Raw genomic sequence first — 57,671 nt, 5'->3', positions numbered from 1 at the left:
ACCGAGGAGGAATGGATGAAGGCCATTCATTTCCTCACCGAGGTCGGCCAGATCTGCAACGAGTGGCGGCAGGAATGGATCCTGTTTTCCGATATTCTCGGTGTCTCCATGCTGGTCGATGCCATCAACCACCGCAAACCGAGCGGCGCGTCGGAATCCACCGTGCTTGGCCCCTTCCATGTGGCCGATGCGCCGGAAATGCCGATGGGCGCCAATATCTGTCTCGATGGCAAGGGTGAGGACATGGTCGTCACCGGCCGCATTCTCGATACCGAAGGCGCACCGATTGCCGGCGCACGTATCGATGTCTGGCAGGCCAATGACGAAGGCTTTTATGACGTGCAGCAAAAGGGCATCCAGCCCGATTTCAACCTGCGCGGCGTCTTTATTACCGGCGAGGACGGGCGATACTGGTTCCGGGCGGCGAAACCCAAATATTACCCGATACCGGATGACGGCCCGGTGGGGCGGCTGTTGCGGGCGATGGGGCGGCATCCGTACCGCCCGGCGCATCTGCACTACATTGTTTCGGCCGAGAATTTCACCACGCTCGTTACCCATATTTTTGATCCCGACGATCCCTATATCCGGTCTGACGCGGTGTTCGGCGTGAAGGAAAGCCTGCTGGCGAATTTTGACCGGGTGGAGGATCGAGAGAAGGCGCAGGAGCTTGGTTTTGCCGGCGACTGGTTCTGGTCCGTGAACCACGATTTCGTGCTTGCCCGATGAACGGCGGCAGCGATCAATCCCGGCTTTACGTGCGGTTTGCCGAAAGCGATCCCAATGCGACGGAGCAGCGGGTGGCGCAGTTGGAGGCGCACAAGGCCCATTTGCGCAATGGCGAAGCGAAGCCCGAGGGGTTTCGTATCCTGGTGTCCGGTCCGATGAGCGCTAGTGACGGTGGTCCGCCCGCGGCGCTCATCATCGCCGAGGCGCATTCTCTTGAGGATGTCATCGCCTTCAGCGACGCCGATCCCTTCGTTGTTCACGGGGTCTATAATCGCATTCGTATTTTGAACTGGACGCCGACGTTATCGATGATTTCCGGGCTGAAATCCCGCTGATTTCAGCCATCGCAGGGCGATTGACTTCTATCAATATTTCATTTGCAATTTTTGCAAATGCAACATTTAATTTATGGTGAGTGATATCGGCGACGTGTGGCTTGACAGGAGCAAGGCACATATCAGGGTGGAGCCCGCCGGACACTCACGGAGGATAATGCAGGGACGGGGAGACGCTGATCCATACCGGATGGCGCGTTCGTGCGTGAAAGGGAGGAATATGTCCACGAATTATCTGAGCGCCGCTTCAGTGCGGACAAAGAACCCGGCCGGCGTCATCGCGACATGCGGCCTGATGATCATGTTCGACGGTTACGATCTGGTCGTTTATGGCGCGGTCGCCCCGGCGCTGCTGAAAGAAAGCACCTGGGCGCTTAACCCGGCCATGGTCGGGCGCGCCGCCGCCTTGACGCTGGTGGGCATGCTGCTCGGCGCACTGTTTGCCGGCACTATGGCCGACCGTATCGGCCGCCGGAAGGTGGTTCTCTTAAGCCTCGCCGGATTTTCGGCGATGATGATCGCCTCGGCCATGACGCCGAACTTTCTCGCCTTCGAAATCACCCGCTTTTTTGCCGGCCTCGGACTTGGCGCGCTGTTGCCGACGGTTACCGCGCTGGTGCTGGAGTTTTCGCCGCCGCAACGCAGGGCGCAGGCCAATTCCCTGTCCTTCCTCGGTTATCTCATCGGCGGCATCATTTCCGGCATCCTGGGCATGCTGCTTCTGGAGAGTTATGGCTGGCGGCCATTGATGCTGATCGGCGGCCTGCCGCTCATCCTGCTGCCGATCTTCATGCGCTTCCTGCCGGAATCGCCGGAGTGGCTGGCGAGCAAAGGCCGGCAGGCGGAGGCCGACGGCATTTGCGACAGTTATGGTCTGCAACGCATCGTACCCCATGCAAAAATGCAGAAGGGTGGCGTCGGCGCGTTGTTTTCCGAAGGCCGGCTGGCTTCGACGCTGAATGCCTGGGGCATTCACTTCTGCTCGCTGCTGCTCACCTTCGGCATGGTCAACTGGTTGCCCACCATCATGAACAAGATGGGTTATGACATCAGTTCGGCGCTCAGCTTTTCCGTCATGCTCAATGTCGGCGCCGCCATCGGCATCCTTATCGGTGGACGCTTTGCGGATAAGGGCAACGTCAAGGTGGTGGTGGCGATCCTGTTTGCCGTCGGCGCCGCATCGATCTTCGCCCTGACTGCCAACAAGGGACCGCTTCTTTATGTTTTCGTGGCGCTTGCGGGTGCCGGAACCATCGGAACGCAGATTCTCGCCAATGTCCTGGTAGGACGGCTTTATCCCGTCCATATTCGAGGCACTGGTCTCGGCTTTTCGCTGGCGGTCGGGCGGCTTGGCGGCATTGCTGGGCCGATGATCGGCGGCCTGGTGCTGCAAAGGGGTCTGGCGCCGGAGTGGAATTTCTACATTTTTGGCTCGGTCGCGGTCGTTGGGCTGATGCTCACAGTGTTGACCCTGCTTTACCGCACATCGGGCGACGCACGGGTTTGATAACAGGCTATGGCCGCAGGATCGTGAACCTGCGGCCATCGCAAACCTAATGCGGCAGGACATGCGGTCTCAGAAAAACAATCCGTCAGCCCCTGCGTCCGCTGCGCAGTTGCGCCAGAGTGGCCAGTGTGTTGCCACTGATGGATGCGCTTCCCTGCCGGAACAGAGCGATGCGCGGGTCGGAACCGGAATTATTCGCTTCGAATGTCATGAGAAAACGATTGACCAGTTTCTCGACTTTTTTCGGATCCTGCAGATCCTTTATCTTCAGCCTTTTCTCGATCATCTTCGCCTGCGCATCAACCTTGGCATTTGCCGTTTCTGCGGGAATTCCAAGAGCTGTGCGGGTCACTTCGGACAGCGCCTTGTCTGCCAATATGTCATAAGCGCTGGAAATGCCGCCGGCCATCCGCTTGAAATAAAGCGCGAGCCGAACACCGGAATTTTCTTCTCCGGCCCGCTCCTCCAGTTTCTGTCGAACATACTTGTCCCGCGTTTCCATGAGGCTACGATTGTTCTGGATGGGCTGACGGGTTGTTGCGCTGATATTTCCCTTGGCATCGAAGTTGAAGGAGCCGGCAAGAGCGCGAAAACGAGGGTCTTTTTCCGTATTGGCGAAGCTTTTGGGGTCCTTGAGGTCGGATTTGAAAATCTTCTTCAGGTAGTCGGTCGTGACGGATTTCGGATCGATACGCTCGGCAACCAGCATGAAGTCCAGCAGGCGCCGGTCAGCGAGCAATTGATCGGCTGTCTCCAAAGTCCCCATTTTCTCGCGATAATAACCGACTTCCTTCTCTCCCTTCTCCCTGATCTTTTTATCCTTGTCCCACCGGGTGACTTCTTTCAGATAATTTCGCGAGATACGGGCTATTTCGTTCTCTGCCTGTGCGAAACGCGGCGAGCCGATCTTGCCCTGTGCATCAAAATTGAAAGCCTTGGCAAGCCGCAGAAAGCGATCGTCCTTCAGGGTGTACACATAGCTTTTGGGGTTCGACAGGTCGCTGGTGAAGACCTTTTTCAACTTGAACGTGGAGCTTTCCTCAGTGCCGATGTTGAACGCCTTCAGCGCGAAGTTGCGAATGGCAACCGCTGCCGGTGCCGCCGACAGAAAGTCATCAAGGTTTTTAGTGAGGCCGATGTAGCGCCTGTAATCCTTGATTGTCTTTTCATCCGCTGCCTCCTGCTTGTCGTCGTATCGACTGAAGTAGAGGTTCATCATCGTGCTGAGCTGACCATCGCTCTGGACCGCTTTTCCGGCCGCGACCTTGCCATCCGTGCCAAAATTAAAGGCCTTCGCCAGATCGATGAAGCCTTTGTCCTTTTCGCTATAAAGTCCGCTCTGTGGGTCTGCGGGGTTTTCCCGAAGAGCCCACTGGATTTTCTGATCGGTACCGCTGTTGTCCTGAAGATCGAAGGCGACGATCAACATTGTTCGCAGACGTGAATTGGCGGTCAGCTGTCCGGCATCCGTTACGTCTTTCATCGCCTGCACGAAAAAATCGCGGTTTAGAATCGCGCCGGTCTGCGTGACGCGGGGATTTGCCAGAACATAGTTTTCATTGGTCAGCCGCTTCTGAACAGCCGTCTGCGCTTTCGTGCCGTCATTCACAAGGCCGTCGGCGCGGAAATTAAACGTTGCCGCCAGCTCGAACAACTTGGCGGCCCCATTGATACGCTTGTTATACTGGTTGATCAGATAATCGTTTTTTTCGAGAGATGTTTTGTCGGTCGAAGGGATTTTTGTACGCTGGTCGCGCAGATCGGCAATTTTGGCCTGCCACTCTTCGAGCAGCGGTTTATAGGTGCTGTTGACGTAGCTGTCGGCCTTACTGATATCGCTGGTTAGAACACCTTTCAGATGTTTGTAGTCGAAAGTTTGGGGATCGATGCCGAAGGATTTGAAAATATAATTCCGCAGCCGCGTATTTTTGAAAATGTCATCCACCTGACCAACCTTATCGATGACAATGTTGTAATAACGCGTTTCTTCCTTCTGTTCTTCGTTCCGTTGCTTGTCTGTGTCATGATAGGCGGTAACCAACCGGTCCTGTTGAGACTTGGTCTGAACCGTTTTTTCAGTCTTGATCGTACCGAAATCAAACGCTGCCGCGAAGTCGCGGTAGCGCGTGTCTTTCAGCTTGTTAACGAAACTGTTCGGATCCTTGAGATTGCTTTCCAGCACCTTCTTCATGAAGGCGGTTGCATAGGTCATCTCTTCCAGGCCATGGGCTTTCATGGCGTAGGAATAGAGCTTGTGGTCTTTTAGAAACGCGTCAAGGCTTTTTACCTTGCCGATATTGTCGGCGTAATATTTGGCGTCGCGCGATATGATCGGATCATTCGCGACGCGTTTCAGCGACGATTCCATATTGCGATTGTAAAGGGCGTAAGTCGTATAGGCCGGCAGCACATGCGCCTCCGATAGAATTCATGCTGTATATATAAATATCTAGACTGTCCTCAATTTAACTTGTGCGTGGCTGAATTTCTCGAATTGTTACTTTTAAAATAATTTTTATATTAATAAATTATAGATTTATATTTTAGTATATTTTCCAGCATGGTCCTTTTGACAGGTTGTGCGAGATGTGGAGCCGGGTGGGAGGCGGGCATGGCTAATCCCCAACCCAAGCCTCACCGGGCAGGTTTGATGGCCATTGTCTTCGCAAGGGTCGCGGCGAAAGCATTTCCGTCTAAACCGGACGGGCTGTAGAGCAATTCCGGTAAACACCGGTTCTTCCATTGCCATAACTTTGTTTTTGCGCATTTCCGGATGCGAGACCGAGCACATTTTTGCTGGAAATGCTCTAGCGCATCATCCCTTGCGGGACACCGGCGCGATCGTCGCCATTTGCTGCAATGTCCGCTCATTGGTCCGCTTCAGGCGCGCCAGCGCATTGTCGCGGTCTTCCGGCAGCGTATAGGTCATATAGGACAGCGACGTTTCGAGGTCGTTATTGTTGTGGCCAAGAATGGCGGCGAAATAGCTGTTCTTGGTGACATGCGGCGGCGCGAAATTGTGATAGGCCACTTCGGCATAGAGGTGTCTGAGGCCATAGGGCTTGGGAAGCTCTTCCTTTGGCCAGACATCCTCGAACAGGTTAAAAACCGTGTCGCGCAGCAGCAGGCGGGTTTCCGAGGAAAAATCGTCGATCGACATGCCATGCCATAATTTTCCCTGTCCGCTTTCACGCAGGCGCTTATAGGCAGCCAGCACGGTTTCGGAGCGCGTCAGGACCGGAATTTCATAGGTAATCCCGAATTTCGTGCCCTCACCCTGTTTCGTCTTGGCCTGACCGTTGAAAAGGATGCTCCATTTGGAAACTCCCTTGCCATAGGGGGCAGGTGAAAATTCCGCCTGGGTGAAGACTTCATAGGGTCGGCGTCCCGTCATGCCGATGAGGCCGATGCCGATCATCAGAGGATCGCTGGACTTGAGACAGTCCTCGCAGATTTTCAAAACCTGCCGGTAGTTCTCGAAGGTGATGAGCGCGCCATGCTTGTTGGCGATCTTCTCCATCTTCACCCGGCGGGCCTCGTCATACATCGCGGCATCGCCGGTGGCGATCTTCAGCATCGGATGGTCGTCACCGAAGGCTTCGCGGATGGCGTTGCGATATTTGGTGATGTAGGAAATGATCGTCGTCTGGGCGCGGCCGTTCATGATGGCGATTTCTGCGTCCCACAGAGCCTGCATGTCCTGCTTCGCGTCCATGCCGTTCATCGCGGCAATGAAATCGGCTATGCGAAGGAGAACCGTGGGTTTGCGGCCGGCGGTGTTGAACTCCGCCCGCTCGATTTTTTCGACAATCGACGTCGCCACGCCTGTCTTGGGATAATCGCCCCGGGCAATATAGGTGTTCAGCCGCTCGCGCAGCTTCTTCATGTTGCAGATGGCAAGCGGGGTGCTCTTCGGGCCGAATTCGGCCTTCAGTGCATTGCGATATTTCATGATGTAAAGTTCGAGCGTCTTTTCCGTGCGGCCATTGTCGAAATGATAGCGGACCTCGGCATCCCACAGATCGCGGATTTTCCTGTTTCGCGAAGCGTCGTCGCTTTTCATCGCCTCTTTGATCTGGCCGACGAATTGATCGATGCGTTCCACGAGGACCGGTGTTTTTGTTTTTCGTTTTGCGGCGAGCATGCGGCGGCTCCCTGAACCGGTCCGGAAATATAAAATCCATGGTTGGCGATCAACGACAGAACGGTTGCGGGAATGTGATGAACATTCGCCGCAAGCCGGTTTCTTTTGAATAATAGTTTGATCGATTCCGCAAGCTTCACTGCCAGCGGGAACTACAGGTACAGGCAGTAATATGCTGCCCGCGGCGCCGGTTGTGGCGGTTTATTTCGCCAGCCTGGTTTTCAGCGAGGTGACGATGCGTTTGGCAAGCGCTTCGTAATCCTCGTCGAAATGGTGCCCGCCTTCGATGCCGATGGTTTCGACACCCTTTGCCTTGAGGCCGGGGCAGGGATCTTCATCTTCCTCCTCGGTGCCATAAACGCATTGCACCAGCTTGGGGTCGATCTTGGCGATGTCATCGACGGTCTTGCCGCCCTTGCCTTCACCAGCCACGCCAAGCCATCCCTGAACTGAGATTTCAAAATCCACTTCATTGGAAAGGCCGAGCAGCGAAAGCTGCGCAACGGAGGATTTCACCCGGTCGGGCAGGAGATTGTAGGTGGCGGGAATGATATCGGCACCGAAGGAATAACCGATCAGAACGACATTCTTGACCTTCCATTCCTTGCGATAGGTGTCGATGATGCGGGCGAGATCGCCCGCCACCTCTTTCGGATCCTTTTCCTTCCAGAAATACCGCAGGGCATCGACGCCAATGACCGGCACACCCTGCTTCTGAAGGGCGCTGCCGACTTCCTCGTCCAGGTCGCGCCAGCCGCCATCGCCGGAATAGATCACCGCCATGGTGTCCATCACAGGTTTTGCCTCCAGAACCGTGATCGGAAGCCCGAGCGGGTTGCCGCTGTCTCCAGCCGCGTCGACCTTGTCGGAAAGGGTCTGGGTCAGCACCTCGTCCGCCTTGTCGGTAACGTCGGTCACCTCGATGTCGGAATGCAGTTTTACCAGCGCGCTGACGTGATCGCGGCCCTTCTGGTCGGCGTCAGGGGTGAAGATGACGCTGACCGGTGCCGGCAGGGCGCCGTCTGTCAGGCCATAGACGGTTTCACCGTCCACCTTGTCCTTGGTTGCCGGGGTGCAGAGAATCTTTTCCAGGGGCAGGCCCGCCTTCGGGTCCACCGCCACTGCCTCGCGGACGGTGGAAACCGGGCTTTGCGCGATCATGGCGAGCGCAAGCGTGCCGCCCTTGCCGATGCCGGTCACGATCGGCAGGCGGTAGCTGCCGGTGCCGGCGGTGCGCTGGATCTGCTGCGACAGCGACTCGATGTCCGAGATCATGTAGATGCACTCGTCGTCATCGGCTTCGAGTGCCTTCAGATATTCCTTGAAGTCGATGCCGACGACGGCGGCGCCTTTTTCGACAAGCGCCTTGGCGCGGGTCTCGTCGGCCTCCGTCCAGCCATTGGCGTCGGAAATCAGGAAGATGCTGGCCTGGATATCGCCATCGGGCACCATGATGTGGTCGGCCGGGATCATACCGGTTTCATAAGCCGGCTTATCCTGGGAAAAGGCGACAGTCGAGGAGAGTAGCGTCGAAGCGGCAATGAATGCCCCTATCAGATTGCGTTTCATCATTTTCCGATCACTCCTCTGACACCGCCGCTGATCAGAACCGTCGCATCCATCAGTGCCAGAGCGGCGTCAGCGCCGTTCTGCACAGCAAGGTAACGGGGTTCCCATTTCGGGTGGAACTTTGCCTTGAAGGCGCGAAGTCCCTTGAAGTTGTAGAAACGTTCGCCGTGCTCGAACAGCGTGCTGCCGATACGGTCCCAGACCGGCGCGGCATCGCGCTTCGACATGCCGGACATGGGCGCCATGCCGAGATTGAAGCTCTGGTAGCCCGTTTCCTTGAGATGCTGCATGATGCTGACGAACAGGAAGTCCATCGCGCCGCGCGGCGCGTCGGGCGCAAACCGCATGAGATCGATGGTCGCTTCCTTTTTGGTGTCCGTCACCATGAGGTTGGCGAAAGCGGTGATCTTGCCGTCCTTGCGCAAGACCGCGACCGGCTGCGAAAGAATGTAGGCGGGCTCGAAAGCACCGAGCGAGAAGCGTTTTTCGCGGGTATTGTGATGCTCGAGCCAACCGTCCGAGACCTGCTTCAGGTCATCGAGAACGGCTGGAACATCGGCCTTTTCGATCAATTCGAAGCTCAACCCGTCGCGTGCGCCACGGCTCAGAGACTGGCGAAGTGTCGCGAGCTTGCCGCCTTTAAGCTCGAATGCGGTGAGATCGACAAGGGCGAGCTCCCCAAGCTTGAAGGCGCGCAGGCCCGCATCGGCACAATGCGACAGAAGCGAGGGCGATATTTGATAGAAGGCCGCACGGGCTCCAGCGGAGCGGGCAGATTCCACGAATTGCCAGACGAGATCGGGGAAATCCTCCTCGTCACCGACAGGATCGGCAAAGGCGATCCACGAGCGGCCTTGAATGCCATACATGATGAAGGCATTGCCGGTTTCCGAAAACATCACATGCTTGTCGCCCATGCGCACCAGATTGGCGTCCGCGGCGTCCTGCGTCATGACGATTTCCGTTGCCTTGGCAATATCGGCGGTCTCGATAGCATCCGGGCGGAAACGGACCGGGCGCATGAGGCTGAAAATGGCGATGGTCGAGGAGGCAAGGACGAGGCCGAGAAGGGCGCGCAAGCCGCGCGGTGCTTCTTCCGAAAACTCGAACTCCCACCACAGCGTGTGGCTATAATCCGTATCGCGGTAGACGAAGAGCAGAATGGTTGCCGCCCCGGCAATGATCACCATCATCGCGGCGATCCAGCTTGGACCGAGCGCCTGTTTCACCAGCGAGGCGTGGCGGTTGAAGCTACGCATATTGAAGGCGAGCGCCACGATAAAGAGTCCGAGGAAGATCGCCTCGAAGACCGCGATGGCCTTGAGGATGGAAAGGATAAGGGCGAGGGAAGCCGCAATGAGGGCGATCCACCAGGCACCGTCCAGCCTCTGCCCGAGGCCGCGGGAAGCGACAACGAGGCCGAGGCCGAGAATGCTGGTCAGAAAGTGTGCCGCTTCGATAATCGGTAACGGCACAAAATTCGAGAGGAAATCGAGGTTGCTATCAGGCGTCGGCGTCACGCTTGAAAAAATCAGCATGGTGCCGAGAATGATGGCGAAGGTGGAGAGCAGCGGTGGGGCGAGCCTGACGGCAAGCTGGCTGATATCCGACACCACCGGCTTGGCCGCGAACTGCTTCGTTTCGGAAACGATCATGACCAGAATGGCGACCACCAGCGGCAGGACGTGGTAGATGACGCGATAAAGAACGAGGCTACCAAGCAGCTGATCGACGCTGATGGCGTTGCCGAGACCCGCGACCATGACGGTTTCGAAGACGCCGAGGCCTGCGGGGACATGGCTGAGCACACCGAGGCCGACGGCCGTTGCATAGATCGCGAAGAAGGTGGGCCAGCCGAGATGGGTTTCCGGCAATAGCACATAGAGAACGGAGGCCGATGCGGCGATATCGAAGGCCGACACCAGAAACTGACGCGACGATGTGCGGCTGTCGGGAAGGCGCAGCCGCCATTTGCCGAGCCGGATCGCCTTGCCGTTACGGCCGACATAAGCGGTGATTACGAGAATGGCGATGACGGCGAGTGCGCCGCCCCTCAGGACAAGCGGATCAAAACCGATGATCGCGGCGATGCGCGGCGCGACGATGAAGGTTGAAAGCGCGCTGACCGAAAGAAGCCCGAGGCCGAACGACAGAGTGACGAAGGCGATGACGCGGGCGATGTCTCCCGGCGAGAGGCCGAGCCGGGAATAGGCGCGGAAGCGGATGGCGCCGCCGCTCAGCGGACCGAAGCCGGCCGTATTGCCGATGGCATAGGCCGCGAAGGCGGTGGCCGCCATTGAGGGAAACCGGACTTTCTTGCCGACATATTCGATGGCATTCGCATCGTAAAAGATCAGCGCCAGAAAGCTCAGCGCCGTAAAGATGATGGCGAGCAGTACAGCGGAAAAGGACGTACCAAGAAGAGCGGCGATCACATCGTCATATCGTACTTCCGAGGTGAGACGGTAAATTGCAAACGTCATCATCACGAAGATGAGCGTGATGGCAATGGCCGTCAGATAGGGCCGGTTTCTGGCAAAAAAGCTTTCAACCGGGGATTCGATAATATCCGTCTCTGTAACTTCGCTCTTGTCTGCCATTTACTTTTTCCAGCGCCAGTCCCGTTGGTTGGCGAACCACAGGATTGTGTCGCTAATTCGTTTCGGTTGAGGAAATTTGCTTAGCAGAAATGCATGACGTGTCGATGTGAAGTTTGTGCAGATCGTCGGGAGATTTTGCCAAATTTAACCGCCCGAATGCAACCTGAAAATGTGTGATACGTGCCGTTGGTAAAAATGCGAATAAATTAAACGCGGTGGTTGCTTGGTTGTCGCGTTTAATGCAACTACACGCTCCTTTCGATGGTAGGAGATAGAGATGAATATGCCGACGAGAATAATTATTTCGCTCGTTGTCGCCCTTTTGGCCGGCGGCGGTTACATGACGGTCGATAAGATGCGCGGGGCCGAATGGGTGGTTTCGCCGCAACAGATCGCCGAGGCGCAGGGCAAAGGTCAGGCGGGTTATGAATCCCGTCCGGGCACCGTGACGGTGCGGCCGATCCGCAGCGAGACGGCGGATGTATTGCCGATGAAATGGGCGCTGATCGGCCTTGTTGCCGGGCTTTTCACTTTTCGCGCCACGGGCAAGAAAAAAGCGGCCAAGGCCTGAGGCCCGCCGCTTCCTGTCTCCGGCGCTTTGGCGCCGGAGTGCAGAACCGAAGTGTCTTTATGCGCCCCAGGTCTTTTCCAGAATGCGGACCCAATTGCCGTGGCAGATCTTGGCGAGCGCCTCGTTGTCATAACCGCCCTTGCGCAGGGCTTCGACCAGCAATTGTAGATCGCCCGCATCCTTCATGGCGGCGGGAATGGTGGTGCCGTCGAAATCCGAACCGAGCGCGACGTGGTCGATACCGATGCGGTTGACGATATAATCCACATGGCGGACAAGTTCGTTGAGGTCGGTATTCGGGTTCTTCACGCCGTCCTGACGCAGGAACAGCACGCCGAAATTGATGCCGGCAAGGCCGCCCGTATCGCGGATGGCGTCCAGCTGGCGGTCCGTGAGGTTACGACTGTGATTGCACAGCGCGTAGGCGTTGGAATGCGACGCCACCAGCGGCGCGTCTGAGATCTTGGCGATATCCCAAAAACCCTGTTCGTTCATGTGCGAGAGATCGACCATGATCTTCAGCTCATTGCAGGTTTTTACCAGTCGCTTGCCGGTATCGGTCAGACCCGGGCCGATATCCGGTGTCGATGGGAACCGGAAGGGAACGCCGTAGGCGAAGATGTTCGGGCGGCTCCAGACCGGTCCGAGCGTGCGCAGACCCGCCTCGTGCAGAACGTGCAGCGCATCCAGATCCTCGCCGATCGTTTCCGCGCCCTCGATATGGAAAACGGAGGCGAAGGCGCCCTCTGCCATGGCGCTGCGGATATCGGCGGCCGTGCGGCAGACTTTCAGCGCGCCATTGGATTGTTTCTCCGCGCGGAACAGCAGAGCCGCCATGCCAAGCGTCGCCTTCAGAGCGTCGGCTTCGGTCGGTGTCGAGAAATCACCGTTTGCGTCCTTTTCCATGCTGGGCGAGGGCACGTAGATGGCGCAGAGGCCGCCGGCGAGGCCGCCCTTTCTGGCACGCGGCAGATCGATGTGGCCAACCGTGTCACCCTCGATCAGAAGCGTTTCAGGGGAGGTATTGCCGGAACGCCATAACCGCAGAAGCACGTCGTTGTGGCCGTCGAAGACGGGTACGGGTTTTTGATCGGTCATGGTCATTCACCTTCGGATAGGGGGAGGGCGCGGACGCGCGTCTATTCAGACTTTTGGGAATTGGTAGAGGAAAGGTCAAGGCGGGAGCAAATGCAATCCGTGCATAGGCTCTGCCAAATTTGGAATTGGTCGGGCCTCGTTTGCTCGTGTTAATCGCGGGAAAACATAAAAAAAATGACTGGATTGGGGCAAACCCACACCGTTTCCGAAAAATAAGGTCCGAAAGGGGATTTTCGATGATTTCAAGACGCAACCTGTTGATTGCCGGCGCTGCCGTTCCGTTCCTGTCCTATGCGCGCATTCCGGCCTTTGCCGCGACGCCCAAGGATATTCTGGTCGTTGCCCAGCAGCTGGACAATATGACGAGCCTTGACCCGCATGAAGGTTTCGAGGCCGTGGGCGGTGAAATCATCTCCAACATGTATCAGAAGCTGGTGCGTGCCAACCGCGAGGATTCCACCAAGGTTGATCCGGTCATCGCCAAGTCCTGGGAAGCCGATGCGGACAGCAAGGTGTTCACCTTCGTGATCGGGGACGAAGCGACCTTCGCGAGCGGCGCCAAGGTCACGGCGGAAGACGTCGCCTTCTCGCTGCAGCGCGCCATCAAGATGAACAAGAGCCCGGCCTTCATCATCAGCCAGTTCGGCTTCACGCCTGACAATGCCGAAACGACCATCGTTGCCGCCGACGACAAGACGGTGAAGCTGACGACGGCAAAGCCGACCGCCATCTCCTTCCTGCTTTATTGCCTTTCCGCCAATATCGGCGCCATCGTTGAAAAGAAGGCGGTTCTCGCCAATGCTGCCGGTGAAGACCTCGGCAATGGCTGGCTGCAGAAGAACAGCGCCGGTTCCGGCGATTTCATGCTGCAGGCCTGGAAGCCGAGCGAAAGCGTCGCGCTGATAGTCAATCCGAACGGTCCCTACAAGGGCAATATCAAGCGCATCGTGCTGCGCCACGTTACCGATCCGTCTTCCCAGCTTTTGATGCTGCAGAAGGGCGATATCGACATTGCCCGCGACCTGACTTCCGAGCAGCTGCGCACCGTCAAGGATGACGCCAACATCGAGTTGGAGCGCAAGTCCATCGCCTCGCTGGTTCTGATCTCGCTCAATCAGGGCAACGAGAACCTTGCCAAGCCGCAGGTCTGGCAGGCGATCAAGTGGGCGCTGGACTACAAGGGCATGCAGGAAAACATCGTGCCGCTGACGCACGAAATCCACCAGAGCTTCGAGCCGAAGGGCTTCCCGGGCGCCGTCAACGATATCCCGTACCAGCGCGATGTCGAGAAGGCCAAAGCGCTGATGGCCGAAGCCGGTCTAGCCGATGGTTTCGAAATCAGCATGGATCACTATTCGGCCCAGCCCTATCCTGATCTGGCGCAGGCCATCCAGGCGAACCTTGCCGATATCGGCATCAAGGTGCGTCTGCAATCGGCTGAAAACCGTCAGGTTCTGACCAAGATGCGTGCCCGCGAGCACCAGATGGCGCTTTCCGCATGGGGCACGGATTACTTCGATCCGCATTCCAATGCCGATGTCTTCAACATCAACAAGGACAATGGCGACGACGTGAAGTCGAAGCCCTTCCTGTGGCGTTCACGTTTCAAGAACGACGATTTCGCCGCCAAGGCGGAAGCCGCCCGCGATGAGCGTGATCCGGCAAAGCGCATCGAGCTTTATGAAGCCCTGCAGCGCGAGCACATGGAAAACAGCCCGTTCGTCTTCATGTTCCAGACCACGAAGACGGCTGCCTTCCGCAAGGGCGTCTCCGGCTTTGAACTCGGCGTTCTCTCCGAGGGCAATTCCTACCACGATGCGAAGAAAGCGTGACATTGAACAAGCGCGTCAAAAGCATATCGTCGATACTGGGCAGCGTCATCCTGACGCTGTTCGGTTTGATGATCATCACCTTCATGATCGGGCGCGTCATGCCTGTCGATCCCGTCATCGCGGCGGTCGGCGACAACGCGCCTGAAGACGTCATCGTGCGGGTTCGGGCGGAAATGGGTCTCGACCAGCCGCTGGTCGTGCAGTTCTTCCATTATGTCACGCAGGTTCTGCATGGTGACTTCGGCAATTCGATCCTGACCCGCAATCCGGTCTGGATCGATATCAAGCGTGTTTTCCCGGCCACTTTCGAACTTGCCACCGCAGCCCTCATTCTGGCGGCGTTGATCGGCATTCCGCTGGGTGTCTGGGCTGCCGTGAAGCAGGGCAAGCTGACCGACCAGGTGATCCGCGTCGTCTGCCTTGCCGGTCACTCCGTGCCCGTCTTCATGCTGGCGCTGATTTCGCTGCTGGTGTTTTACGCCACGCTTGGCGTCGCGCCGGGACCGGGCCGGCAGGACATCATCTATGACGGCATGATCACGCAGGTCACCGGCCTGATGACGGTCGATACGCTGCTTGCTGGCGACTGGGGTGCCTTTTACGATGCGGTTGCCCATATGGTGCAGCCGGTCTGCATTCTTGCCTATTTCAGCATGGCCTATATTACCCGCATGACGCGCGCCTTCATGATCGATGCGCTGAAGGGCGAATATGTCATCACCGCCCGTGCCAAGGGGCTTTCGGCCATGACCGTGATCTGGGGCCATGCTTTCCCCACGGTCGCCGTGCAGCTCGTCACGGTTCTGGCGCTCACCTATGCCGGCCTTCTCGAAGGTGCCGTGGTAACGGAAACCGTCTTCAGCTGGCCGGGCCTCGGCCAATACCTCACCGTCTCGCTGATGAACGCGGACATGAACCCCGTCGTCGGAGCAACCCTGTTGATCGGCATTATCTATGTCGGCCTCAACCTGCTTGCAGACGTGCTTTACCGAGTAATGGATCCCCGCGTTCGATGATGTTAGCTAATTTCAGAAACTGGGCGCTGGACGAGACGCCGCATTCCCGCACACAGGCTGCGTGGGGAAACCGGTATCGCATCTGGCTCAACCTCAAGTCCAATCCGCTGGCAGTGATCGGTCTGACGATCATCGTCCTCTTCATCGCGTTGTCGCTACTGGCGCCCGCCATCGCGCCTTATGATCCGGCAACGCAGAATCTCGGCAATCGCTTAGCATTTCCAAATGCAGAACACTGGTTCGGCACGGATGAGCTGGGTCGCGATATTCTCTCGCGCATCCTCTATGGCGGCCGCGTCACGCTCGGCATGGTCATCGCCGTCGTCGTTCTCGTCGCACCCATCGGCCTCGCCATCGGCTGCATCGCCGGTTATTTCGGCGGCATCGTCGATACCGTGCTGATGCGGGTGACGGATGTGTTTCTGGCTTTTCCGCGCCTCATTCTGGCGCTGGCCTTCGTTGCGGCGCTGAAGCCCGGCGTCGAAAGCGCCATTCTCGCCATCGCGCTTACGGCATGGCCGCCCTATGCGCGTCTTGCCCGCGCCGAAACCATGACGGTTCGCGGCAGCGACTTCGTGGCGGCCTACCGGCTGACCGGCGCCTCCGCCTGGCGCATCATCGCCCGTCACATCGCGCCGCTCTGCGTGCCGAGCCTTATCGTGCGCATCACGCTCGACATGAGCTCGATCATCATCACCGCCGCCAGTCTCGGCTTCCTTGGCATGGGCGCGCAGCCGCCGTCGCCGGAATGGGGTGCGATGATTGCCACCGCCAAGCGCTTCATCTTCGAACAATGGTGGGTCGCCACCATTCCCGGCATCGCCATCTTCCTCGTCTCGCTCGCCTTCAACTTCCTCGGCGATGGCCTGCGTGACGTTCTCGACCCGAAGGGACATTGAGCCATGCTGGTCGAAATCGAAAATCTGAAGATCGCTTTCCAGACCCGCACCAGCCGCTTCGAGGCGGTGCGCGGTGTGTCCATGAAGCTCGGCACCGAAAAGCTCGGCATCGTCGGTGAATCCGGTTCGGGCAAGAGCCTCACGGCGCGCGCGCTGATGAAGCTTTTGCCCTCCAATGCCGATATCAGGGCCGATAAGCTCGCTTTCGACGGTATCGACGTGCTTTCCGCCAGTGAAAAGCAGATGCGCCAGATCCGGGGAAAACGGGCAGGTTTCATCCTTCAGGATCCGAAATATTCGCTGAATCCGGTCAAGACCATGGGCGCACAGATCGCTGAAGCCTGGCGTGCCCACAAGGGCGGCAGCAAGCGTGCGGCCATGGAAGCGGCCATCGCCCTGCTCGATCAGGTGAAGATCCGCAATCCGCGTCAGGTTGCCTCGTCCTATGCCCATGAAGTTTCCGGCGGCATGGGCCAGCGCGTGATGATCGCCATGATGCTGGCGCCCGATCCCGAGCTTCTGATCGCCGACGAACCGACCAGCGCGCTTGACGCCACAGTGCAGGCGGAAATCCTGCGGTTGATCGAGGAACTGGTGTCGGAACGCGGCATGGGCCTCATTCTCATCAGCCATGATCTGCCGCTCGTTTCGCATTTCTGCGACCGCGTCGCCGTGATGTATTCTGGCCGGGTGATGGAGGAGCTGAAGGCTTCCGAACTCCTGAAAGCCGAACATCCCTATACAAAGGGACTTCTGAACTGCATTCCCTCGCTGACGCATCCGCGCGAGCGTCTTCCCGTTCTCAACCGTGATGCAGCGTGGTCCAGCCAATGATCGACGTCGATAATCTCCGTATCAAGTTCGGCGACCGCGAAGTCGTGAAAGGCGTGTCCTTTTCGGTCGAAAAGGGCGGTAGCTTCGGCATCGTCGGTGAAAGCGGCTCGGGCAAATCCACTATCCTGCGCGCCATGGCCGGCCTCAATGAGAGCTGGGAAGGCCGCATCGCCTTTGCCGGCAAGGATGCGCCGCTGAAGCGCACGCCGGACTTCTTCCGGCAGGTGCAGATGGTGTTTCAGGACCCCTATGGGTCGCTGCATCCGCGCCAGACCATCGACCGTATTCTCAGCGAATTGCCGCTGGTGCACGGCATGGACAATATCGAAAAACGCATCCAGCAGGCCTTGTCGGATGTGGCCCTGCCGCAGGCGGTGCGTTTCCGCTTTCCGCACCAGCTTTCCGGCGGCCAGCGCCAGCGCGTGGCCATTGCGCGTGCGCTGATTGCCGACCCTGAGGTGCTGCTGCTCGATGAGCCGACGTCGGCGCTCGATGTTTCGGTGCAGGCGGAAATCCTGAACCTTTTGCAGGATCTTCGCGCGGCGCGTAATCTCACCTATATCCTTGTGAGCCACAATCTGGCTGTTATCGCGCATCTCTGCCCGCAGGTGGGTGTGATGCTGAATGGGGAAATGGTGGAGCAACTGAGCGCGGGTGATCTGCGTGAGGGCCGCACCAAACATCCGCATACGGAAGAGCTGCGCAGCTTGAGCATCCGGCTGGAAGAGCCGGCCTGAGCCTACGTCGCAAATAAATCGGGCGGGTGCCGCTCGCTTCTTCTCCCCGCCGGAGGGAAGAAGCGAGCCGCGATGTCGAGGCTTTCTGCAAAGACCACAAAGACGCGAGACCGAGCAATGCCACAGCAATTCGACTGGAACGCCGCTTCAACGCTTTCACAGGACTTCGTCTCGCAATGGGCGGGCAATGAGCCGGGCGGAGCGGTGATTGGTTTCGATCTCGATGGCATCCGTTTTGCCCATGCGGGTGGCGTGGAAAGCCTCGCGACCTTCGCACCCTTCACGCCGCAAAGCGTCGTGCGTTATGCATCCGTCACCAAACACGCCTTCTGCGCCATGGTGCTGGCCCATTCCGATCTGATCGGGCTTGATGATCCGCTCGGCACACATCTGCCGGAGCTGCAAGCGCCGCTTCGCGATGTCACCGTCGGGCAGGCGCTGGATATGAGCGGCGGGTTGCCGGATACGCGCGAATGCCTGTCGTTGCTTGGTCTTTCCGTCTACACCGAAACGAAGGCCGGCCCGCTTCTCGATTATCTCATGCGCTTGACCCGGCTGAATTTCGCAGCCGGCAGCGAGGTTTCCTATTCCAATACAGGCTATCGTCTGGTGGAAGCGGCGTTGGAGCGCCATGGGTTCCGTTTTGATGATTTTGTGCAGGCACAGATTGCCGGTCCGTTTGGGGTTTTCCTGAAGGCGCCTGACGTTTGGAACGATCCTGTCGATGGTCTCGTGCCGGGTTACTGGAAGTCCGAAGAGAGCTGGCAGCTTTCCGCCGCCGGCCTGCATATTTCCGCATCCGGCAGCCTTGCCGGCAGTGCCGAGGCGCTGACCCGCTGGCTGCAGGGCCTGATGCAGGGCGAGGGCAGCTTTGCCGGTGTTCTGGACAGGCTCTCCGCTGAGCGGCCACTTGCCGATGGGCGGATGAGCGAATATGGGCTTGGCCTTCGCTGGTCGCATCTCGGCGAGCGGCGTTTCGTTGGCCATGGCGGTTCGCATCCGGGCTACAAGACCTATTTCCTCCTCGACCCTGAAAACGGTACGGGTTTCGTGGTGGTTTCCAACCGCGAGGATACCAACGGTTTCAAGATCGCGCTGGAAAGCATGGCGACCCTGACCGGCCTGCCTCTGCCGAAACCCGCCGCCAGTCTGCCAGACGGTCTTTACGTCACCAAAAGCGGTCCTTGGTGGCTGGAGATCAAGGGCAGCACATCCACTTTCATCGATGGTGACGACACGCTTTACGAGGATGTCGACGGCTGGGTCTCGTCGCGTTCGGCATCCTCGCCCATGCGGCTGAGGTTCGATGGCGAAGTGATCATTGGCGAGGCGGGCCATGCGGCCCGACGCTTCCTGCCTGTTGGCGAGCATGCCGTGCCGGATGATCTCTCGGGAACATGGCGTTCGGATGAGGGCGCCGAATTTTCGATCAGCGGTTCCTCGCTGACGATGGGCATCGGCCCGACGCGCAACAGCATGCCGCTCACAGCGCTCGGCAATGGTCGTTTCCTTTTCACGCTGATTGACGGGCCGTGGACGAAGCGTGTCTGCCTCAACCGGCTGGGTGACGACAGGATCGAGCTGGTTTCCAGCCGGGCGCGGATGATCGAATATTGGAGGGGCCTTTAAAAGGGTTTCATTCGTAGCAGGTTGATCCTAATAAAGACGCTTTCCGCATAGACGGAACAGATGTTTTTGTTGGGAGTGTGCGCCTTGGAAGTCAAATGGCTCGAGGATTTCCTGGCGCTGGCCGGAACGCTCAATTTTTCAAAGGCCGCGGATGAGCGGCATGTGACGCAATCCGCCTTCAGTCGGCGCATCAAGCAGCTGGAAGCCTGGGTGGGTGCGACGCTGGTCGACCGTGCCTCCTATCCGTCGCGGCTGACGGAGGCCGGGGCGAAGTTCGTGCCGGTGGCGCAGGAGACGCTGAAGCAGCTTTACCATGCGCGGCGCACGCTGCTGCAGGAAGAAGGAGCCGATGCCAGAACCGTTCGGTTGACGGCCCTGCATACCCTGTCCTTCACCTTCTTTCCCGACTGGCTGAAGCGCGTGAACGAAAAGGCGGGACCGCTGTTTTCCGTTCTGCGGCCGGATTCCGGCAGCATGGAGGAAAACCTCAATTCACTCGTGGACGGGCAGAGCGATTTTCTTCTGACCTATGCCCATCACGAAGTGCCGATGCTACTCGATGCGCAGCTGTTCGAATTCCGCGTGCTCGGCGCGGAAAACATCATTCCCGTTTCCGCGCCAACACAGGATGGCGCACCGCTGCATGCGCTGGTGGAAAATGCGAAAAAACCCTTTGCCTATCTGGATTATGAAAAAGCCTCGTTCTTCGGGCCGCTGCTGCGCGATCTCTTGAGCGCGCGGCTGCCGCAATACGAGCGGGTGCATGAGGGCAGCATGTCGGTGGGGCTGAAAGCCATGGCGATGGCCGGCTGGGGGGTCGCCTGGGTGCCGGAAAGCCTGATGCGACAGGAACTGGACAGCGGCGCCCTAGTGCGCGCCGCCGATCCGAGTTTCGATATTACCGTCGATATCAGGCTTTATCGCTCGAAGGAGAACCGCCGGCCCGTGGTCGAGCGCATTTGGGCGGTTCTCGAAGACTAGAGCATTTTCACGAAAAGTGGACCCCGGTTTTCCGTCCGGAAATGCGGCAGGACAAGGGCTCTCGGCTCAGATCGCTGTGCGGCGGGCGTTTTCGAGGTAGAGCGCGCGCAGGCGGTTTACCATCGGGCCGGGTTTGCCGTCGCCCACAGGCTTGCCGTCGATTTTCGTCACCGAGACGACGAAGTTGGAGGCGCTGGTGAGGCAGGCTTCGTCGGCCTTCAGCGCCTCTTCCAGCGTGAAGGGGCGTTCTTCCAGCGTGAAACCGGCTTCCTTCGCCAGTTGCAGGGCGGCTAGACGGGTGCAGCCGGGCAGGGTCTTGTTGCTGTTGCCGCGGGTGATGATCTTTTTATCGGCGGTGACGATGTAGGCGGTCGAGGACGCGCCTTCGGTGACGAAACCATCTTCGATCATCCACGCTTCGTCACAGCCTTCGGCCTTGGCGATGCGTTTTGCCATGACCTGTGGGAGCAGGCAGACGGTCTTGATATCGCGGCGTTCCCAGCGCTGGTCTGGAACGGATTTGACGGCGATGCCGGCTTCTTCGACCGGGGTGCCGATGAGCTTTTTGGCCTGGGTGAACATGACGAGCGTCGGTTTCAGATCGGCGGAGAACAGGAAGTTGCGGTCTTCGGCGCCACGCGTCAGCTGCAGATAGATCATGCCTTCCACGAGGTTGTTGTCGGCGATCAGGCGGCGCTCCGCCTCGACAATCTCCTTGGTGGTGACCGGCAGCGGCACGTCGATTTCGCGGGCGCTGCGTTCCAGCCGGGCCATATGCAGGTCGCTGTCGATCAGTTTGCCTTCCAGAACCGACGTGACTTCATAAATGCCGTCACCGAACAGGAAACCGCGGTCAAAGATGGAAAGGCGGGCGTCTGCCTCGGGCAGGAATTCGCCGTTGACGTAAACGATGCGGCCGGATGGGCTGGTCATGAAAACTCCGTCTGGAAGATCAGGCTGAAAGAAGGGTTTTAAGCGTGTCGATGGAAATGGCCTCGACCGTGGAGGCCTTGCCGGTGCCGGCATTGAAACCGGATGTCGTCGTGGCCGCGCAGAGCGAATTGAGGATTGCCTCTTCGGTCGCCTCTATCGCTGCTTCGAACAGCGGCGAAATTGCATCGTTGGAAAGTTCAGGGTATTCTGTCACCGCCTTGCGGCGCGCGGGTGTGCGGCGCAGCCGCTCATCGGTGGAAAATGCCAGCGCGTAGTCACCGGAGCCATTACTGAGTGCTGCACCCGTTCGCGCCAGTCCACCAAAGCTTCTGGCCGCGAGGCGCTTCAGATTGCGGGAGGAGAGCGGCGCGTCGGTGGCGACGATGATGACGATCGAGCCATCCTTGTCTTTGTGTTCCGGGCTCACATAGGGCTTGCCGCAGACCAGCAGATGGCCGCCGTAATTGGATTGCACGAGAATGCCGATGGTGTAGGCCTGACCGGAAATGGTGACGCGGCGCGACGCGGTGCCGATGCCGCCTTTCATGCCGAAAGCGACCGTACCGGTTCCAGCACCAACGCCGCCCTCGGCCACCGGACCTGTGGCAGCGTTTTTGAGCGCGGCTGATATCTCATCGACGGTCGGGCGGCCGGCACGGATGTCGTTCAGGCGGGAATCGTTGGTTTCGCCGACGACGGCATTGATCGAGACGACCTTCTCATTGCCCGGCTGCGCCAGCGTATGGCGGTTGATCGCCTCGATGGCCCGGCCTGTCGCCAGCGTATTGGTGAGGATGATTGGTGTTTCGAGTTCGCCGAGTTCCTCGATCTGGGTCGAGCCGACAAATTTGCCGAAGCCGTTATAAACGGCGAAAGCGGCGGGCACCTTGTCCTGAAAGAGATTACCGCCATGCGGCAGGATCGCGGTTGCGCCGGTGCGGATCGTCTCGCCTTCGATCACGGTCGAATGGCCACTAGTCACGCCTTCGACATCGGTGATGGCGTTGAGCGGGCCGGTCTCGAAATGGCCGGGCCGGAAACCGATATCGCGCAATCTCGGGCGGGTCGTCTGGTGCATCGGGCGATCACTTTTGCGGAGTGCAGGCACAAGGTGGAACAGGCGCGGCTTGCCAAAAGCCTTGCTCTGACTTGACGTTAGCCTAGTTCACCGGGAAACGGCATCGCAAAAATGGAATAGTTTTATGCGGGCAATGGATGCGCTCAGGAGGCGCGCAACGCAGGTTCGCCTTCACGTTCCAGCCATTGCCGCATCGCTTCTTCTGCCTCTGCTCTCTTGGGCGCGCCGGCGCGGCCGCCGAAGACCGTGCATTTGAGCGCGGCGGCAACGGAGGAGAGGCGGATGGCGGCGCGGCTTTGCATGCCTTCGGCGATGGCAAGCGCGAAGGTGCCGTGGAAGATATCACCAGCCGCCAGCGTATCCACCGCCTTGACCTGCATCGTCGTCTGGAAATGCACCGCGGGATCGCCGGCTTCCGTCCACCAGCAGCCCTGCGGACCGGCAGTGACGGCGATGAAGGTTTGCGGATAACGGGCATGCAGCACCGGCAGCATGTCTCTCACCGTTTCAAGCCCGGTCAGCCGGGCGGCGGCGGGTTCGGAAAAGATGATATGGGTTGCGGCGGGCGCAAGCTTTTCCAGTGTTTCCACTGGCGCAACATCGCCATCCAGAATGGCGGGTTTGCCAAGCGCACGCGCCACGGTGAGCACATCAAGCGCCAGTTCCGGCCAGCGCACATCAACCAGAACCGCATCAAAGGGAGCAATGTCCTCCGGCGTGCAGGGGCGTTTTTTCTCGTGAAGGCGATGATCGTAGAAAGGCACGATCAGCCGTTCGCCCCTGTTATCGATGATGATCGTCGACAGGGCCGAGCGCGCGCCGGGCGCAACCGTCATGCCTGACGTGTCGATGCCGCTTTCACCGAGATCGCGAAGGATGCGAGTGCCGGTCTCGTCATCACCCACCGCACCCCAGAGGCTGGCGCGGCCACCCATGCGATGAACGGCATAAGCGGCGCTCGACGCCATGCCTTCGGCGATCTGCAGCATCTCATAGGGCAGGACCTTGCCTTCGCCCTTCGGCATGTCTGCCACGCGAAACAGGGTGTCGAGCACGGCGGCGCCCACGCAGAGCACATGCTTGCCGCCCGGTTCCTTTACCATTCCCTTCGCTCCTGTCGTGTTCAGATGCGCTTGCCGCTGTCCTTGTCGAACAGATGCACCGTTGCCGGATCAATGGCAATGTGGATCGTATCGCCGAAGCGGACATTGAGCCGCTCGCGGAACAGGCAGGCGATCTCATCGCCCTTGCAATTGAGCTTGGCGTAGATTTCCGAGCCGGTGCCTTCAACCAGTTCGACCCGGCCTTCGATACCACTCTCGGCGGCGCGGATATGTTCCGGCCGTACGCCATAGACGAGGTCGCGACCGCCGAGCTTGCCTATATCGGCATGGGCGGGCAGCGGCAGGCTGAGGCCTTTTATGGTGCGGAAGACGCCTTCCTCCACCCGGCCACGAATGAAATTCATGGCGGGTGAGCCGATGAAACCGGCAACGAAGAGGTTGGCGGGATTGTCGTAAAGCTCGAGCGGTGCGCCGATCTGCTCGATGATGCCATCATGCAGCACCACGATCTTGTCGGCCATGGTCATGGCTTCCACCTGGTCGTGGGTAACGTAAATGGTGGTGGTGCCGATGCGCTGGTGCATGGCCTTGATCTCACCGCGCATCTGCACCCGCAGCTTGGCGTCGAGGTTGGAAAGCGGTTCATCGAACAGGAAGACCTGCGGGTCGCGCACCAGCGCGCGGCCCATGGCGACACGCTGGCGCTGGCCGCCGGAGAGCTGGCGCGGATAACGGTCGAGCAGTTTTTCCAGCCCGAGAATGGCGGCCGCCCGGTCCACCTTGGCCTTGGTTTCCTCCGCGCTCACCTTCTTCAGCTTCAGCGCAAAGCCCATATTGTCCTTCACCGTCATGTGCGGATAAAGCGCGTAGTTCTGGAAGACCATGGCGATATCGCGGTCACGGGCGGGCAGGTGGCTGACCTCGCGCGGGCCGATGTGGATTTCGCCGTCGCTCAGCTCTTCAAGTCCGGCGATCATGCGCAGCAGGGTGGATTTGCCGCAGCCGGAAGGGCCAACGAGGACGACGAATTCGCCATCCTTGATGTCGATATCGATGCCGTGGATGACGTTGACCGAGCCGAAGCGCTTCTGGACGTTCTGAATATTGACCGGTGCCATGTGTAGGTTCCCGTTATGAGCAATTCCAGCAAGGTGCGTCGCGGTTTTGCGTCCGGAATTGCGTTTAAAGAGGAAGGGCATGGAATGCCCTTTTGTTGTTGGTTCAGCCGCCCTTGACGGCGCCGGCGGTAAGACCCGCCACGATCTGTTTCTGCGCGAACATGGTCAGCAGCAGCACTGGTAGCGTCACGATCAGCGCAGCTGCCGCGAGCGGTCCCCAGCTGACCTGTTCGAAGGACAACATGTTGTAGACCGCGACCGGCAGGGTGCGCGTTTCACGGCTGGCCAGCACGATGCCGAAGACGAAGTTGTTCCACGAGAAGATAACCGCCAGAATGAAGGAGACGACGATGCCGGGCTTGGCAATCGGCAGCGCCACCAGCCGGAACACCTGCCAGGAGGACGCGCCGTCGATGCTTGCCGCCTCTTCCAGCTCCTTCGGGGTTGTCTCGAAATAACCGATCATGATCCAGACGACGATTGGCACCGTCACCACCAGATGGATGATGATCTGCGGCCAGAGCGTGCCCAAGAGGTTCAGCCATTGGAACAGCAGGAACAGCGGAATGAGGAAGGAAAGGCCGGGCGTCATACGGGCGATCATGATGACAACAGCGGATTTTTCCGCCTTCAGCCTTGCGATGCCATAACCGGCCGGCACGCCGATGACGAGCGCCAGAATGGTCGCCGCTCCGGTGACGAGGACCGAATTCCAGAAATAGAGGAAGAAATTATTTTCCTCGAACACTTTCACATAGTTCGACCATGCAAAACGCTCGGGGATCAGGATCGGCGGATAGGCGCCGTTGTCGATTTCATATTTCAGCGACAGCGAGATCATCCAGATGAAGAACAGGATGACCGGCGAGATCATCACCAGCGCCACGAAGAACAGGCCGATGCGGTCGAGATTTTTGCGTTTCAGGATCTTTGTGGACATCAGTGTTCCTCCATCTCGTTCCATTGCGAGCGCTGGCGTACCATCAGAAGCACGAAGGACAGCGCCACGATGATGACGAAGAAGACGACAGCCATGGCCGAGCCGTAACCGATGTCGTAATAGGAAAACGCCGTATTATAGAGATAGATGTTGATGGTTTCAGACGCCGTGCCCGGCCCGCCCTGCGTCATCGCATAGATGATGTCGAAGCTTTTGACGGCATCGATGGAGCGGATGATGACGGCGATCATCAGGAACGGCGCAATCATCGGCATGGTCAGGTAACGGAACTTCTGCCAGGCGTTGGCGCCGTCGATTTCAGCACTTTCATAGGGTTCGCGGGGTACGGCGGCGAGACCGCCGAGCACGATCAGCATGACGAGCGGCGTCCATTGCCAGGTTTCCACCAGCACCAGCGAGGGGATGACGGTAGACTGGTTGTAGATCCATTCCAGCGGACCGATGCCGATCAGGGACAGCAGATAGTTCAGGACACCGAGCTGCGGGTGGAACATCATGGTCCAGACGAGTGCGATGGCGACCGGGGTCGCCATCATCGGCATCACGAAGACGCCGCGCAGAAAACCGCGCAGCGGAAATTGCGCATCGAAAACCAGCGCCGCCAATGTTCCGAGGAACAGGGGAGCAACAACCGACAGCACGGTATAGATGAGCGTGTGCCAGAGCGATTCCCAGAACCTGAGATCGCTTGCAAGCCTTATGTAGTTATCAAAACCGATAAAGCTCTGCTCCTGTCCGAGCGTCCAGCGATGCACGCTCATCCACAGGGTGAAGACCCACGGAAAAACGATAACCGCTGAAATGACGACAAGTGCCGGTATGACAAAGGGCCAGTAGTTGGGAGCAAGCCTTGCCGGCTTGCTCCCTTCCTTGAGACTGACGCCTGTTTTGGTGTTTTCGATGCTCACGGAGGCCATTATCCCTCGCTACGCGCCAGAACGGGTGCGAACTGTTCCGTCGCCTTTTTCAGTTCTGCTGCCGGATCGGCGCCGCCGATCATGTTGGTGAGGCCGACGCCGTAGATGTCGCGGAACTCCGTCACCGGAATGATGACCGGCAGGGCAAGCTGCGAGACCTTGCCGGAACCGACGACCGCATCCAGCCAGGCGGCCGGCATCTTCACGCCTTCGCGGACCTTCTGGTCTTCGAGGATGGACTGGCGGAACGGAACGCCGGCACCTGCCTGCAGCAGACGCGCACCCATATCGTGCGAGATCGCCCACTGGCAGAAGAGGTAAGCGGCTTCCTTTTTGCTGCTGGCTTCGACCACACCGAGACCATCGCCAAACGTGCCAGCGGCCTGAACTGCCGGGCCTTTCGGCATGACGCCGTAACCGACCTTGCCGACGACGCGGGATTTTTCCGGGTTCTCGATCGGCGGCGCAAAACCGACGCCATCGAACCACATGCCGATCTTGCCCTGCAGGAAGGCCGACTGCGCTTCCGCCCAGTTGAAGCCGGAAACGCCGGGAGGGGCGGCTTTGGTCATAAGGCGCTGATAGAGCTTGGCTGCCTCGACCGCTTCCTTGGATTCGGTGTCGATCTTTCCATCCGCGCTGATCGGCTTTGCGCCGTAACCCAGCATCAGCGAAGTCCAGACCGGGGTGTTGGCATTCTTCAGGCCGCGGGCGACGAAACCATAGGTATTGGTTGCGGGATCGGTAATCTTTTCCGCCGCCATCACCAGTTCCTCGAAGGTTTCGGGATATTTCAGGCCCTTGGCTTCGAAGAGTTCCTTGTTCCAGTAGACAATCCAGTAATCCACCGAGAAGGGCAGCGAGCGCAGCACGCCGTCGCTATCCTTGGCAAACAGCATGCCAGCTTCGGCGAAGTCCTTTTCGACCAGCGACGGATCGGTCAGCGACGGGTCCTTCAGGAAGCCGCTGATATCAGCCAGCCACTTGCCCTTTTCGAACTGGCGCTTCTGGACGTGGTAGCTCAGATGCACGACGTCGAAGCTCGGCTTGCCGGAGGAAAGCTCGATCACGACCTTCTGGCGCTGTTGTTGTTCCGGTGTTGCTTCGGCATTGACCTTGATGCCGGTCAGCTCCTCGAACTCGCCGAGATATTTGATCAGCGTTTCGCTGCGCGGGCTTTTGACCAGGTTGACTTCAAGTGTGGTGCCGGCGTGTTTTTTCCAGTTCACCGCTGCCGATGCCGGGCGAATGCCGAGCATCGCGCTGCCGCCAATCGCGGCCGTGCCTGCCAGAAAGGCGCGGCGCGTGGGGTTGAGCAATGAATGCGTCATGTCTGTTCTCCTCCAGTTAGCCGGAAATTCTCCTCACCCCGGCTTGTTGCTTATTTCCTGCAAGTCCAGCGCAGACCCTCTTTAGTCCCTGCCGGAGTTGCCTTAGACCGCCAGCGCCCTGTCCCTTGCGTTGCGGATATGGGCGGTCAGCCGTTCCACGGCCTCTTCGACGGATCGCCTTTCGATGGCTTCGAGAATGGCGAGATGTTCCTTCATCACCGACTTCACATGGCCGGCGATGCGAAAGCGCTCCTGATTGATGAGGCGCATCTTGATGGAATTGACGCGGTAGGCATTCGAGATGATCGAATTACCAAGACTATCGATGAAGGCGTCGTGCATGCCCCAGTCCACCTGCTGCGCATGCTGATCCAGCTCCGGCGATTCCCCGCCATTCTCCGCTGCTTCGGCAATATCGCGATGCTGTTTCAGGAGCTTCGCGATGGCCTCGTCGGAAGCCGAACGGGTAAAGTTCGCCACAGCTTCCTTTTCGAGAAAGATACGGAACTGGAACGCTTCGCGGATGAGGTTGATGTCGATATGGGCAACCTGCAATCCCCGCTGTGGCACGGTCTTGATCAGACCTTCCGCCTCCAGCCGTGGGATTGCCTCCCGGATCGCGCCGAGCGGCAGACCCGTCAGTTCCACGAGCCGGCGCTGCGAGATGAATTGCCCCGGACGAACGTCACGCGAGAGAAGGTGATGCGTAAAGCTCTCATACGCCCGTTCCCGCAATGTCTGTTCGCCGGTATCGTCCATGCTCAACCTTTCAGCTTTGTTCAGGCGGCCTGCCTGCGAAACAGCGCGTCGAATGCGCCTTCGATCTGCCGGCGGTCTTCCGGTGAAATGGCGACGAGTGGTGCACGCACATCCGACCAGATAGTTTCCCCTGTCGTGTGTGATACCAGCACCTTGACGGCAGGCGTAACCGGGAATTTCAGAAGTTCCACAACAAGATCGACGATGCGCGGATCGTCCTTGCCATCGACGGCCATGGCGCGCACTTCCTGCGTCAGGAAATTGGCAACGCCTGAGATGGCACCCTGGCCACCGAGGCGAACGCCCCTGGCGAGATCACGCTCGTCGCCGATAAGGATGGCAAGGTCACCGTGTTCCTTGAGGAGACGCTCGGTATGGTTCCAGTTGCCGGAGGAATCCTTGACGCCGGTGACGATGCCCGGAAATGCGGCCTTCAGCCGTCCCACCAGCTCGACGGACAGTGTTACCATGGTCACGGAGGGGATGTTGTAGACGAGAATGTCGCGCGCATCCTTGCCGATCTTTGAAAAGACAGCCGAGAACCAGGCAAACAGGCCGTCATCGCTGACGTTCTTGAAATAGGAGGGCGGGGCGAGCAGAATATTCCGCGCGCCGGCATTCAGGGCTTCGGCCGACTGGTCTGCCGCATCCTCGATGGAATCCACCAGAACACCGGTGACGATGCGCGACGGCGCAATGCCTGCTGCAATGAAGCTGGAGAGGATCGCCTGCCGTTCGCGGCTGCCGACGGAGCAGCCTTCACCTGTCGTGCCGAAGAGTGTCACGCTGTCGCAGCCGTTGGACAAACAGCGGCGCGCATGGGCGATCATGGCATCGATGTCGACCGTTCCGTCCGTTTTGAAAGGGGTCGTCAGGGCTGCCGAAAGGCCGAATTTCTGGGTCAATTAAGATGCTCCTCCAAGGTGACAACGGATTGATGGCATACTGACATGTTAGTTGTAAAGAGCTAATTGCAATATGATTGTTCGGAGCATGAGCGTGAAGGAGTTTGCTTGGAAAATGAGTTCGGGGGGGCTGCGAGGACCGATGAGGAGTGGTTGGGTCGGTCCGGACGGGCATGGGCTTATCGCGGTGAGAGACGCGCAAGCCTCATCGATAGGGAGAAGAAAAAATGCGAAAATAAAATTTGACTGTTGGAGTAAAGATTTTTATCAGGCAGTCTGAATGTAGGGATAAAGGGATCATCATGATGACCAGTGCGGAGCCGGCAGCGCCTGTAGCAGAGATCGAGCAAAGCCGCGTCAAGCGCCTGAAGGCAGCGACGCGCGGCGCGCATGGCGATCTCGATAGCTTCATCATGGCCGCAAAGCCGTTCGAGAGCCGGGAGAACTTCGGCAAATTCGTCGAAACGCAATATCTTTTCCATCGCGATCTCGATGTTTTCTTTTCCAATGTCACGCTGGATGGCCTGCTTCCCGACCTCAAGGGCCGTCGTCGTCTGGCGATGATCGAACAGGACCTTGCCGATCTCGGTCACGCCATTCCCGACACCGACGAGCCGCGGTTCACTGCCGAAATGCCGTTTGATCTGCCGGAAGCGATGGGTTGGCTTTATGTGGTCGAAGGCTCCAATCTCGGTGCGGCTTTCCTTCTGAAAGATGCGGCCAAGCTTGGCCTGACCGAAGAATTCGGCGCGCGCCATCTGGCCGGCGCACCGGAAGGACGCGGCCTGCACTGGCGCACCTTCACCGCGGCGCTCGATGAAATTTCGCTGACGGTGGAAGAGGAAGAGCGCGTCGTCGCCGGTGCTGAGGCTGCTTTCCGGGCGGTGCATGCCTATGCGCAGCAGCGGCTGGGTTGAGTTTTTGGCATAGCTTCAAGAGAGCTATCGCGGGTTGATCGTAGTTCCTGAAACGGTACTTCGTCATCCTCGGGCTTGTCCCGAGGATCTGCAACCGATTGATTTTACGCGACATGATTAGATCCTCGGGACAAGCCCGAGGATGACGAAGAGTGTGATGCGAGCTTTGCGGCACTTTCGGACTTACTGCGAGAGCCTCTCTCCTATGCCTCTAGCACTCATTTCTGCCGAATAAACAGGCAAATATTTTTATCAAATGATAAAAATTTTATCTTTTGGTAAAAGCTCGACGCGCCCCAAAATTTTATCCATTTGATAAAATTATTTTATTTGGTCTGGCACAGAACCTGCTACTCTTTTTGTCAAGTCAGGAGACACCTGACGTTAAAAAGGGAACTGCAAAATGGAAGTTGGTGTTTTTATCCCGATCGGGAACAATGGGTGGCTTCTTTCCGAAAACGCGCCGCAATACAAGCCGAGTTTTGATCTCAACAAGGCGATCACGCTGAAGGCGGAGCAATATGGTTTCGACTTCGCGCTGTCGATGATCAAGCTGCGCGGCTTCGGCGGCAAGACAGAGTTCTGGGACTATAATCTGGAATCCTTCACGCTGATGGCAGGCCTTGCCGCCGTCACCTCCAAGATCAAGCTGTTCGGCACCGCCGCCACGCTGGTCATGCCGCCCGCCATCGTCGCACGCATGGCGACCACGATCGATTCCATTTCCGGAGGTCGTTTCGGCATCAACCTTATTACCGGCTGGCAGCGCCCCGAGTACAGCCAGATGGGCCTTTGGCCGGGCGACGATTATTTCGGTGATCGCTATGAATATCTCGGCGAATATACCTCCGTGCTGAAAGAGCTGCTGACGGAAGGGCAGTCGGACTTCAAGGGCAAGTTCTTCCAGATGGATGATTGCCGCATGAAGCCGGTGCCGCAGGGTGACGTGAAGCTCATTTGCGCTGGTTCCTCCAATTCTGGCATGGCGTTTTCCGCCAAGTTTGCCGATTACAGCTTCTGCTTCGGCGTCGGCGTCAATACGCCGAAGGCTTTTGCGCCCACCAATGAGCGGCTGCTGGCGGCAACGGAAAAGTCCGGCCGCGAGGTGAAATCCGTCGTGCTGACGATGGTGCTTGCCGAGGAAAAATCCGAGGATGCCTGGGCGAAGTGGGAGCATTACAAGGCGGGCGCGGATGAGGACGCCATCAAGTGGCTCGGCCTGCAAAGCGCTGTCGACACCAAATCCGGCTCCGACACCAATGTAAGGCACATGTCCAATCCGGTCTCGGCGGTCAATATCAACATGGGAACGCTGATCGGCTCCTATGAGGAAGTGGCGGCGATGCTGGATGAAATGAGCGAAGTGCCGGGCACCGGCGGCGTGATGCTGACCTTTGACGACTTCCTCGAGGGCGTCGAAAAATTCGGCAAATATGTGCAGCCGCTGATGAAGAGCCGCCAGCATGTGCTGGCCGAACTGGAGGCTGCGGAATGAGTGAAGCCGTCGTGGCGGGATATAAGGGACCTGAAAGCCGCTCGGAAAGCGTGACGCTTCCCGCGAGGCCGGAGCCGATTACCCTGAAACCCAGCGAGACCGCCGTTGTCGTGGTCGATATGCAGAACGCCTATTCGACCGAGGGCGGTTACGTGGACCTTGCCGGGTTCGATATTTCCGGGGCCAAGGGCACCATTGCCAACATCAAAAAGACGCTGGATGCGGCGCGGGCGGCGGGCGTTCAGGTCATTTATTTCCAGAATGGCTGGGACAAGGATTATGTCGAAGCGGGCGGGCCGGGTTCGCCCAACTGGCACAAGTCCAATGCGCTGAAGACCATGCGCAAGAGGCCAGAATTGCAAGGCCAGCTTTTGGCCAAAGGCACCTGGGACTATGCCATCGTTGATGAGCTGCAACCGCAGCCCGGCGATATTCTGGTGCCGAAGACGCGTTACAGCGGGTTCTTCAACACCAATATGGACAGCGTTTTGCGTGCCCGTGGTATCCGCAATCTGGTCTTCGTCGGCATTGCCACCAATGTCTGTGTGGAAAGCTCGCTGCGCGACGCGTTCCATCTCGAATATTTCGGGGTGATGCTGGAGGATGCCACCCATCATCTGGGTCCGGATTTTATCCAGCAGGCGACGGTCTACAATGTCGAGAAGTTTTTCGGCTGGGTCGCCACCGTCAATGATTTCTGCGGCGTCATTTCACAGGCCGCACCCGTTAGCGCTTGATATCCAACCACAAAGAGGAGAACGAAATGCCGAAGAAGATCATCGTGCCAGTAGGCACCAGCAAACCCATCGCCCCTTTTTCGCCGGGAACCCTTGCCGATGGCGTAGTTTACGTGTCCGGCACGCTGCCCTTCGACAAGGACAATAATGTCGTGCATGTGGGCGATGCCAGTGCGCAGACACGCCATGTTCTCGAAACCATCAAGTCGGTCATCGAAACCGCCGGCGGCACGATGGAGGACGTGACGATGAACCACATCTTCATCACCGACTGGGCGAATTATCAGGCCGTCAACACGGTCTATGCCGAATATTTCCCCGGCGACAAGCCGGCGCGGTATTGCATCCAGTGCGGCCTGGTAAAGCCTGATGCACTGGTGGAAATCGCCACCGTTGCCCATATCGGCAAATAGGGCGAAGTGGCAGATGATGCATTTCGAGGTTCATGGCCGTACAGATGCCGGGGCGCCTACCATCATGCTGTCTTCGGGGCTGGGCGGATCGGGCGCCTATTGGGCACCGCAGATCGAGGCCCTTTCCGATCATTTCCGGATCGTCACCTATGATCATCGCGGAACCGGCAGGACGGGCGGGGAGGTGCCGACAGAGGGCGGCATATCTGCCATGGCGGATGATGTGCTGGAGATTGTCTCGGCACTGAACCTCGAAAAATTCCACTTCATGGGCCATGCGCTCGGCGGTCTGATCGGCCTCAATATCGCGCTCAGTCGGCCCGGTCTCATCGACAGGCTTGTGCTGATCAATGCCTGGAGCAAGGCCGATCCGCATTCCGGGCGCTGCTTTGACGTGCGGATCGAGCTTCTAGAGAAATCCGGTGTCGAGGCTTTCGTGAAAGCCCAACCGCTGTTTCTTTATCCGGCCGCATGGATGTCGGAACATCAGGAGCGGCTGGCACGGGATGATGCCCATGGCGTCGCGCATTTTCAGGGCAAGGTGAATGTGCTGCGGCGTATTGCGGCGCTGCGGGCTTTCGATATCGATAGCCGGCTTGGTGAGATCGGCAATCCGGTGCTGGTGGTGGCGACGAAGGACGATATTCTGGTGCCCTATACGCGCTCGCAGCGTTTGGCGGACGGATTGCTGCAAAGCGAGCTTTGCCTTTTGGATTTCGGGGCCCACGCGGTCAATATCACCGAGCCTGACCTTTTCAACACCCGGCTGTTGCAGTTCCTGCTGCCAGCCGACCAGACATTATGACAGGATTTTAGAGCAAGATGACGAAATCACTTGATGACGCTGCACTGGCGACGCTTTTCACCGAAGCACGCACCCACAATGGTTGGACGGACAAGCCGATCGGCGACGAGACGCTGATGGCCCTTTACGATCTGACGAAGATGGGGCCGACCTCAGCCAATTGTTCGCCAGCGCGTTTCGTCTTCGTGCGCAGCCAGGAGGGGAAGGAAAAGCTGAAGCCTGCGCTGTCTTCCGGCAATCTCGAAAAGACCATGGCGGCACCGGTGACTGTCATCGCCGCCATTGACAGCGAATTCTACGAGAAACTGCCGGAACTGTTTCCCCACGCCGATGCGCGTTCGTGGTTCACTTCCAGCCCGGCGGTGGCCGAAGAAACGGCCTTTCGCAACGCCACGCTTCAGGCCGGATATCTGATCCTTGCCGCCCGTGCGCTAGGGCTGGATACCGGTGCCATGTCCGGTTTCGACAAGGGCAAGGTGGATGCGGCGTTTTTCGCGGGCACGACGTGGAAATCCAATTTTCTGATCAATCTCGGTTATGGCGATCCGTCTAAGCTGTTCGGCCGCCTGCCGCGCCTTGGATTTGAAGACGCCTGTGTGCTGGCTTGATGTGTGCTGGCTTGATGGCCTGTTAAGGAAGGATGGGTTAGATGCAGATGATGTCTCTCGAAAAGGAAGCGGCAATGGAGACGAAGACTGCTGAGCAGCGCAGCCTCGATTATAGAAACGCCATGGCGCGGCTCGGTGCGGCGGTCAACATCGTCACGACGGATGGCGCGGCAGGACGTGCGGGCTTTGCAGCGACGGCCGTTTGCAGCGTTTCCGACAATCCGCCCACGCTTCTCGTCTGCCTCAACCGCAATGCCTCAGCCTACAAGGTGGTGAAGGCAAACGGTGTTATCTGCATCAATACGCTTGCTGCCCATCACGAGGTACTGAGCACGCTTTTCGGCGGCAAGACGCCGGCGGAAGAACGTTTCGCTGCCGGCAGCTGGGGTGTGCTCGAGACCGGTGCTCCGGTTCTGGAAGACGCACTGGTTTCTTTCGACTGCCGTATCCGCGAGGCCCATGACGGCGGCACGCATGATATTCTGATCTGCACTGTCGTTGATATGAAGATCAATGCGGGTGATGAAGCGCTGATGTATTTCAACCGGCGTTACCGGGTTCTTTGAACGCAGTCTCAGCGGCCGGATGACAAGCCCGAGGATGACGGTGGAGGTTTCTTTTCACGTCAGTAAAAAGGGCGTTCCCGGTTTCCCGGAAACGCCCTTTTCATTACTTGATGAGCGGCAGAAGCTCGTTGATCGACTTCTTCGCATCGCCATAGAACATGCGCGTATTGTCCTTGTAGAACAGCGGGTTCTCGATGCCGGAGTAACCCGTGCCCTGGCCGCGCTTGGAGACGATGACGAGCTTCGACTTCCACACTTCCAGAACCGGCATGCCGGCGATCGGCGAGTTCGGGTCGTCCTGTGCCGCCGGGTTGACGATATCGTTGGAGCCGATGACGATGACGACGTCGGTGCTCGGGAAATCGTCGTTGATCTCGTCCATTTCCAGCACGATGTCGTAGGGCACCTTGGCTTCGGCGAGCAGCACGTTCATGTGGCCGGGAAGGCGGCCGGCAACGGGGTGGATGGCGAAACGCACGGTCTTGCCGTCGGCGCGCAGCTTGCGGGTCAGCTCGGATACCGCGCTCTGGGCCTGCGCCACCGCCATGCCGTAACCGGGCACGATGATGACGCTGTCGGCGTCGTTGAGTGCTGCTGCCACGCCCTCGGCGTCGATCGCCACCTGCTCGCCCTCGATTTCCATCGCCGGGCCCGTCGTGCCGCCGAAGCCGCCGAGGATGACCGAGATGAAGGAGCGGTTCATCGCCTTGCACATGATGTAGGAGAGGATCGCACCCGAGGAGCCGACCAGCGCGCCCGTGACGATCAGGAGATCGTTGCCGAGCGTGAAGCCGATGGCGGCGGCCGCCCAGCCGGAATAGCTGTTGAGCATGGAAACGACGACAGGCATGTCGGCGCCGCCAATGCCCATGATCAGGTGGTAGCCAATGAAGAAGGCGGCAAGCGTCATCAGGACGAGCGTCCATGCGCCGGCGCCGTTGCAATACATGATGAGCAGCACGAGCGACAGGATCGCAGCAGCCGCGTTCAGCAGGTGTCCGCCCGGCAGCTTCTTCGCCTTGCCGTCCACCTTGCCGGCAAGCTTGCCGAAGGCGACGACGGAGCCGGTGAAGGTGACCGCGCCGATGAAGACGCCAAGGAAGACCTCGACCTTCATGATGGCCAGTTCAACCGGCGTCTTGTGGGCGAGGATAGCGGAAAAGCCGGTCAGCAACGACCGTGCCGTCTCATCGAGCGAGGCGACATGCGCTTCCTCGATATGGGCGTTGAAGCCGATGAAGACGGCGGCAAGACCGACGAAGGAGTGAAGGGCTGCCACAAGCTGCGGCATTTCGGTCATCTGCACGCGGCTTGCGACGAAGTAGCCGAGAACCGAGCCGCCGGCGAGCATCAGGAGCACGACGAGCCATTGCCCTACACCCTTGCTGATTTCGGGGCCGAAGACAGTGGCGACGATGGCGAGACCCATGCCTGTTATGCCGTACCAGACAGCGCGTTTGGCGCTTTCCTGTCCGGAAAGGCCGCCGAGGGAAAGGATGAAAAGAACGGCTGCGGCAACATAGGCCGCGGAAACGATACCAATGGTCATTTATTTAAATCCCCGCACGCTCAGGACTTCTGGAACATGGCGAGCATGCGCCGTGTCACGAGGAAACCGCCAACGATGTTGATCGTCGCGATCAGGACGGAAAGCGAGGCAAGGATCACCACCAGCCAGTTGCCGGAACCGATCTGCAGCAGCGCGCCGATGATGACGATGCCGGAAATGGCGTTCGTCACGGCCATCAGCGGTGTGTGAAGCGAGTGGCTGACGTTCCAGATAACCTGGAAACCGATGAAGCAGGCGAGCACGAAGACGATGAAGTGGCTCATGAAGCTTGCTGGTGCAAAAAGGCCGACGAGAAGCAGGGCCGCCGTACCAATGACCAGCAGCCCGACCTGGCTTTTGGTCTGCGCCTTGAACTCGGCCCGTTCTTTCGCGTGTTTTTCTTCAGGCGTCAGCTCTTTGACTCGTTCCTTCGGCTTCTGCGCCGCAATGGCTTGAATCTTCGGCGGCGGCGGCGGGAAAGTGATCTCGCCCTGATAGGTGACGGTCGCGCCGCGAATGACATCGTCTTCTATGTTGTGAACCGGCTTGCCGTCCTTCGCGGGCGTCAGATCGGTCATCATGTGACGGATGTTGGTGGAATAGAGCGTCGAGGCCTGCGCCGCCATGCGGCTAGGGAAATCCGTGTAGCCGATGACGATGACGCCGTTGTCGGAAACGATACGCTGGTCGGGCACCGTCAGATCGCAATTGCCGCCGCGCTCGGCAGCAAGGTCGATGATGACAGAACCCGGCTTCATTGCCGCCACCATGTCGGCGAGCCACAGTTTAGGGGCGTCACGGCCTGGGATCAGCGCCGTGGTGATGACGATATCGATCTGCGGCGCGAGTTCGCGAAATTTCTCCAGCTGCTTCTCGCGGAATTCCGGCGAGGAGGGAGCGGCATAACCGCCGGTGGCGGCACCATCCTGCTGCTGATCGGCAAAATCGAGATAGACGAATTCAGCGCCCATGGATTCGATCTGTTCGGCCACCTCAGGGCGCACGTCGAAGGCATAGGTGATGGCGCCGAGCGAGGTGGCGGTGCCGATGGCGGCAAGACCGGCGACGCCGGCACCGATCACCAGAACCTTGGCGGGCGGAACCTTGCCGGCGGCTGTTACCTGACCGGTGAAGAAGCGGCCGAAATTGTTACCCGCCTCGATGACCGCGCGATAACCGGCGATATTGGCCATGGAGGACAGGGCATCCATCTTCTGGGCGCGGGAAATGCGCGGCACCATGTCCATGGCGATGACGTTGGCGCCCTTTTCCTTCGCCTGCTCCAGAAGGTCCTTGTTCTGGGCGGGATAAAAGAACGAGATCAGCGTCTTGTCCGAAGACAGGCGATCAATCTCCGACGTTTCCGGCGGACGAACCTTGGCGATGATGTCGGATCCGGCGAAGAGCGCGTCGGCGCTATCGACCACCGTGACCCCAGCCGCGCGATAGGCGTCGTCGGAAAAACCGGCTGCCTTGCCGGCGCCGGCCTCGATCACGCAATCATATCCGAGTTTCTGCAGGGCCTGCGCGCTGTCGGGCGTCATGCCGACGCGCGCTTCGCCCTCATATAATTCCTTAGGCGTTCCGATTCTCAAAACTGCTCTCCCATTTCCCGTCCTGATAAGCCGTCATAGCCCATTTGGGGCGTTTTTGTCTTGTTATTGCTGTTTTTCTACCTGCGGCGGATTGACAGGCGGGAAAAGGCCATTTCGGGCGGTGGCGGTACGGCGGCAATAAAAAACCCGGCGCCATGGCGCCGGGTGGTTGTTTGGGGGTGCTTTCGCTCACTCCATGGTGTGGATGTCGCGATCCTTGGTTTCCGGCAGGAACAGCAGGCCGATGACCAGCGTGATGCCTGCAAAGACGATCGGATACCAGAGGCCGTAATAGATATCGCCTTTCGCCGCGCTCATCGCAAAGGCGGTGGCGGGCAGAAGACCGCCGAACCAGCCGTTGCCGATGTGATAGGGCAGCGACATGCCGGAGTAGCGGATGCGGGTCGGGAACAGTTCGACCAGCAGTGCCGCGATCGGGCCATAGACCATCGTCACATAGATCACGAGGACGGTCAGGACCGCGATGATGACGATCCAGTTCACGGCTGCCGGATCGGCCACCATGGTGAAGGCACCGCCGCCGGCGATGGTGTAGACGGCCATTTCCGCCGCACCGGCCGTTTCGGCAGGCGTCAGCAGCTTGTCGGCCACCAGCTTGTCGGTCGCAACCATCTTCTTGTCGGTGGCGCGAACGGCATCGGCATTGAGGTTGAGTTCCGGGTTTGCGGCAATGAAAGCGTCCAGTTTCGCGTCCGGCACCTGTGCCGCACCGCGTACCAGCGGGTAACCGCTGTCATGCAGTGCAATGTTGATCTGCTTCTGGAAGGCCTTGTCCTTCGCGGAAGCATCCGCGCCGGCCGCGATGGCGTCGTAGCTGGCGATGGTGGCGTCGCCGAGCTTGACGCTTGCCGGCTCACCGGCTGCTCCGGCAACCACGTCATAGGGGACGGAGTTGCGGGTCAGGAACGACGTGGCGATATCGCAGGATGTGGTGAATTTCGCAGTCCCAGTCGGGTTGAACTGGAACTTGCAGTCGCCCGGAGCCGCAGTCACGGTGGCGCGAACGGTGGATTGTGCCTGCGCAAGTGCCGGGTTGCCCGCCCATGTCAGTGCCTTGAACAGCGGGAAGTAGGTCAGCATGGCGAGGATAAGGCCGGCCATGATGATGGGCTTGCGGCCGATCTTGTCGGAAAGCCAGCCGAAGAGCACGAAGAAGCCGGTGCCGAGGATGAGCGCTGCCGCCACCATGATGTTGGCGGACTGGCCGTCCACCTTCAAGATGCTCTGCAGGAAGAACAGCGCGTAGAACTGGCCGGTGTACCAGACGACGGCCTGGCCGATGACGGCGCCGACGAGGGCGAGCAGGGCGATCTTGGCGTTTTTCCACTGGCCGAAAGCTTCGCTGAGCGGGGCCTTGGAGGTCTTGCCCTCTTCCTTCATCTTCTTGAAGGCAGGGGATTCGTTCATTTTCAGACGTATCCAGACCGAAACGCCAAGCAGCAGAACGGAAACGAGGAAGGGAATGCGCCAGCCCCAGGCTGCGAAGGCTTCTTTGCCGAGTGCGAACTGCACGCCGAGAATAACCATCAGCGACAGGAACAGGCCGAGTGTCGCCGTCGTCTGGATCCATGAGGTGTAATAGCCTCTGCGACCGTTGGGCGCGTGTTCTGCCACGTAGGTTGCAGCACCGCCATATTCACCGCCAAGCGCCAGACCCTGCAGCATGCGCAGGATGATCAGGATGATCGGGGCTGCGATGCCGATCTGCGATGCACCGGGCAGGACACCGACGAGGAAGGTCGAAACACCCATGATGAGAATGGTGATCAGGAAGGTGTATTTACGGCCGACGATATCCCCGAGACGCCCGAACACCAGCGCGCCGAAGGGGCGCACGAGGAAGCCGGCGGCAAAAGCCAGAAGCGCGAAGATGTTACGCGTTGTTTCCGGATATTGGCTGAAGAAGTTCGCGCCGATATAGATCGCGAGCGAGCCGTATAGATAAAAATCGTACCATTCGAAGACTGTTCCGAGAGAAGAGGCGAAAATCACCTTCTTCTCCTCGCCCGTCATTGGACGGGCAGCGCCGCTTGCGGCTGCAATATTTGCCATTCTCTGTCCTCCACAGATGTCCCAATCGACGCATTGCGGAGCCCGTCTCTCTCCTCCGGACTCACCTTGCGGCTGCGATGCGCGTGACATCAGAGTGACAGAAAATTAACCCCAGTAAGAGCGATGCTTTCGGATTATGACTTTAGTCTAAGGGACGGTATCCCGAAAATGTCGCGCGGTGCGGTTTGGCTGTCGTTCAGGTGGCCTTTCGATACGCCTTTTTCCTTGACACAAAGAAGAAACCTTCTAATAGCTTCTCGCGAAGAAGGAGCATCACCTTGCGCATGCATGTTTCAGACATGTTCGTCATGGAAGGACCGGCACAATCCGCCGGCGATGATCCGCGCCTTTCTTATTCCATCCGAATTACGGCCAAAACGACGATTAAAACCGTCTGACGTCTCTGGCCACCGCTCTCTCCCCGGTTTGGCTGGGGATCGAGGAAGCCGCAATGCGATGCGGGTTCCCCACCTCACCCAAAAGAGGAGAGACAGAAAGAGAGCTTGATCATGGGTTTCAAAGTTGCAATTGTAGGCGCTACCGGCAATGTCGGTCGCGAAATGCTCAATATCCTGGCCGAACGTGGTTTTCCGGCAGATGAAGTCGTGCCGCTCGCTTCCTCCCGCTCGCAGGGCACGGAAGTCTCCTATGGCGATCGCACGCTGAAGGTTTCCAACCTCGAAAACTACGATTTTTCCGACACGGATATTTGCCTGATGTCGGCCGGCGGCGAGATTTCCAAGAAGTGGTCGCCCAAGATCGGTCAGCAGGGTTGCGTCGTCATCGATAACTCGTCTGCATGGCGCTATGATCAGGATGTTCCGCTGATCGTTCCGGAAGTCAATGCCGACGCGATCTCGGGCTTCACGCGCAAGAACATCATTGCCAACCCCAATTGTTCCACGGCCCAGCTCGTTGTCGCGCTGAAGCCGCTGCATGATTTCGCCAAGATCAAGCGCGTCGTTGTCTCCACCTATCAGTCGGTTTCCGGCGCCGGCAAGGAAGGCATGGACGAGCTGTTCCAGCAGACCCGCGCCGTCTTCGTGGCCGATCCGGTTGAAACCAAGAAGTTCACCAAGCGCATCGCCTTCAACGTCATCCCGCATATCGACGTCTTCATGGAAGACGGCTACACCAAGGAAGAGTGGAAGGTTCTGGCCGAAACCAAGAAGATGCTTGATCCGAAGATCAAGGTCACCTGCACGGCCGTGCGCGTTCCGGTCTTCATCGGCCATTCGGAATCGGTCAACATCGAGTTCGAAAACGAGATCACTGCCGACCAGGCGCGTGACATCCTGCGCGAAGCGCCGGGTTGCCTCGTCATCGACAAGCATGAAGATGGCGGCTACATCACCCCGGTCGAATCCGCTGGTGAAGATGCGACCTATATTTCGCGTATCCGCGAGGATGCGACGGTCGAGAACGGCCTCAACATCTGGGTTGTTTCGGATAATCTGCGCAAGGGTGCTGCCCTCAATGCCATCCAGATCGCCGAACTGCTGGTCAATCGTGGTCTCATCAAGCCCCGCAAGGCGGCTGCCTGATACGATTTTTTAAGGTTCGTTAAGTATAACCCGTCTGTTCTGTGTGGGGCAGGCGGGTTTTTCAATTGGCTGTCATCACGGCCAGTTTATTTGCAGGCCTTGCTGCCGAAAGGCAATTTAGGCCGCCAAAGGCTAGTTTGGCACCTGAATCATACAGTATTGATGGTTTGGTTCTCGGGAAATTTTCCCCAAAATATATCAAAGGCAGATTTTGATGCGGGCAATGAAGGCAATTCTGGCTGGTGTGGCCATGGTCTCGGTTCTGGCGGCGACGCCGGTTATGGCGGCGCAATGCGGCAACACTTCGGCGGGCTTCGATGCCTGGGTCAGCGCCTTCAAGCAGGAAGCGGCAGGCCGCGGCGTCAGCGCTTCGGTGCTCGATCGCGCCTTCTCCGGCGTCTCCTACAATCAGGCGACCATCCGCGCCGATCGCGGCCAGCACAGTTTCAAGCTGTCCTTCGAACAGTTCATGCAGAAGCGCGGTGGTCAGACGATCATTTCGCGCGGCAAGACCATGAAGAAGAACAATGCAGCTCTCTTCGCCTCGATCGAAAGAACTTACGGCGTACCGGCCGGCCCGCTTCTGGCGATCTGGGGCATGGAAACCGGTTTTGGCGGCTTCATGGGCAACCAGCACACGCTTTCGGCCGTGGCGACACTGTCCTTCGACTGCCGCCGTTCGGATTATTTCACCGAGCAGCTTTATGCGGCGCTGAAGCTGGTCGGCAGCGGTTCGCTTAACGTCAACGCCAAGGGTGCGGCCCATGGTGAAATCGGCCAGACGCAGTTCCTGCCGTTGAACGTCGTGCGTTACGGCGTGGATTTCGACCGCGACGGCCGCATCGATCTCGTCGGCTCGCGCGCCGATGCGCTGGCATCGACGGCCAATTTCCTCGTCGGCCATGGATGGCAGCGCGGTGCGGGTTATCAGCAGGGACAGCCGAGTTTTGCGGCGATCCAGGGTTGGAACGCGGCAAGCGTCTATCAACAGGCCATCGCCTTCATCGGCAAGGCGATCGACGGCCAATAAGGCCGTCTCGCTCTTTCAATCAGAAACCTGTTTTCACAGATCCGGGCGGCGAAAGTCGCCCGTTTTGCTGTCCATCACCCACAATTCACCGGTCGAGATATCGAACCATGCGCCGTGCAGCTTGACCTTGCCGGCGGTCTCCTGCGCCTTGACGAAGGGGAAACCACGTAGGTTGGCGATGGAGTTGCGGATGGAGACGCGTTCCAGCGCCGTCTGGCGTTCGGAGGCGGTCATGACGTCGTTGCTCTGGATTTGTTCGGCCGCCGATTTGACCATGTTCATCCATTTGCCGATGAAATCGCCTGGTGACAGCGGCTCGAGATTGGGGTCGAGCGCCGCCTGAATGCCGCCGCAGCGGCCGTGGCCCATGACGACGATATCCTTCACCTTCAGAACCTGCACGGCATATTCGATGGCGGCTGACGTGGCGTGATACTGTCCGTCCGGCTCGAAGGGCGGCACCATGTTGGCGACGTTGCGAACAACGAAAAGTTCTCCCGGTCCGCAGTCGAAAATGGTTTCCGGCGCCGAACGGGAGTCACAACAGGCAATGAACAGGGTCTGCGGTTTCTGTCCGGTATCGGCGAGAACGCGGTATCTTTCGCGCTCATCGACATAGCGGCCGCTCATGAAGTTCTTGTAGCCGTTGAGAAGTGTTTCCGGAAAATCTTTCATCTATCGCAGTACCGTTGTGGTTGGACCGAGATCAAGAGAGGAACTCGGCGCGTTGAAGACCAATCCTTTAGAGCATTTTCGCTTTTCTTCGAACCGCGAAACCGCTCCAACTCCTTGTCTGCCGCATTTCCGGACGGAAAACCGGGGGGCCACTTTTCCTTGGAAATGCTCTAGCCGCTATTTGCGCTTGCTGCGTGAAGGATGCAAGAGATGACGCATCTGCACCATGGCCATGGGTGTGGAGAGACTTGAAGAGTCGGTCTCGAGCGTCAGTTCGTTCATCCCGCGTTTTTTGGTGCGGGCCAAAATTTCGAAGACGCTGGCCGTCGCCAGTTGCAGCGCCTTTTCATCATCCACGCCTTCCAGCAGGCGGGCGAGGAACAGCGCCGACATCAGGTCGCCGAGGCCGTTCGGCGCATTCTCTATGGCGCGGTGTTCGGCCAGCAGGGCGTGGCGGCCGCTGAGGTAAAGATTGCCGGTGCCGCCCGTCATCATCGGCACGGCTGAGGTGACCAGCATTTTCGGCGGACCGAGCGCGAGCGCGGCATCCATGATGGCATTGTTGGTCTCAAGTTCCGCGCCGCTCATCCAGGCCAGTTCGTAACGGTTTGGCGTGGCGACGGTGGCAAGCGGGATGAGGTGATCGCGGATGGCTTCGGCGGTCTCGAGGGGAATATAAAGCCCGCCCAGATCGCCCATCACCGGGTCACAGGCGTAAATCAGCGCCGGGTTCTTTTCCTTCAGATTGCGGATCAGCCTTGCGACGGAGCGTACCTGCGCGGCGCTGCCGAAATAACCGGTCAGAACAGCCTTGACCTCGCCGATCCATTGGGCGTTTTCGAGGTCGGTCATGGCCTTGTCGAAGTCGTCGTCCTGAAAGCGCATGCGGGTGGATGGGCCGTGGCCGGGGTGCCAGGGCATGACGATGGTGGGCACCGCCCAGACCGGATAACCGAGGGTCTCCAGCGCAAAAACGGCGGCGCGGTTGCCGACGGAGCCACGCATGACGTGGCTGGAAATGACGATGACGGCGCCCTGTGTATTTTCCTGCATCGCGGTCTTCTTGCTTTCAAATGTCGCAGAAGCGCGCAAGTGCCCCTGCCTAGAGATCAAGATGCGCTCTCATGACATATCGCAAGGCCGGTTTCCACCGTTAATCCCGCAATGGTCTGTCCCGCAAAAGCATGAGCGGGCCGGGCGTTCTTCCGTTGCAGGGGCGTTACCTATCATTGCGGGATCGGCTGAGTGCTCTATAGTCTTATCATGCTCGATCTCGTCATTGCCTATTGGCCGCATATCCTTGCCGTTCTCTCCATCTTGATGGGTACCGTGGCGGCCGTGCATGCCACGATGACGAAGGAGGAGGTGCGTTCCGCGCTGGGCTGGGTGGGCGTCATCGTGCTGTCGCCGATCGTCGGCGCGGTCATCTACGCCATCGCCGGCATCAACCGCATTCGCCGGTCGAACATCACGCAGCAGCGGTCCTTCATGCTGGACGAGATCATGGATCGCGTGGCGCGCCTCGATGCCAGCAACGATATGATCGCGACGCGTTTCGGCCGCCGTTTCGAGGCGATGAAGACGCTTGGCGACCGGGTGACGCGCCACGCGCTGACGACCGGCAACGGCATCGAGCCGCTGGTGAGCGGGGATGTCGCCTATGCCGCCATGCTGGAGGCGATCGGGGAGGCGAAGCGGTCGATCATTCTCGAAACATATATTTTCGATAATGACCGGATCGGCGCCCGTTTCGTCACGGCGCTCGAAAGGGCGAAGCTGCGTGGCGTGGAGGTGAGGGTGCTTATCGATGCTGTCGGCGCCCGTTATTCGGTGCCAAGCATCCTGCCGACACTCAGGGATAAGGACATCGTTGCCGATGTCTTCAACGGCAATGTCATCATGGGGCTGCGGCTGCCCTATGCCAATCTACGTACCCACCGCAAGATCCTCGTGGTGGACGGACGTATCGCCTTCAGCGGCGGCATGAATGTCCGCGAGGGTTTCACCCTGGAATTCGGTGGCGAAAGCCAGTCGCACGACACGCATTTCAAGATTACCGGGCCGGTGGTCTCCGATTTTTTCTCCATTGCCGCGGAAGACTGGCGCTTCACGACGGGGGAGGTTCTCGACGCGCCGGTCTGGGATATCGCCATTCCCGATGGTGTGCCGGGGTCGCAGATCGTTGCCCGCGTCTGCTCCTCGGGGCCGGACAAAAGCATCGAGACCAGTCACAAGATGCTGATGGGGGCCTTTTCGGTGGCACGCTCCTCCATTCTCATCATGTCGCCCTATTTTCTCCCCGATCGGGAGCTTATTTCGGCGCTCATTACCGCGGCAAGGCGGGGGTGCGTGGTGGATATCATCGTGCCGAAAAGCAACAATCTGGTGCTTGTCGACAGGGCGATGACGGCGCAGTTCGACCAGATGCTGAAGAATTATTGCCGCATCTGGCGGGCGACCGGGGCTTTCAATCATTCCAAGCTTCTGGTGATTGACGGGCGCTGGAGCTATATTGGCTCCTCCAATCTCGATCCGCGGTCGCTGCGGTTGAACTTCGAGATCGATCTCGAAGTCATGGACGAAGAATTTGCCGGGACGATCGGAGATCGCATCCGGAATGCGCGTGAAACTGCCTTGCCCGTGCGGCTCAGCGAACTGAATGCGCGGCCATTCGTTGTCCGTTTTGTGGAGCGTGTCCTGTGGCTCGCTTCACCCTATCTTTAGAGTGCGGTGCGCCCGAAAGGACGTCCCGCGAGACCGGAGGCATAAACGCGTGAAAAAGAACGGTTTGCTGGACGATGAAAAAACGGCTTTGACGAAAAACACCAGCCTGTCCGCCTTCGTCATGCAATCGCTGCGCGACCGCCGCCAGCGGCAGAATGCGGCGCCGGCGACAAAAGACCATTCCTTTCCGGTCATCGCTTCCTACAATGTGCATAAATGCGTCGGCCGCGACCGCAAGTTCGACCCTGATCGCACCAGCCGCGTCATTCAGGAAATCGGCGCCGACATCATCGCCCTTCAGGAAGCGGACAGCCGTTTCGGCGAGCGCACGGGCCTGCTCGATCTTGCCCGGCTGGAGCGGGAAAGCGGCCTTGTTCCTGTGCCGGTGCAGGCAGGCGTGAAGGCGCATGGCTGGCATGGCAATGTCGTGCTGTTCAGAGAAGGGGCTGTCAGGGACGTGCATACGCTGAAATTGCCGGGGCTGGAGCCGCGCGGCGCGCTCGTCGTGGAACTAGACCTTAAAAGCGGCGGCACGCTCCGGGTCATCGCCGCCCATTTCGGCCTTCTCAGACATTCCCGCGCCCAGCAGGCCAAGGCGCTTGTCGGTCTTCTGGAAGCGCGCAACGAATGCGCGACCATCCTTATGGGGGACCTGAATGAATGGCGTCTCGGTAACGGATCGTCACTCAATACGTTCCGGGACGCTTTCGGCACCCTGCCGCCGGCGGTGCCGAGTTTTCCGTCCAACCTGCCGGTGCTGGCGCTCGACCGGATCATCGCCAATCGCGAAGGGTTGATCGAGCAGGTGGAGGCGCATGACAGCGCGCTGGCGCGCATCGCCTCGGACCATCTGCCGCTGAAAGCCGCGATCCGCACCGATCTGCTTCCGGCCTGAGCCGCTGCCCCCATCCGGCTTGACTTTCAGTCCTTCACGCCGCCGTCAAATGACCGCTGCGCGAGCGCGCTTCCAGCAACGACGTACGAATGGCCTCCATCAGCCGCTCTCGGTTGTTCCTGGTTTTGCCCCTGTCCAGATTCTGCGCGGAAAGCGCGAGGTCAAGACCCTCATGCATCACGATCGAATAGGCGACGGTGGTTGCCCAGTTTTCGTAATCCTGCTCCATCATGTCGCCCCTGAACTAAATCATTTAGTTCGAATCACCCTGATCTCAGAAATTACCACAAAATATAAAGCATAAAATAGCATTGTTCTTTCAGCGCCGGTTGACCCTTGCGGATATATTACCTTTTGCCAGTTTTAATGCGGCGCAATATAAGCGCGATCTCCACTTAAGTATTTGAAACTGATTCTATTTCAGCGACTTCGCACGAACGCTTCCAGCCATGAAAAACGCCGCGCATCTGATGATGCGCGGCGGGCTTGCGTCGAAGGTTGCGGTGGATGGGGTGCGGCGTCAGCCGGCCTTTTCGAGCTTGTAGTCCGAATTGGCCGGTTCTTCCTGTTTGTGCTGGATGAGCGGGCGGTTGCCCGCGAGCTTGCGCACCAGCACGTAGAAAACAGGGGTCATGAAGATGCCGAAGAACGTCACGCCGATCATGCCGGAGAACACTGCGACACCCATGGCGGCGCGCATTTCCGCACCCGCACCTGTCGAGATGACCAGCGGCACCACGCCCATGATGAAGGCGAGCGAGGTCATCAGGATCGGGCGAAGGCGAAGCCGGCTTGCCTCCACGGCCGCCTGAAGCGGCGTTCGTCCTTCGAACTCCAGCTCCCGGGCGAATTCCACGATCAGGATCGCGTTCTTCGCCGACAAACCCACAAGGACGACAAGGCCGATCTGCGTAAAGATGTTGTTATCCCCTCCCGTCAGCCAGACGCCTGTGAGGGCCGCGAGCACGCCGAGCGGCACGATCAGGATGATCGCGATCGGCAGGGTGAGGCTTTCATATTGCGCAGCGAGCACGAGATAGACGAGCAGCAGCGCTAGGGGAAAGACCACGATGCTGGAGTTACCTGCCAGGATCTGCTGATAGGTCAGGTCGGTCCATTCGTAATCGATACCGGCGGGCAGGTTTTCGGCAAGGATTTTCTCCATAGCCGCCTGAGCCTGTCCCGAGGAGAAGCCCGGTGCGGGACCGCCGTTGATATCGGCCGCAAGGAAGCCGTTATAACGGTTGGTGCGCTCCGGTCCCGTCGTCGCATCCACCTTCAGCAGCGTGGACAGCGGGATCATCTGACCCGTTGCGGAGCGAACCTTCAGGCGGCCGATATCTTCCGCGTGGGCGCGGAACTGCGAATCTGCCTGCACCCGAACGCTGTATGTCCGCCCGAAAGCGTTGAAGTCGTTGACATAGAGCGAGCCGAGATAGATCTGCAGCGTCTGGAAGACGTCGCTGACGGAGACACCCAGCTGTTCGGCCTTGGCGCGGTCGAGGTCAGCGAAGAGCTGCGGCACGTTGATCTGGAAGCTGGAGAAAATGCCCGCCAGCTCCGGCGTCTGATATGCCTTGGCGATCACGGCTTTCGCTGCTTCGTCGAGCGTCTGGTAACCGTAACCGGCGCGATCCTCTATCTGCAGCTTGAAGCCGCCTGTCTGGCCGAGACCGTTGACCGGCGGCGGCGGGAACATGGCGATAAAGGCATCCTGAATGCCGGCAAATTTCTGGTTCAGCTGCATGGCGATGGCGCCACCGGACAGTTCCGGTGTCTTGCGCTTTTCGAAGTCATCGAGAACCGCAAAGACGATGCCGGAATTGGAGCCGATGGTGAAGCCGTTGATCGACAGGCCCGGGAAGGCGATGGCGTGGCTGACGCCGGGCGTTTCCATGGCGATCGCGCTCATCCGCTTGATGACGCTTTCGGTGCGGTCGAGCGTTGCACCATCGGGAAGCTGGGCGAAACCGATCAGATATTGCTTGTCCTGCGCCGGCACGAAGCCGCTCGGCACTGTCGTGAACATGCCGTAGGTGGCGGCCACCAGCGCCATATAGACGATCATGACGAGGCTCTTGCGCGTCACCAGCCCGCCGACGGTCTTGCCGTAGCCGTTCGAGGCCGCGCCGAAGGCTCGGTTGAAGCCACGGAAAAACCAGCCGAGGATCTTGTCCATGAAGCGGGTCAGCCAGTCTTTCGGCGCACCGTGTTCCTTGAGCAGCAGGGCCGCAAGCGCGGGTGACAGCGTCAGCGAATTGATGGCCGAAATGACTGTGGAGATGGCGATGGTCAGTGCGAACTGCCGGTAGAACTGGCCGGACAGGCCGGAGATGAAGGCGAGCGGCACGAAGACGGCGACCAGAACCAGCGCAATGGCGATGATCGGGCCGGAGACTTCACGCATCGCCTTGTAGGTGGCGTCGCGCGGTGAGAGCCCGTTTTCGATGTTTCGCTCGACGTTTTCGACAACCACGATCGCGTCATCCACCACGATACCGATGGCCAGCACAAGGCCGAACAAAGTCAACGCGTTGATGGAGAAACCGAAGGCATACATGACCGCGAAGGTGCCGATGATCGAGACGGGAACGGCGATCAGCGGAATGATCGAGGCGCGCCAGGTCTGGAGAAAGAGAATGACGACAAGCACCACGAGGCCAACGGCCTCGAGGAGTGTATCGACAACCTTCTCGATGGAGGAGCGCACGAATTTCGTCGTATCGTAGACGATCTCGTATTTCACGCCATCAGGCATTGCCAATTGCAGATTGTCCATCGTTGCGCGGACATTGTCGGCGATTTCGATGGCGTTGGAGCCGGGGGCCTGGAGGACGGCGACAGCCACGGCGGGTTCGCCGTCAAGCAGCGAGCGCAGCGTGTAATCGGCGGCGCCGAGCTCTATGCGGGCGACATCGCGCAGGCGGGTGATTTCGCCGTTCGCGCCGCTCTTGACGATGATGTTGCCGAATTCCTCCGGTGTCGTCAGACGACCCTGGGCATTGACGTTGAGCTGCAGGTCGACACCGTTCGGGCTTGGCGAAGCGCCAATGACGCCGGCTGCGGCCTGAACGTTCTGCTGGCGGATGGCGTCGGAAACGTCGGCGGCGGCGAGATCGTGCTCAGCCACCTTCTGCGGGTCGAGCCAGACGCGCATGGAATAGTCGCCGGCGCCGAAGACCTGAACCTGGCCAACGCCTTCGATGCGGGCAAGGCGATCCTTGACGTTCAGCGTCGCATAGTTGCGCAGATAGGTGATGTCATAGGCGTCGGTCTTCGAGACGAGGTTGACGACCATGATGAAGTCGGGCGAGCTTTTGACAGTGGTGATGCCGAGCGCGCGTACTTCCGCTGGCAGGCGCGGTTCGGCCTGCGACACGCGGTTCTGCACCAGCTGCTGCGCCTTGTCCGGGTCGGTGCCAAGCTTGAAGGTGACGGTCAGCGTCAGTACGCCGTCAGACGTTGCCTGGCTGCCCATGTAGAGCATGTCCTCGACGCCGTTGATCTGTTCTTCCAGCGGCGTTGCAACGGTTTCGGCGATAACGGTCGGGTTCGCGCCGGGATAGGTGGCACGGACGACGACGGATGGCGGAACGACTTCCGGATATTCGGAAATCGGCAGGGCGCGCATGCCGAGAAGGCCCGCGACCACGATCAGGATCGACAGCACGCCGGCGAAGACCGGCCTGTCGACAAAAAATCTGGAAATATTCATATCCAGTCCCTCTCCGGGTATTTAGGAATGCAAAGGCTGTTCCGGCGGCAATCCTGCCGCCGGTGAAGGCCGGTTCTGTGTGAATGCGCGTCTCGCGATACTGCGGGACGCTTACTGATCAAAGAGGTGGGTTACTGCGAAGCAGCAACCTTGTCTTCCGCCTGGGGCGCGATGGTCGCACCGGGACGGATGCGCTGCAGGCCGTTGACGACGATCGTATCACCGGCGGCAAGGCCGCTGTCGATGATGCGCTGGCCATCAGCCGGTGCGCCGGGCTTGATCTGGCGGTAGCTCACCTTGTTTTCGGCATCGACCACGAAGACGAAGCGCTTGTCCTGATCCGTGCCGATGGCGCGGTCGCTGATGACGATGCGGTTTTCCGGCTTCGGTTCGCCCATGCGTACCCGCACGAACTGGCCGGGGATCAGCCTGCCATCCGGATTGTCGAAGATGGCGCGCACACCGATGGTGCCGCTTGCCGAATCCACCTGGTTGTCGATCAGGTGCAGCGTGCCCTTGATCGGCGTGCCTTCATCCGAAAGCGTGCCGATTTCCACCGGGATCTGTTCCAGAGCGGGCAGGGCGCCATCGGTCTTCGGCAGCTCGGCAAGAGCCTTGGCCACGACGCCTTCGCTGGCGTTGAAGCTTGCATAGATCGGGTTGACCGAGACGAGCGTGGTCAGTGCCGGCGAGGTGGAGCCCGCAGCGACGAGGTTGCCGGCGGTGATTTCGATCCTCCCGACCCTGCCGGAAACCGGCGCGATGATTTCGGTGTAACCGAGATCAAGCTGGGCGGTGGTCAATGCTGCGCGGGCGGCGCGAAGCTGGGCTTCGGCATCCGCAAACGAGCTTTGACGCTGGTCGAGATCACTCTGGGAGATGGTACGGTTATCGGAAAGCCTGCGGCCACGGTCGAGTTCCGTCTTTGCAAGGCTGACCTTGGCTTCGGCGGAAGCGACCTGTCCTTCAGCGCCCGCGACTGCGGCCTGATAGGGGGCCGGGTCGATGGTGAAGAGCGGGTCGCCTTCCTTCACCAGCGCGCCTTCGCGGAAATGCACGGCCTTGATCTGGCCGGCGACGCGGGAGCGGATCTGCACCCGGTCGACAGCTTCAAGACGGCCGGAAAATTCCTCCCAGCGCATCACATCACGGCTTTCCACCTTGGCGACGGTGACCGGGATCGCCGGCGTTTCGGCAGGCGTGGAAGCGGCCGTGGCATTGCGGCTGGTGGGGAGGTCGAAAAACAGTGCTCCTGCTGCAACGGACATGGCAAGCCCGATGCCGGCACCCGTCAGGGCCCGGCGCTTTGTGTTCAGCGTCATGGGTATCTCCTTGGCCCCAGATCAGGAGCCGATCAGTTTCTCAATAAAGCGGTATTCAGTGTTTCAATTGGTCAACGAAGGTCTTGAACTCCGAACAGACGGAGGAAACCCATCCGCCGCCCTCTCCTTGATAAAGCCCCGTCCAGCCGACGCCGGCGGGGAAAACATGGCTCCGCACGCTGACACCCGAGGCGATGAGGCGGTCTCCATAATTGACCGTTTCGTCGCGCAGAGGATCATCCTCGGCGGTAAAGATCAGCGCCGGTGCCACCCGGTTCAGCCGCGTACACTGGCAGGGCGCTGCATAGGGGTGGAAAAACCCGCACGCCTTGGCAAGGTAATGGCTCCAGCCATCAGCCCAGCGCTGGCGCATGCCGATCCTGTCCGCGTCGCGGAATGATTCCGTCGTCATCATCGGATCGATCATGGGCGACAGAAGAATCTGGCCTGCGAGTTTGCCCGGCATGCGGTCACGGGCTTTAAGCGCAAGTCCCGCCGCCACATTGCCGCCTGCCTCTTCGCCGGCCACAAACAGCAGCGATTTCGCGCCGCCATAATGCTTGCGATCCCGGCTCAGATGGTCGAGCGCTTCGAATGCGCAATCGATCACCATCGGAAATTCATTGCCGGACGGCTTGCTATAGTCAGCCTCGACAACGATGGCACCGCTTTCCGCCAAGGCGCGGGCCACGGGAAGTTCCGGGCAATTGCCGCCCTTGTCCAGAAACGAACCGCCGCGCAGATAAAGGATCACGGGCGGATGGCTGCATAGGCCGGCACTTTCATATCGACGCACAGAGAGCTCAGATGCGGAGCCTCCACAACGTTTGATATTTTCCCAGTGCGCGTTCATCTGATCCGGTCCCGTGCATCGCCATCGGCAGCGCACCATATTTGCAAAATCTGAAATTCATATTATTGTTCGGGAGAAAACGATCAAGTATGTCAAAATGAAAACACTATTCCAAAAAGACGGATAATAGCTTCATGGATCAGCTCTCCGCTATGCGGGTTTTTACGCGGGTCGTGGAAACCGGCAATTTCAGCCGCGCCGCCACCGCGCTGAACATGCCCAAAACCACGGTGACCAATATGGTGCAGGCGCTCGAGGCGCATTTGCAGACCACGCTTCTCAACCGCACCACGCGGCGGGTGATGCTGACGACGGACGGCGCTCTCTATTATGAGCGGGCATCACAGATTTTATCGGAAATCGAAGAGTTGGACGGCAGTATGTCCAGCGCGCAAGTGCAGCCATCCGGCCGGTTGCGGGTGGAAATGGCCGGTGTCTTCGCGGACCTGGTGGTTATCCCACATCTTTGCGAATTTTACCAGCGCTATCCGCAAATCCGTCTCGATCTCGGCGTCGGCGACCGTCTGGTCGACTATATCGCGGAGAATGTCGACTGTGCGCTGCGCGTGGGCGTGCTGCGCGATCAGTCGCTGATTGCCCGTAAAGTCGGCGAGCTGCGGTTCGAGACATTCGCCTCGCCATCCTACATCGAAAATTTCGGCATGCCGCGCGAGCCGGAGGATCTGGAGAAGGAACACTATTCGGTTGGTTACCTCAATGCCACCACCGGCCAGATCATGCCGGCCTCCTTCGACAATGGCGTGCGCAGCGTCGAGCTGACCCCGAATTACGTCGTCTCGGTGAATGACAGCCGCACCTATCTCAATGCGGCGCTGGCCGGCATGGGCATCGTGCAGCTTCCCGTCTTCATGGTAAGGGATGCGCTTTCGCGCGGTGAACTGGTGCCGGTGCTTTCGGAGTGGCGGCGCGAAGCCATGCCGATCTATGTGGTTTATCCGCAGACCCGGCATGTGACCAACAAGGTGCGCGTTTTTGTCGACTGGCTGGCGAAGCTGGTTCACGGTCTGGTGTGAGGCGGGCGGCGAATGCTCGTGGCCGGGCATGAGCCACAGCCGCCGCAAATTGTCTTATCTATCTGGAAACTGGAGCGGGCGAAGGGATTTGAACCCTCGACCCCAACCTTGGCAAGGTTGTGCTCTACCCCTGAGCTACACCCGCTCAAAATCCGCCGGTCCGGGGTAGTTCGCTGGACTGCGGGTCGCCGAAGTTCGGCGACGGCTGCTATATCGCTCAATCGATTTTGGAATGCAATAGTTTCTTTTGCGGTTTCGGTGGAAATCCTTCCGGCCGCGGGTTTATTCCAAAGGGTGCAGCCGATGCGGCTCCGGATGGAGGCGGGAGCGGGCGAAAGCGTTGTTTCGGCTAGTCTTTATTCCATCGGCGAAGGGTGCACGAACGACCGATAATGCAGAAAATAACCCGTTTACATTTGGTTAAAATCTGATTCGACAAGTGATTCGTTCAGGTGTACAAAATTGATGCCCACGGAAAAACAAACGATACTTGGCATATCATCATCGGGAGGATGAGCCTTGTCGTACGCAGCTTTTGAAAGAGTCGGCGCGCAATTGTCGCCAGAACAAATCACCGATTTGCAGAATATTTTTGATGGTGTTTGTTTCGAGTGCCTTCAAGATCGCAGCAGTCATGTTGCCAATGAATGTGCAGCAATTTTGATCCGTAGCGCCCAGCGCGGCATTCTGGATCATGAAATGTTGCGCGACATAGGGCTTGCGGTTCTGCGCCGCCATTGATGACATCATCTCTACGAAAAAAGCGCCCGAATCTCTCGGGCGCTTTGCTGTGATGAGCCTGTTGGAAATTCTTCCGGCTCAGCTCTTTTCCTGCACATGGGCTTCGAGGAACCACAGTGACTTGTCGAGATCGCGCGAGGCGGCGGTGAAGATATCGGCCGTCGTCGGATCGCCGGCTTCGTCGGAATCGTCGATCGCCTTGCGGATCATGTTGGCGACTTCGCCATAACGCTCGATCAGAGCGTCGAGATGATCGTGGATTTTATAGATATCGGTCGGATAGGCCTTGAGCTTCGTCGTCGAGGAGACGGCTTGCAGGCTGCCGAGTGCGGTGCCACCCAGCTGCACGACGCGTTCGGCAATCGTATCGCCGTGATTGTCGAGCTGGGTGCGGAAGGTGTCGAGAAGTTCGTGGACGGCGATGAATTGTGGGCCTTTCAAGTTCCAGTGCGCCTGCTTGGTGACAAGCGCGAGATCGATCACCGAGGCGAGAGATTCGTTCAGAATGCCGATCACGGTCGACTTGGCGTTGGAAGGCAGGTCGTTCTTCGTCTTGTGCGTCTTCATCGATGTCTCCTGAAGTTGCGGACGGAATGCCGCTTTGGAAAAGTCTGTCGATTAACGTCCGGGCCTGTGGCCCTGTTCCATGTTAAGCACTGCGGCGGCAAAAATCCTGCGCAATCATCATGTCATTCGTAAAACAGGCAGATGCGGCGGCCGTCTATCTCTTCGACGCGGATCGGCATGTCGTAGATAGCCTCAAGGATATCAGGGCTGATGATCCCGTCTGCCGGCCCGTGGTGGCATATACGGCCTTCGCGCATGGCGATGATGGTGTCGGAATACCAGGAGGCGAAGTTGATGTCGTGCAGCACCAGAACCACTGTTTTCTTAAGCTCGTCTGCGGCGCGGCGCATGATCTTCATCATGCCGGAAGCGTGTTTCATGTCGAGATTGTTGAGCGGTTCGTCGAGCAGTACGTAATCCGTATCCTGACACAGCACCATAGCCACAAAGGCGCGCTGGCGCTGGCCGCCGGAAAGCTCATCCAGAAACCGGCCGGCCAGGTTTTCGAGATGCAGATATTCCAGCGCCCGGTCGATATGGACCTTGTCCTCAATGGTGGGACGGCCCTTGGAATAGGGGTAGCGGCCAAAACCGACGAGGTCGCGCACCGTCAGCCGCGAGGAGATGCGGTTGTCCTGCCGCAGAATGGAGAGCCGCTTCGCCAGCGTGTCTGACGGGGTTTTGGTCACATCCAGCCCGTCCACCGTGACGGTTCCCGTGTCCATCGACATCAGTCGCGCCACGATGGAGAGCAGCGTCGATTTTCCCGCCCCGTTCGGGCCGATGATGGAGGTGACGCCGCCTGCCGGAATGGAGACGGAGACACCGTCGACGACGAGCGTATCGCCATAGGATTTGCTGATCTGACTGGCGATGATCATCGCGCACCCCGCTTCAAGATAAGACCGATAAAAACGATACCGCCCAGAAATTCGATGATGATGGAAAGCGCCGTATCGAAGGCGAAAACCCGCTCCAGCACCACCTGGCCACCGACAAGGCAGATGACGGCAATGAGGATCGCTGCCGGCAGCACACAGGCATGTTTGCCGTTGCCGGTGAGATAATGGGCAAGTGCGGCGACCAGCAGGCCGAAGAACATGACCGGGCCGACGAGCGCGGTGGAGACGGCGACCAGCACAGACACCAGCACGAGGATGATGGTGACCGTGCGTTTATATTCGACGCCGAGGCTGATGGCCGTTGCCCGGCCCAGCGAGAGAACATCGAGCGTGTGCATGAGGCGCAGCCCGATGATGGTCACGACACCGATGATGATCGCCGAGATCGTCAGAAGCGTGGGATCGATGGAGTTGAAGCTGGCGAACAGCACATCCTGCAGCACGGTATATTCATTGGGGTCCAGCACGCGCTGCATGAAGCCCGAGAGGCTGCGGAAAAAGACGCCGAAGACGATACCGACCAGTACCAGAAGATGCAGGCTGCGTTCTGCACCGACAAAAAGCCAGCGATAGAGCAGGGCGGAAAAGATGACGAGCAGCGCGGTTTCGACGATGAACTTCAGCTGCGGATCGATCATCACAACGGTTGCCGAGCCGAAGACGAAGATCAGCCCGGTCTGCATCAGCACGTAAAGCGAATCGAAACCCATCACCGACGGGGTGAGGATGCGATTGTTGGTGACTGTCTGGAATAGCACGGTGGAGACGGCAATGGCATAGGCCACCAGCAAGAGCGACAGAAGCTTGATGCCGCGAAACGGCAGCACGAAGCTCCAGCTGCCCTTTGCACTGAGCGTCATGAAGGCGGCCATGCAGATGAGGGCGACTGCCGCAAGGATGATGATAACGGTTTTCGCGCGCCGGTCGGGATGTCTCTCATGCATGGTGACGTTTCCGCAGCAGGAGATAGAGGAACAGCGCGCTGCCGATAACGCCGACCACGGTTCCGATCGGGATTTCGTAAGGTGCGCGCACGGTCCGGCCGATGATATCGCAGGAAAGCACGAAGACCGCGCCGAGCGTTGCCACCCAGGGCACCGAGCGGCGCATATTGTCGCCGATCATCAGGCTGACGACATTCGGCACGATCAGTCCGAGAAAGGGGATCATGCCGACCGTGACCACCACCACCGCGCTGACCAGCGAAACGATGGTGAGGCCAAGCGCCATGACCCGGCGATAGTTGAGGCCGAGATTGGTGGTGAAATCGCGTCCCATGCCGGCCACGGTGAAGCGGTCTGCGGCGAGATAGGCGGCGATGGCGAAGAGGAAACCGACCCACAGCAACTCATAACGGCCACGCA

General features: G+C 59.0%; 51 protein-coding genes and 1 tRNA gene (2 of these 52 cut by a window edge). 24 read left to right on the top strand and 28 right to left on the bottom strand.

Features of this window, described 5'->3' with window-relative positions; genetic code table 11:
• The 3 genes from graB to GSF67_RS11805 all read left to right on the top strand — a co-directional run.
• Window positions 1–729 carry the 3' portion of a hydroxyquinol 1,2-dioxygenase gene (gene graB / locus GSF67_RS11815; protein WP_035215036.1) on the top strand. Its footprint begins 159 nt before the window's first position, so the window shows 729 of its 888 coding nt (coding positions 160–888); its start codon lies beyond the left edge, outside the window; it ends in the stop codon at window positions 727–729.
• On the top strand, window positions 726–1,064 hold the full coding sequence (locus tag GSF67_RS11810) for a YciI family protein (RefSeq protein ID WP_006312149.1): 339 nt from the start codon (window positions 726–728) through the stop codon (window positions 1,062–1,064). Before graB ends, GSF67_RS11810 begins: the two co-directional genes overlap by 4 nt.
• Window positions 1,065–1,284: 220 nt before the next feature.
• Window positions 1,285–2,571, top strand: coding sequence for an aromatic acid/H+ symport family MFS transporter (locus GSF67_RS11805; RefSeq protein ID WP_006312148.1), 1,287 nt, complete (start codon window positions 1,285–1,287; stop codon window positions 2,569–2,571).
• A gap of 85 nt (window positions 2,572–2,656) precedes the next feature.
• Here the strand turns inward: GSF67_RS11805 and GSF67_RS11800 are convergent, their stop codons facing one another.
• The 4 genes from GSF67_RS11800 to mprF all read right to left on the bottom strand — a co-directional run bounded on the left by GSF67_RS11800 (window position 2,657) and on the right by mprF (window position 10,884).
• Window positions 2,657–4,981 (bottom strand): DUF1217 domain-containing protein, encoded by a 2,325-nt coding sequence (locus tag GSF67_RS11800; protein ID WP_006312146.1) that lies wholly within the window; start codon window positions 4,979–4,981, stop codon window positions 2,657–2,659.
• A gap of 405 nt (window positions 4,982–5,386) precedes the next feature.
• Window positions 5,387–6,715, bottom strand: coding sequence for a telomere resolvase (locus GSF67_RS11795; RefSeq protein WP_006312144.1), 1,329 nt, complete (start codon window positions 6,713–6,715; stop codon window positions 5,387–5,389).
• 201 nt (window positions 6,716–6,916) lie between these two features.
• Window positions 6,917–8,287 carry a lysyl-phosphatidylglycerol hydrolase AcvB gene (acvB, locus tag GSF67_RS11790; RefSeq protein WP_006312143.1) on the bottom strand — a complete coding sequence of 457 codons (1,371 nt, stop codon included), beginning with the start codon at window positions 8,285–8,287 and terminating at the stop codon, window positions 6,917–6,919.
• The gene (gene mprF / locus GSF67_RS11785) at window positions 8,284–10,884 is read right to left on the bottom strand and encodes a bifunctional lysylphosphatidylglycerol flippase/synthetase MprF (RefSeq protein WP_006312142.1); all 2,601 of its coding nucleotides are present in this window, start codon (window positions 10,882–10,884) and stop codon (window positions 8,284–8,286) included. Before mprF ends, acvB begins: the two co-directional genes overlap by 4 nt.
• 277 nt (window positions 10,885–11,161) lie before the next feature.
• Between mprF and GSF67_RS11780 the strand changes: the two genes are divergently transcribed.
• Window positions 11,162–11,455, top strand: coding sequence for a hypothetical protein (locus GSF67_RS11780; protein WP_006312141.1), 294 nt, complete (start codon window positions 11,162–11,164; stop codon window positions 11,453–11,455).
• 57 nt (window positions 11,456–11,512) lie between these two features.
• On the opposite strand, the gene GSF67_RS11775 is transcribed toward GSF67_RS11780, so the two are convergent.
• A complete protein-coding gene (locus GSF67_RS11775) occupies window positions 11,513–12,553 on the bottom strand; it encodes a dipeptidase (protein WP_035215034.1) in 1,041 nt (346 codons plus the stop codon).
• Window positions 12,554–12,789: 236 nt separating this feature from the next.
• Between GSF67_RS11775 and GSF67_RS11770 the strand changes: the two genes are divergently transcribed.
• The 7 genes from GSF67_RS11770 to GSF67_RS11740 all read left to right on the top strand — a co-directional run bounded on the left by GSF67_RS11770 (window position 12,790) and on the right by GSF67_RS11740 (window position 20,481).
• A complete protein-coding gene (locus tag GSF67_RS11770; RefSeq protein ID WP_006312139.1) occupies window positions 12,790–14,385 on the top strand; it encodes an ABC transporter substrate-binding protein in 1,596 nt (531 codons plus the stop codon).
• A 2-nt stretch (window positions 14,386–14,387) separates the two neighbouring features.
• Entirely contained in the window at window positions 14,388–15,401 is a 1,014-nt protein-coding gene (locus GSF67_RS11765) for an ABC transporter permease (RefSeq protein ID WP_006312138.1), read from the top strand.
• Entirely contained in the window at window positions 15,398–16,300 is a 903-nt protein-coding gene (nikC, locus tag GSF67_RS11760; protein ID WP_006312137.1) for a nickel transporter permease, read from the top strand. Before GSF67_RS11765 ends, nikC begins: the two co-directional genes overlap by 4 nt.
• Before the next feature lie 3 nt (window positions 16,301–16,303).
• Window positions 16,304–17,134, top strand: coding sequence for an ABC transporter ATP-binding protein (locus GSF67_RS11755; protein ID WP_006312136.1), 831 nt, complete (start codon window positions 16,304–16,306; stop codon window positions 17,132–17,134).
• Entirely contained in the window at window positions 17,131–17,871 is a 741-nt protein-coding gene (locus GSF67_RS11750) for an ABC transporter ATP-binding protein (protein WP_006312135.1), read from the top strand. The genes GSF67_RS11755 and GSF67_RS11750 overlap by 4 nt, the downstream gene beginning before the upstream one ends.
• Window positions 17,872–17,988: 117 nt before the next feature.
• Window positions 17,989–19,500 carry a serine hydrolase gene (locus GSF67_RS11745; RefSeq protein ID WP_006312134.1) on the top strand — a complete coding sequence of 504 codons (1,512 nt, stop codon included), beginning with the start codon at window positions 17,989–17,991 and terminating at the stop codon, window positions 19,498–19,500.
• Between the two features lie 84 nt (window positions 19,501–19,584).
• Window positions 19,585–20,481: a LysR substrate-binding domain-containing protein gene (locus tag GSF67_RS11740; protein ID WP_006312133.1), complete on the top strand. Its 897-nt coding sequence runs from the start codon at window positions 19,585–19,587 to the stop codon at window positions 20,479–20,481.
• A gap of 66 nt (window positions 20,482–20,547) precedes the next feature.
• Here the strand turns inward: GSF67_RS11740 and GSF67_RS11735 are convergent, their stop codons facing one another.
• The 9 genes from GSF67_RS11735 to GSF67_RS11695 all read right to left on the bottom strand — a co-directional run bounded on the left by GSF67_RS11735 (window position 20,548) and on the right by GSF67_RS11695 (window position 29,547).
• Window positions 20,548–21,414 (bottom strand): D-amino-acid transaminase, encoded by an 867-nt coding sequence (locus tag GSF67_RS11735; protein WP_006312132.1) that lies wholly within the window; start codon window positions 21,412–21,414, stop codon window positions 20,548–20,550.
• 19 nt (window positions 21,415–21,433) lie between these two features.
• Entirely contained in the window at window positions 21,434–22,492 is a 1,059-nt protein-coding gene (locus GSF67_RS11730) for a P1 family peptidase (RefSeq protein ID WP_006312131.1), read from the bottom strand.
• A gap of 143 nt (window positions 22,493–22,635) precedes the next feature.
• Window positions 22,636–23,595 carry a sugar kinase gene (locus tag GSF67_RS11725; protein WP_006312130.1) on the bottom strand — a complete coding sequence of 320 codons (960 nt, stop codon included), beginning with the start codon at window positions 23,593–23,595 and terminating at the stop codon, window positions 22,636–22,638.
• Between the two features lie 20 nt (window positions 23,596–23,615).
• On the bottom strand, window positions 23,616–24,674 hold the full coding sequence (locus tag GSF67_RS11720; RefSeq protein ID WP_006312129.1) for an ABC transporter ATP-binding protein: 1,059 nt from the start codon (window positions 24,672–24,674) through the stop codon (window positions 23,616–23,618).
• A 103-nt stretch (window positions 24,675–24,777) separates the two neighbouring features.
• Window positions 24,778–25,599, bottom strand: a complete 822-nt coding sequence (locus GSF67_RS11715; RefSeq protein ID WP_170985890.1) for a carbohydrate ABC transporter permease — start codon at window positions 25,597–25,599, stop codon at window positions 24,778–24,780.
• A 14-nt stretch (window positions 25,600–25,613) separates the two neighbouring features.
• Window positions 25,614–26,552 (bottom strand): carbohydrate ABC transporter permease, encoded by a 939-nt coding sequence (locus GSF67_RS11710; RefSeq protein WP_006312127.1) that lies wholly within the window; start codon window positions 26,550–26,552, stop codon window positions 25,614–25,616.
• The gene (locus GSF67_RS11705) at window positions 26,552–27,883 is read right to left on the bottom strand and encodes an ABC transporter substrate-binding protein (RefSeq protein WP_006312126.1); all 1,332 of its coding nucleotides are present in this window, start codon (window positions 27,881–27,883) and stop codon (window positions 26,552–26,554) included. The genes GSF67_RS11710 and GSF67_RS11705 overlap by 1 nt, the downstream gene beginning before the upstream one ends.
• A 102-nt stretch (window positions 27,884–27,985) precedes the next feature.
• A complete protein-coding gene (locus GSF67_RS11700; RefSeq protein WP_006312125.1) occupies window positions 27,986–28,642 on the bottom strand; it encodes a GntR family transcriptional regulator in 657 nt (218 codons plus the stop codon).
• Window positions 28,643–28,662: 20 nt separating this feature from the next.
• Entirely contained in the window at window positions 28,663–29,547 is an 885-nt protein-coding gene (locus tag GSF67_RS11695; protein WP_006312124.1) for a dihydrodipicolinate synthase family protein, read from the bottom strand.
• Between the two features lie 305 nt (window positions 29,548–29,852).
• On the opposite strand from GSF67_RS11695, the gene GSF67_RS11690 reads away from it, so the two are divergent.
• The 7 genes from GSF67_RS11690 to rutF all read left to right on the top strand — a co-directional run bounded on the left by GSF67_RS11690 (window position 29,853) and on the right by rutF (window position 35,088).
• Window positions 29,853–30,464 (top strand): biliverdin-producing heme oxygenase, encoded by a 612-nt coding sequence (locus GSF67_RS11690; protein ID WP_035215032.1) that lies wholly within the window; start codon window positions 29,853–29,855, stop codon window positions 30,462–30,464.
• Window positions 30,465–30,867: 403 nt separating this feature from the next.
• Complete coding sequence (gene rutA, locus GSF67_RS11685) at window positions 30,868–31,959, top strand: pyrimidine utilization protein A (RefSeq protein ID WP_006312122.1); 1,092 nt, start codon at window positions 30,868–30,870, stop codon at window positions 31,957–31,959.
• Window positions 31,956–32,696: a pyrimidine utilization protein B gene (gene rutB, locus GSF67_RS11680; protein WP_006312121.1), complete on the top strand. Its 741-nt coding sequence runs from the start codon at window positions 31,956–31,958 to the stop codon at window positions 32,694–32,696. Before rutA ends, rutB begins: the two co-directional genes overlap by 4 nt.
• 26 nt (window positions 32,697–32,722) lie before the next feature.
• Complete coding sequence (rutC, locus tag GSF67_RS11675; protein WP_004443491.1) at window positions 32,723–33,109, top strand: pyrimidine utilization protein C; 387 nt, start codon at window positions 32,723–32,725, stop codon at window positions 33,107–33,109.
• Between the two features lie 13 nt (window positions 33,110–33,122).
• Window positions 33,123–33,914 (top strand): pyrimidine utilization protein D, encoded by a 792-nt coding sequence (rutD, locus tag GSF67_RS11670; RefSeq protein ID WP_006312120.1) that lies wholly within the window; start codon window positions 33,123–33,125, stop codon window positions 33,912–33,914.
• Window positions 33,915–33,931: 17 nt separating this feature from the next.
• Window positions 33,932–34,522 (top strand): malonic semialdehyde reductase, encoded by a 591-nt coding sequence (locus tag GSF67_RS11665; protein WP_006312119.1) that lies wholly within the window; start codon window positions 33,932–33,934, stop codon window positions 34,520–34,522.
• A 41-nt stretch (window positions 34,523–34,563) separates the two neighbouring features.
• A complete protein-coding gene (rutF, locus tag GSF67_RS11660; RefSeq protein WP_006312118.1) occupies window positions 34,564–35,088 on the top strand; it encodes an NADH-dependent FMN reductase RutF in 525 nt (174 codons plus the stop codon).
• A gap of 103 nt (window positions 35,089–35,191) precedes the next feature.
• Here the strand turns inward: rutF and GSF67_RS11655 are convergent, their stop codons facing one another.
• The 3 genes from GSF67_RS11655 to GSF67_RS11645 all read right to left on the bottom strand — a co-directional run bounded on the left by GSF67_RS11655 (window position 35,192) and on the right by GSF67_RS11645 (window position 40,305).
• Window positions 35,192–36,637, bottom strand: coding sequence for an NAD(P)(+) transhydrogenase (Re/Si-specific) subunit beta (locus GSF67_RS11655; RefSeq protein WP_006312117.1), 1,446 nt, complete (start codon window positions 36,635–36,637; stop codon window positions 35,192–35,194).
• 20 nt (window positions 36,638–36,657) lie between these two features.
• Complete coding sequence (locus GSF67_RS11650; RefSeq protein ID WP_006312116.1) at window positions 36,658–38,232, bottom strand: Re/Si-specific NAD(P)(+) transhydrogenase subunit alpha; 1,575 nt, start codon at window positions 38,230–38,232, stop codon at window positions 36,658–36,660.
• Between the two features lie 189 nt (window positions 38,233–38,421).
• Entirely contained in the window at window positions 38,422–40,305 is a 1,884-nt protein-coding gene (locus GSF67_RS11645; RefSeq protein ID WP_006312115.1) for an MFS transporter, read from the bottom strand.
• A gap of 509 nt (window positions 40,306–40,814) precedes the next feature.
• Between GSF67_RS11645 and GSF67_RS11640 the strand changes: the two genes are divergently transcribed.
• Window positions 40,815–41,849, top strand: a complete 1,035-nt coding sequence (locus tag GSF67_RS11640; protein ID WP_003514078.1) for an aspartate-semialdehyde dehydrogenase — start codon at window positions 40,815–40,817, stop codon at window positions 41,847–41,849.
• Between the two features lie 214 nt (window positions 41,850–42,063).
• On the top strand, window positions 42,064–42,879 hold the full coding sequence (locus GSF67_RS11635; RefSeq protein WP_006312113.1) for a lytic transglycosylase domain-containing protein: 816 nt from the start codon (window positions 42,064–42,066) through the stop codon (window positions 42,877–42,879).
• Window positions 42,880–42,912: 33 nt separating this feature from the next.
• Here the strand turns inward: GSF67_RS11635 and GSF67_RS11630 are convergent, their stop codons facing one another.
• Window positions 42,913–43,554: a carbonic anhydrase gene (locus tag GSF67_RS11630; protein ID WP_006312112.1), complete on the bottom strand. Its 642-nt coding sequence runs from the start codon at window positions 43,552–43,554 to the stop codon at window positions 42,913–42,915.
• A 177-nt stretch (window positions 43,555–43,731) separates the two neighbouring features.
• Complete coding sequence (gene pdxY, locus GSF67_RS11625) at window positions 43,732–44,607, bottom strand: pyridoxal kinase PdxY (protein ID WP_035215030.1); 876 nt, start codon at window positions 44,605–44,607, stop codon at window positions 43,732–43,734.
• Window positions 44,608–44,817: 210 nt separating this feature from the next.
• On the opposite strand from pdxY, the gene GSF67_RS11620 reads away from it, so the two are divergent.
• Both GSF67_RS11620 and GSF67_RS11615 read left to right on the top strand, forming a co-directional pair.
• Window positions 44,818–46,278, top strand: coding sequence for a phosphatidylserine/phosphatidylglycerophosphate/cardiolipin synthase family protein (locus GSF67_RS11620; RefSeq protein WP_035215021.1), 1,461 nt, complete (start codon window positions 44,818–44,820; stop codon window positions 46,276–46,278).
• Window positions 46,279–46,327: 49 nt separating this feature from the next.
• Complete coding sequence (locus GSF67_RS11615) at window positions 46,328–47,173, top strand: endonuclease/exonuclease/phosphatase family protein (protein WP_006312108.1); 846 nt, start codon at window positions 46,328–46,330, stop codon at window positions 47,171–47,173.
• A 34-nt stretch (window positions 47,174–47,207) separates the two neighbouring features.
• Here GSF67_RS11615 and GSF67_RS11610 read toward each other — a convergent pair whose 3' ends face one another.
• The 4 genes from GSF67_RS11610 to GSF67_RS11595 all read right to left on the bottom strand — a co-directional run bounded on the left by GSF67_RS11610 (window position 47,208) and on the right by GSF67_RS11595 (window position 53,063).
• On the bottom strand, window positions 47,208–47,405 hold the full coding sequence (locus GSF67_RS11610; protein ID WP_006312106.1) for a hypothetical protein: 198 nt from the start codon (window positions 47,403–47,405) through the stop codon (window positions 47,208–47,210).
• A gap of 288 nt (window positions 47,406–47,693) precedes the next feature.
• Complete coding sequence (locus GSF67_RS11605) at window positions 47,694–50,888, bottom strand: efflux RND transporter permease subunit (protein WP_006312104.1); 3,195 nt, start codon at window positions 50,886–50,888, stop codon at window positions 47,694–47,696.
• Window positions 50,889–51,019: 131 nt separating this feature from the next.
• The gene (locus GSF67_RS11600; RefSeq protein ID WP_006312103.1) at window positions 51,020–52,210 is read right to left on the bottom strand and encodes an efflux RND transporter periplasmic adaptor subunit; all 1,191 of its coding nucleotides are present in this window, start codon (window positions 52,208–52,210) and stop codon (window positions 51,020–51,022) included.
• 55 nt (window positions 52,211–52,265) lie between these two features.
• Entirely contained in the window at window positions 52,266–53,063 is a 798-nt protein-coding gene (locus GSF67_RS11595) for an alpha/beta hydrolase fold domain-containing protein (protein WP_035215019.1), read from the bottom strand.
• Window positions 53,064–53,197: 134 nt separating this feature from the next.
• Here GSF67_RS11595 and GSF67_RS11590 point away from each other — a divergent pair, with 134 nt between their 5' ends.
• Window positions 53,198–54,097, top strand: coding sequence for a LysR family transcriptional regulator (locus GSF67_RS11590; protein WP_006312100.1), 900 nt, complete (start codon window positions 53,198–53,200; stop codon window positions 54,095–54,097).
• A 70-nt stretch (window positions 54,098–54,167) separates the two neighbouring features.
• Here the strand turns inward: GSF67_RS11590 and GSF67_RS11585 are convergent.
• Window positions 54,168–54,242: transfer RNA gene (locus GSF67_RS11585), tRNA-Gly, on the bottom strand.
• A gap of 374 nt (window positions 54,243–54,616) precedes the next feature.
• Here GSF67_RS11585 and GSF67_RS11580 point away from each other — a divergent pair.
• Entirely contained in the window at window positions 54,617–54,838 is a 222-nt protein-coding gene (locus tag GSF67_RS11580; RefSeq protein WP_161991265.1) for a hypothetical protein, read from the top strand.
• A 78-nt stretch (window positions 54,839–54,916) separates the two neighbouring features.
• Here the strand turns inward: GSF67_RS11580 and dps are convergent, their stop codons facing one another.
• From dps to GSF67_RS11560, 4 genes are all read right to left on the bottom strand, one after another.
• A complete protein-coding gene (dps, locus tag GSF67_RS11575) occupies window positions 54,917–55,405 on the bottom strand; it encodes a DNA starvation/stationary phase protection protein Dps (protein WP_006312098.1) in 489 nt (162 codons plus the stop codon).
• Window positions 55,406–55,527: 122 nt separating this feature from the next.
• A complete protein-coding gene (locus GSF67_RS11570; RefSeq protein ID WP_006312096.1) occupies window positions 55,528–56,286 on the bottom strand; it encodes an ABC transporter ATP-binding protein in 759 nt (252 codons plus the stop codon).
• A complete protein-coding gene (locus tag GSF67_RS11565; RefSeq protein ID WP_006312094.1) occupies window positions 56,283–57,251 on the bottom strand; it encodes an iron chelate uptake ABC transporter family permease subunit in 969 nt (322 codons plus the stop codon). The genes GSF67_RS11570 and GSF67_RS11565 overlap by 4 nt, the downstream gene beginning before the upstream one ends.
• On the bottom strand, window positions 57,244–57,671 hold the 3' end of the coding sequence (locus tag GSF67_RS11560; protein WP_006312092.1) for an ABC transporter permease. The gene runs 538 nt beyond the window's last position; 428 of the gene's 966 nt are visible here — the last part of the coding sequence; its start codon lies beyond the right edge, outside the window — the gene reads right to left on this strand; the stop codon is at window positions 57,244–57,246. The genes GSF67_RS11565 and GSF67_RS11560 overlap by 8 nt, the downstream gene beginning before the upstream one ends.

It is taken from the genome of Agrobacterium sp. CGMCC 11546, assembly GCF_013365515.1.
Lineage (GTDB): Bacteria > Pseudomonadota > Alphaproteobacteria > Rhizobiales > Rhizobiaceae > Agrobacterium > Agrobacterium fabrum.
The sequence above is the reverse complement of the archived record's forward strand: the minus strand, read 5'-3'. Positions and strand labels throughout refer to the sequence as shown.

Coding starts and splice junctions, on each gene's coding strand:
- GSF67_RS11810 (WP_006312149.1), top strand. CDS start 726: ATGAACGGCGGCAGCGATCAATCCCGGCTTTACGTGCGGTTTGCCGAA.
- GSF67_RS11805 (WP_006312148.1), top strand. CDS start 1,285: ATGTCCACGAATTATCTGAGCGCCGCTTCAGTGCGGACAAAGAACCCG.
- GSF67_RS11795 (WP_006312144.1), bottom strand. CDS start 6,715: ATGCTCGCCGCAAAACGAAAAACAAAAACACCGGTCCTCGTGGAACGC.
- acvB (WP_006312143.1), bottom strand. CDS start 8,287: ATGATGAAACGCAATCTGATAGGGGCATTCATTGCCGCTTCGACGCTA.
- mprF (WP_006312142.1), bottom strand. CDS start 10,884: ATGGCAGACAAGAGCGAAGTTACAGAGACGGATATTATCGAATCCCCG.
- GSF67_RS11780 (WP_006312141.1), top strand. CDS start 11,162: ATGAATATGCCGACGAGAATAATTATTTCGCTCGTTGTCGCCCTTTTG.
- GSF67_RS11775 (WP_035215034.1), bottom strand. CDS start 12,553: ATGACCGATCAAAAACCCGTACCCGTCTTCGACGGCCACAACGACGTG.
- GSF67_RS11770 (WP_006312139.1), top strand. CDS start 12,790: ATGATTTCAAGACGCAACCTGTTGATTGCCGGCGCTGCCGTTCCGTTC.
- nikC (WP_006312137.1), top strand. CDS start 15,398: ATGATGTTAGCTAATTTCAGAAACTGGGCGCTGGACGAGACGCCGCAT.
- GSF67_RS11755 (WP_006312136.1), top strand. CDS start 16,304: ATGCTGGTCGAAATCGAAAATCTGAAGATCGCTTTCCAGACCCGCACC.
- GSF67_RS11750 (WP_006312135.1), top strand. CDS start 17,131: ATGATCGACGTCGATAATCTCCGTATCAAGTTCGGCGACCGCGAAGTC.
- GSF67_RS11745 (WP_006312134.1), top strand. CDS start 17,989: ATGCCACAGCAATTCGACTGGAACGCCGCTTCAACGCTTTCACAGGAC.
- GSF67_RS11735 (WP_006312132.1), bottom strand. CDS start 21,414: ATGACCAGCCCATCCGGCCGCATCGTTTACGTCAACGGCGAATTCCTG.
- GSF67_RS11730 (WP_006312131.1), bottom strand. CDS start 22,492: ATGCACCAGACGACCCGCCCGAGATTGCGCGATATCGGTTTCCGGCCC.
- GSF67_RS11725 (WP_006312130.1), bottom strand. CDS start 23,595: ATGGTAAAGGAACCGGGCGGCAAGCATGTGCTCTGCGTGGGCGCCGCC.
- GSF67_RS11720 (WP_006312129.1), bottom strand. CDS start 24,674: ATGGCACCGGTCAATATTCAGAACGTCCAGAAGCGCTTCGGCTCGGTC.
- GSF67_RS11710 (WP_006312127.1), bottom strand. CDS start 26,552: ATGGCCTCCGTGAGCATCGAAAACACCAAAACAGGCGTCAGTCTCAAG.
- GSF67_RS11705 (WP_006312126.1), bottom strand. CDS start 27,883: ATGACGCATTCATTGCTCAACCCCACGCGCCGCGCCTTTCTGGCAGGC.
- GSF67_RS11700 (WP_006312125.1), bottom strand. CDS start 28,642: ATGGACGATACCGGCGAACAGACATTGCGGGAACGGGCGTATGAGAGC.
- GSF67_RS11690 (WP_035215032.1), top strand. CDS start 29,853: ATGACCAGTGCGGAGCCGGCAGCGCCTGTAGCAGAGATCGAGCAAAGC.
- rutA (WP_006312122.1), top strand. CDS start 30,868: ATGGAAGTTGGTGTTTTTATCCCGATCGGGAACAATGGGTGGCTTCTT.
- rutB (WP_006312121.1), top strand. CDS start 31,956: ATGAGTGAAGCCGTCGTGGCGGGATATAAGGGACCTGAAAGCCGCTCG.
- rutC (WP_004443491.1), top strand. CDS start 32,723: ATGCCGAAGAAGATCATCGTGCCAGTAGGCACCAGCAAACCCATCGCC.
- rutD (WP_006312120.1), top strand. CDS start 33,123: ATGATGCATTTCGAGGTTCATGGCCGTACAGATGCCGGGGCGCCTACC.
- GSF67_RS11665 (WP_006312119.1), top strand. CDS start 33,932: ATGACGAAATCACTTGATGACGCTGCACTGGCGACGCTTTTCACCGAA.
- rutF (WP_006312118.1), top strand. CDS start 34,564: ATGCAGATGATGTCTCTCGAAAAGGAAGCGGCAATGGAGACGAAGACT.
- GSF67_RS11655 (WP_006312117.1), bottom strand. CDS start 36,637: ATGACCATTGGTATCGTTTCCGCGGCCTATGTTGCCGCAGCCGTTCTT.
- GSF67_RS11645 (WP_006312115.1), bottom strand. CDS start 40,305: ATGGCAAATATTGCAGCCGCAAGCGGCGCTGCCCGTCCAATGACGGGC.
- GSF67_RS11640 (WP_003514078.1), top strand. CDS start 40,815: ATGGGTTTCAAAGTTGCAATTGTAGGCGCTACCGGCAATGTCGGTCGC.
- GSF67_RS11635 (WP_006312113.1), top strand. CDS start 42,064: ATGCGGGCAATGAAGGCAATTCTGGCTGGTGTGGCCATGGTCTCGGTT.
- GSF67_RS11630 (WP_006312112.1), bottom strand. CDS start 43,554: ATGAAAGATTTTCCGGAAACACTTCTCAACGGCTACAAGAACTTCATG.
- pdxY (WP_035215030.1), bottom strand. CDS start 44,607: ATGCAGGAAAATACACAGGGCGCCGTCATCGTCATTTCCAGCCACGTC.
- GSF67_RS11620 (WP_035215021.1), top strand. CDS start 44,818: ATGCTCGATCTCGTCATTGCCTATTGGCCGCATATCCTTGCCGTTCTC.
- GSF67_RS11610 (WP_006312106.1), bottom strand. CDS start 47,405: ATGATGGAGCAGGATTACGAAAACTGGGCAACCACCGTCGCCTATTCG.
- GSF67_RS11605 (WP_006312104.1), bottom strand. CDS start 50,888: ATGAATATTTCCAGATTTTTTGTCGACAGGCCGGTCTTCGCCGGCGTG.
- GSF67_RS11600 (WP_006312103.1), bottom strand. CDS start 52,210: ATGACGCTGAACACAAAGCGCCGGGCCCTGACGGGTGCCGGCATCGGG.
- GSF67_RS11595 (WP_035215019.1), bottom strand. CDS start 53,063: ATGAACGCGCACTGGGAAAATATCAAACGTTGTGGAGGCTCCGCATCT.
- GSF67_RS11590 (WP_006312100.1), top strand. CDS start 53,198: ATGGATCAGCTCTCCGCTATGCGGGTTTTTACGCGGGTCGTGGAAACC.
- dps (WP_006312098.1), bottom strand. CDS start 55,405: ATGAAGACGCACAAGACGAAGAACGACCTGCCTTCCAACGCCAAGTCG.
- GSF67_RS11570 (WP_006312096.1), bottom strand. CDS start 56,286: ATGATCATCGCCAGTCAGATCAGCAAATCCTATGGCGATACGCTCGTC.
- GSF67_RS11565 (WP_006312094.1), bottom strand. CDS start 57,251: ATGCATGAGAGACATCCCGACCGGCGCGCGAAAACCGTTATCATCATC.